Origin of the sequence: Pannus brasiliensis CCIBt3594, assembly GCF_036688125.1 — a bacterium.
GTDB lineage: Bacteria > Cyanobacteriota > Cyanobacteriia > Cyanobacteriales > Microcystaceae > Pannus > Pannus brasiliensis.
Genome location: NZ_JBAFSM010000031.1, coordinates 1 through 57,671, shown reverse-complemented (window position 1 = coordinate 57,671; position 57,671 = coordinate 1). Strand labels below are relative to the sequence as shown.

Here is a 57,671-nt window from a genome sequence, read left to right as displayed (position 1 = left end):
TTGATCAACGCTTCCGCTTCCGGTTGAATTCGCGGTAACACTTTGTCTACCATCACGGTAATGACTAATTTCACGATCTCGGCGATCTCGTTCGTATCGTTAAGATCGACAAACTCCCGATTTTTCTGGCGAATTAGGAAATTCCGCACCTCTCCCCGTCTCACGTATCCCTGAATTTGATTGAGAACCCGGATCACGATACTCTCGGTGATTTCCTCGGAAATCGTGGCCACGAAACCGCGGATCGTTTGCTCGCGGATCGTGTTTAAATTAATCAATTTCGCCTGGTGTAAACGGATCAGCGTCGGGATAATTCGTAACCATCGGAAAAAGGGGATAAACAGGAATACATCGTACCAACGCCATAACATCGCCTCGAACCAGCGCAGACCGACGTGGGTGCGGGAGATCCACCAGGTTCTCGTTAAAAATTCCAAGAAGAAAATAATGCCGAAGAAAAAATCGATCGCCTCGAAGTTATCGATCGGTCGTCCATCTTCCCCGATCGGTCGAAAATAATTCGTCTCGATAAGGGGACGGATATTGTGATTAAAAAATCCCAACTCTCCCGCGAATCCCTCTTTGGTTAAATAATCCCGACTCCAAAAAATATTAAAAGCTTGTTTCGCCGAAGCGTTTTCCGTTCCGAAAACCCGCTCTCTCATGAGATTCTTGATTTTCTCTAACGTCCCGGTTTTATTGGCGACCTGAAAGGGATTCGTATCGATCATGCTGGAACTATCCCGACGTAAGGCAACGAGAATATCATCCACCTCTCGCGGGGGAGCGGAAGACTCGATCGCCCGTTGCAATCGATCGACCGTTTCCAGATAATTGCTCGTGCTTCGATAGGGTTGAATTCCTTTCACCGCGTCGTATCGGGAAAGCGCCGTCACGAAGGGAACTTGTAACGGTTTTCCGGGGGGGAGCTTTACTTCCTGAAAAGAAATCGGCCCTATTGTTATCGGTTCGTTAAATCTCAACAGGGTCACTTGAAAGCGTCCCTGTAACCAGAAATCCCGCAGGGGAATATAGGTTAGATCGAAAATCACCAAGAAATAGTTAAATAATACCAGCAAGGCCATCAAAGCCTCGAAAGTCGAGCGCGTCCGCGCGCGGATGGTTCGGGAAGAAGAATTTTTCGCCAAGGTTATCAAAACGAGAGGGGATCGTCACTATAGTAACAATTGACGTTTTTCTCCACAACTAACCAGGATGAGGCGGGTATTAGGAGGAAGGAAACCGAAGAAAAATCAAAGATAAAAGCGAGGAAAGCTTAGAATAAGCGAATAAGTCGATAATTTTAACCTTGTATAATTCTAGACACGCGTGGGCGATCGAACTCTCCCTTCTGGGTTCCTGTGAATCGGGACAAACACGGGCGTTTTCTCGCTAAATTTTACCCGATCCGTCGTTTCCAGGCGAGAACTAACTTAATTTCCTCGTAGCTGTAATTATCGCCTAAATTATCCTTTATCGTTCGTAAAGAGCGATCGCCGACTCTCTCGATCGTCAGGAGGATGATCTGCCGTCTCGCGGTCGGGACGAGATGATCGATCTCTACCGGTTGTCCGGCCTCGATCAACTTCGCGAGATGTTCGACAACGGTGCTAACGGTGATACTTCGAGTTTTAGCGATCTCTTCGATACTTAAGCCGTCCTGATAGTATTGCAGGGTCATCAGTTGGGTGGGCGAGAGGACTTCCTGACAGAAATCGGCGATCGCCGCGAGGAAGATATCACCGTATTGCTGTAATTTTCGCTGTCCGACCCCGGAAAGTTGGCCGAATTCGACTAAAGTTCTCGGTTGTTCCTGCGCCATGAGACGGAGCGTGGAATCGTGAAAGATCACGTAGGGAGGCACACCTTGCGCGTCGGCGATTTTCTTGCGGAGGAGACGGAGACGCTCGAACAACAACTCGCTTTCGGCGCGACGGGAATTGTCGTCACCCGATTCTCGCTCGATCGTTTTCCGGGGGACGGCGATAAATACGGAACGCTGTTTCCGCATGACTTCCCAACTACGCTGATTGAGTTTCAAGATACGATATCCGTCTTGAGTTTCATCGAGTAAGCCTTGATGGACGAGGGAGCGACTCAAAAGCTTCCAATCCTCAACGGTTCTATCTTTCCCGATCCCGTAGGTCGAGAGAAGATGGTGTTGATACTGTTCGATTTTCTGCTTTTTCGACCCCCGCAGTACATCGATAACGTGCATCATACCGAATTTCTGGCCGGTACGCGCCACGCAGGACAAAAATTTTTGCGCCTCGATCGACCAGTCCTCCCGCGGTTTCTCGTTCCGGCAATTATCGCACAGCCCACAATCTCCCTCGTACACCTCCCCGAAGTAGCGCAGGACGATCGATCGCCGACACTCGGTTCCCTCCGCGTAGTCCAGCACCCGCCGCAGTTGTTGACGGGCGATCATCTGTTCTTTTTCGTCGTTTTTCTGATTGATAAAAAACTCGATATTCCGAATATCCCCGAAACTAAAAAATAGAGTACATTTCGCGGGTTCGCCGTCCCGTCCCGCGCGTCCCGACTCCTGATAGTAGCCTTCTAAATTGCGAGGAAGATCGAAATGCACGACGAAACGAACGTCCGGTTTATTGATGCCCATGCCGAAAGCGATCGTCGCCACCATCACCCGAGCGTCATCGCGGATAAAACGGGTTTGATTGCGACTTCTTTCTTTATCCTCCATTCCCGCGTGATAGGGAAGTGCCTCGATCCCGTCTTCCCGTAATTTGGACGCGATCTTATCGACGGTTTTGCGACTGAAACAATAGACGATTCCCGAGCCTTTTTCCTGACGGATATAGTTCAACAGTTGTTCGTAAGTGCCTCTACCTTTGGGCTGAATTTCGTAATAGAGATTCGGGCGGTTGAAGCTAGAAAGATAAACGGCCGCCTCTTTTAAACCCAATTGCGTGATAATATCCTCGCGCACGCGTTCGGTAGCCGTCGCAGTTAACGCGAGGAGGGGAACGTCGGGAAACCGTTGTCGCACCTGTTTGATCTGCCGGTATTCCGGGCGGAAATCGTGGCCCCAATCGGAAACACAATGCGCTTCATCGATCGCCAGCAGGGAAAGACCGATATAATTATCCACTACCGACAGAAATTCTAGGAAACTATTCGAGAGTAATCGTTCGGGCGCGACGTAGAGAAGTTTGATTTTCCCGCCGAGGATTAACGATTCTCGATCGCGCGTCTGTTTGGCGTTCAGGGTACTATTGAGAAAGGTCGCGCCGATGCCGTTATCGACTAGCGCGCTCACCTGATCTTCCATGAGCGCGATCAGGGGGGAAACGACGACGGTTAAGCCTTTTTTTAACAGCGCGGGTAGTTGGTAACAGAGGGATTTACCGCCACCGGTGGGCATAATTACCAGTAAATCCCGATTCTCTAGCGCGGCTTGAATGATGGCTTTCTGATTGGGACGAAAGCGATCGTATCCGAAATAATACTTTAAAGCCCCTTCTAGATCGGCAAATCTCGACATCGCGGGTTCGGGAGAGCGAGAGGGTACAGTATGTCTATAATAGCCCTTGACGGTCGATCGATCCGCGGTGATTACCCCCCACCGTCTCTCGATATCGATACGAGAATAAGTCGAGTTCGGTTAGTGCGGGGAACGAGCGTCAGAAAACAGCCCCTGTCTACGAGGTGGTTCGATCGATCGCTAAATTTTCAAACTGTACGAGCCAATCATTGAAATGAGGGCATTTCTGGCGTATTTTTTCAATGCCGATTTTCCGGGCGATAATCGAAGCGGCGGTGAACGCGTCTTTAAAGAAAAGAAAATATCGAGATCGATCGAGCGCGATCCTCATTATAGTAGATAGCGATCGAGAATATCGTGACCGTGGCGGAACGATTAGGATGGATAGACAATGGAACGAAATTGGCAGACGGGCGATCCGTTACCGATGGCAGAACAAGCCGAGATCGATCCTCGCAAATTTACCGAATATTCTATGAATCGTTTGAATCCTAACAATAAGGGGAAATGGCGCGCTTTTATCGCTCTCGGATATAATATAGACAGTTCTCAAGATCGTCAGAGAGCCGCTGAATCGATTATCTCGCAAATCCGCTCGCGGTTACCGGAGCTTCCCGCCGACCTAAAGGAACCGAGCGAGTACGGGAGTCGATATACGGTTAACGTACCGATCATCGGATTCAATGACCTTCAAGGTATATTAGAAACAACCTGGCAGATCGACAAGGATAAACAAATTCCGAGGTTAATCACGAACTGGCTAAAAGTTGTTCAAAAGTGAGAGAAAATTTTATGAAAGCGAAACTGTATGATGGTATAATAACTTTGGTAGATATTCAGGCAAATTTTGGCAAGCGGTTAATTCCAAAAGGAACGGAAGGTAGTATTGTTGAATGCTACAAAAATCCCGAAGGTTACGCGGTCGATCTAGCGATTCCAGATGAGAGTTCGGTAACGGGTTACGATTATGAAAATGTCATTCTCTATCCGGAGCAATTTACCGTGAGTAGCCCGATAATCGAAACCGAACTACCCATTAATCCCCCGCTTTCCACTCACCTCCTATGAACTCAAGGAAGAATGCGAGAAATATATTTTTCTCCTAGAGCGACTCAAATTAGACTATTTAACCGACGATCAAAAAGGGGATATTCTCGCGGAATTAACCGGTTCCTTCAGCCATCTTCACGTTCATACGGAACAGTTACCGGAACTAATCGAAGACGAAATTCTCGCGTTACCGGAAGCGGAGTAAGAAAGCGATGAATAGACCTCTCTCGGAAGTCATTTTCGAGCGTCTATTCGCTAATTCCTATTGTAATTTTTCCAGTAACGATCGCTCGATCGACATAATACTCCCCCCGATCGGGTAAAAATAAAAATCGGGTGAGCGACATCGCCCACCCTATCTATCCTAACGATAAATTACACGGTCGCGACTTCCGCCGATAAGCGTTTAAAAGTCAGGCGTTCATCGGCAACATCGACAAAAATCGTCTCTCCCGACTTGTATTCGCCTTTGAGGATCGATTTAGCGATCGGGGTTTCTAGATAGCGCTGTACCGCTCGTTTTAACGGGCGCGCCCCGTAGACGGGATCGTAACCCACTTCGGCGATGAAATCTAACGCCGCGTCGGCGATCTTCAGCGAGAGTTTCTGTTCCGCGAGTCGATCGCCGAGATTTTTCACCTGAAGCTTGACAATTTCCCGCAACTGTGATTTGTCGAGGCTATGGAAGATGATGATCTCGTCAATCCGGTTGAGGAATTCCGGTCGGAAATTAGCCCGCATCGCGTCCATCACCCGCGCCTGCATTTCCTCGTAACGGGAATCGTCACCCGCCAAATCGAGGATATACTGGGAACCGATATTACTGGTCATGATGATGATGGTGTTTTTGAAGTCCACCAGATGACCCTGCGCGTCGGTCAAACGTCCGTCGTCGAGAATCTGTAACATCACGTTAAACACGTCGGGATGGGCTTTCTCGATCTCGTCGAAAAGGATGACCGAGTAGGGACGGCGACGGATGGCTTCGGTGAGTTGTCCACCTTCATCGTAGCCCACGTATCCCGGAGGCGCGCCCATGAGACGGGAAACGGTGTGTTTTTCCATGTATTCCGACATATCGATGCGAACGAGGGCATCTTCCGTGTCGAAGAGACTGCGCGCGAGGGATTTCGCCAGTTCCGTTTTCCCCACACCGGTCGGCCCGAGGAAGATGAAACTCGCGGTCGGACGGTTGGGGTCGGCGAGACCGGCGCGGGAACGTTGGATCGCTTCGGCCACGGCGGTTACGGCTTCTTCCTGTCCGATGACGCTTTCATGCAATTCGTCTTCGAGATGCAGGAGTTTTTCTTTCTCCGATTCCACCAGTTTACTGAGGGGAATTCCCGTCCATTTAGAAATGATCTCGGCGATGTCCGCTTCCACGACCTGATCGCGGAGGAGGCTTTTCCCGGAGGTTTGTTTTTCCGCGAGTTGTTTTTCGAGCTCTTTCATCCGACGCTGAAGATCGGTCAGCTTGCCGAATTTTAATTCCGCGGCGCGGTTATAGTCGTAATCGCGTTCGGCCTGTTGGATTTCGAGGTTTACTTGCTCGATCTCTTTTTTCACCTCGCCCACTTTATCGATGATCTCTTTTTCCGCCTGCCATTGGGCATTGAGTCGGGTTTGTTCTTCTTTGAGATCGGCGAGTTCTTTTTCCAGTTTCTCTAGCCGTTCGCGGGAGGCGGGATCGAAATCTTTCTGGATAGAAACCCGTTCCATTTCTAATTGGAGAATCTTCCGATCGACTTCATCCAATTCTTCTGGTTTGGAAGTGTTTTCCATCTTCAATTTAGCGGCGGCCTCGTCTACAAGGTCGATCGCTTTATCCGGGAGGAATCGATCGCTAATATACCGGTTCGAGAGTAACGCGGCCGCGACGAGGGCGTTATCGGCGATCGTCACATTGTGATGACTTTCGTACCGTTCTTTCAACCCCCGCAGGATAGAGATCGTGTCCTCTACGGTAGGTTCATCGACGAGAACTTCCTGAAAACGCCGTTCCAGCGCCGCGTCTTTCTCGATATACTTGCGATACTCGTCGAGAGTGGTCGCGCCGATACAACGCAGTTCGCCCCGCGCTAACATCGGTTTGAGAAGATTACTCGCGTCCATCGCGCCTTGAGTGGCGCCCGCGCCGACGACGGTATGGATTTCATCGATGAACATGATCACGTTACCTTTCGACTCGGTAACTTCTTTGAGGACGGCTTTCAAACGTTCCTCGAATTCCCCGCGATATTTCGCGCCGGCGATCAGTCCACCGAGATCGAGCGCGATCAGGGTACGATCCTGTAGGGATTCGGGTACGTCGTTTTTGATGATCCGTTGCGCCAATCCCTCGACGATGGCGGTTTTCCCGACACCCGGTTCACCGATTAAAACGGGGTTATTCTTGGTACGGCGGGATAGGATTTGAATGGTGCGGCGGATCTCGTCATCGCGCCCGATCACGGGGTCTAGCTTGCCCTCTCTGGCGAGGAGGGTGAGATCGCGTCCGTATTTTTCTAGGGCTTCGTATTTGCCTTCGGGATTTTGATCGGTCACTTTTTGAGAACCTCTGACTTGTTGGATAATTTCTTTAAGCTTGGGTTCGGTAAGTCCGAATTCCTGGTAGAGCGCTTTTCCGAAGCGATCGTCTTGAGCGTATGCTAACAGGAGATGTTCGATCGAGATGAAATCATCGCCGAACTCTTTGCGGTAATTCTCGGCTCGATCGAGTAAGCTATCTAAACTACGACCGAGATAGATGGATTCGCCGGGGTTGCCGATGCGCGGCTGACGACGGATGAAATCCTCGACGCGATCGCGCAGACGGGGAACGCTAATATTGGCTTTATTGAAAATACTGCTGGCGAGTCCTTCCTGTTCGAGAAGGGCTTTCATCAGGTGTTCGGTCTCGATCTGTTGCTGGCTGTACTGTTTGGCGATGTCCGGGGTCTTGACGATCGCCTCCCACGCTTTTTCGGTAAACTGTTGGGGATTGGTCGGTTGCATTGGCTGTTTCGTTCACTACTATATGTTCCTATTGTAGATTCGCCCTGTACCTCGTTCAGAGCGGCTTCCCGTACCTCGGAGGTCGTATTTTCGCAACCATGAGCGATTTCGAGCCAGTCTGTCACTATTTGCACCGAGAGCGCGCTTTTTCGGGTAGAAAGGGGAAGATTAGAGAAAGAATCTTCCGGAATCAATAGTTAATAAGTAGGAGTTTCCCGAGATGTCTAATTATGAAAAAGACTGGCTCGATCGAGAGATAGAGCGAATTAAAGAAGAGATGTTACGGGAAGGATCGGGTCAGAATCCGGATCGATTGTCCGGACTGGATACGATCATCGATAAACTCGGTCAATTAATCGGTTTGCAAAATGTCAAAGAGGAAGTGAATAGTCTGATTAATTTGCTGAAAGTTCAAAATCTCCGAAAACGTCAGGGATTACCGAATAGTCCGATCACCCTTCATTCTGTTTTTGTCGGATCGCCGGGAACGGGAAAAACTACAATCGCCCGTCTGATGGGACAGATTTATAAAGAACTCGGCATTTTATCGAGCGGTCATCTAGTAGAGACCGATCGTTCTGGCATGGTCGCGGGTTATATCGGTCAAACGGCAATTCAAACCGATAAATTAATCGAGTCAGCCCTTGATGGTGTTTTATTTATTGATGAAGCTTACACACTAATTCCAGAAAACGCCGATCGAGATTTCGGGAAAGAGGCGGTAGATACTTTACTCAAGCGGATGGAAGATTATCGAGATAGATTAATTGTCATCGTGGCTGGCTATCCTGATGAAATGGCTCGATTTATTGATTCTAATCCGGGCTTGAAATCTAGATTCACTCGTTACTTCTCATTTGAAGACTATGACGCTGACGAGTTATTACAAATTTTTAAGCTTTTGTGCGAACAATATCACTTTAAGTTAGAATTCGAGGCGGAAGAAAAAATCCTGGTTCGGTTCAATTATCTCTATCTAAATCGAGATAAAAATTTTGGAAACGGAAGAACAGTGAGAAATCTTTTTGAAAAGATAATTCAAAAGCAAGCGAACAGAATTGTCAATATTTCTTTTTTGGATAAACAAGCGATGACAATTATTGTCGCCGATGACATTCCCGATATCATCTAACGTTAGTAGGTTGTGATTTTATGGCTGAGTCTTTCAATTTACAATTTCAAAATCTAACCAACCGAGAATTAATCGATCTAGCTTTAGAATCGCTGGGAGACGATCGAGAGGCGATCCGTCATGCCGCCCTCGTGGAACATTGTAATCGAACGAAAGAATCTCCGGAAGCCCTACACGCGCCCGCGAAGAATCTGTAAGCTTTACAACGGAAATTTCAAAAAATTATCGATGACGAGCGCGGGAAAAATTGCTCGAACCGTTAAGTTACAAGACTGTCTAATCAGGAAATTGTTTACAGCTTCTGACACCACATATTGTACATTCCGATAAAAGTATCGGGATAGATTTCCTCGAAACGGTTCCAGCGCTCTAGATCGTTCATATCGCGATCTTCGGGAAACATCTTTCGATAATCGTCTTGAACCTTCGGTTCTAGATTAGAAAATCCGATAAATTGTAAACCCGCCCGATCGAGCATTCGCTTGATTTCAGGGATCGTGAAACAATGTTCGTTAACATGAAACATCAGATCTCGACAGTTACTGAGGCTATAAAAGTCATATTGGTAGGTCAATTTAATAGCGAAATCGAGGGAAGATTCGATTAATTCTTTACGACACATCCTGATATCTTCTGCCGTGTTTTGATAGCCTCGATCGGCGATAAATTTTCTGGCATTAGCGATAAATTTTCTAGCTCTCGCACTATACAAGCCGATACAAAGTAAGCCTTTTTGTGGTAAGCGATCGACGAGAATGGTTAATCCATCGATCGGGTTTTCTAAATGATGGAGAACGCCCGTAGAAAAAATCATCGAAAATTTCCGAGACCAATCGGATAAACCCAGAATATCCGCCTGTTTAAACTGAATCTTTTCTATTTTTAATTCTTTCGCCATCCGCGACGCGTAAGCGAGACTACTCGAACTTAAATCGATCGCTAAAATATCCGCGTCTTTTAGCCCGATCGCGATCGAGATAGGTTCCGATCCCGTCCCACAACCGGCACAGAGAATTTCTAGGGGGCGATCGATCCATTCTTCCGGCGGGCTAAAATGTGGGAATAAAGATTTTACAAAAGTTGGTAGGGGAGAGGGATCGAGCGCGGAAATTTTTAACCAACGGGGATAGGGATTTTCCTCGTATTGACTCTGAACGGCGGAAGAAATTCGATTGCTAATGGGAGGAATCGCCTCTATACTTCTTTTTAGATCTTGCTCTTCAAAATAATCAATAACCGTTCGTTTCCACAAAATTTTCGTGTTTTGTGTCCAATATTGTTGTCGATCAAGAGTTATATCGTGAACGACATTTAACTGATAAAGGGGATGATAAAGAGCGCAAACAGCTAATTTATTTTCCAAGTTCTCGATCGTATCGAGTGAAGTGGTCTCGATCTCTTCTTTCAGTTGAAAAATAATTTCTTTCTCGAAAGGACTATCGATAAAAATATATTCATTATTGAAGCACTGCAAGGCTAGAGCGCTCACGAAAGCGGTATCCAAAAATATTTCGTCTAACAAGTATTGATGTTTGCTAGATTCCAAAAGGATCAGCTTTCTGATTTCGGTTAAAACTTTTTCAAAGGTTAGATTGGCGATGAGCGTGTCTTTCAAGAGGTATTGAAATAACCGATTTTTGCCGAGAGCGGCCAGAGCCTCGTATCGAGATTCCATTCCCCCTTCTAAATCATCTAGCTCGATCGAATCGGCGATCGATCGGAAGTTAGGATCTAACCGGACAATACTCATCGTGGCTCCCGCGAGATTTTGCTGATTGATAGCGGGAGTTTCAAAACATTTTAGAAGAGAGGTTATTATTCGATCGTCCGCTCGGTTGAAAGAAATCTTTTTGAGAGCGATCGAGTACCAGATCCAATATTGTAAATTATCCGGATCGAGATCGATCGAGCGGGAAGCATGGCTATACGCTTCCAGAAAATAACCCAACGATAACAGCGAGCGGGCTATCCCATTGTAAGCGGGGCTATAATTCGGGTCTAAGCGAAGGGATTCTCGATAATAAGTGCTGGCTTCGGCAAATTCTCCGCGATCGGCTAAAACGGTAGCTAAATAATAATAAGTTTCCGCCGAAATTTCCTGTTCGAGTAAAGCCCGATAAATCACTTCGGCACGAGAAAGATACCCGATCGATTGATAGCTTCGAGCCTCCTGAATTAATAATTCTCGTAATTCTCGCGACCAGATTTCCGCGTCTTCCGGGGTGGCTTGTAGAAAAACCGAAAACCAAAGCTCCCCCGCTTCTTCTTCTCGATCGCCTAGCAGGAGAGCTAACCCCAAAAACCAATAATTTTCACGCTCTTCGGGAGACGCTTCTATACATTCCCGATACCAATCGATCGCCGTTTCGTATCGGCCTTGTCGCAACATCCCGTAGGCTCGATCCTGTAGTTCTTTCATACTATGTCGATGGGAGAGAATTAACCCGATCATTTAGCATCGCCATCCATCATTTTACTATCGCCAATCTCGTTTCGTCCGATCGAGAATATTTTCTCGACCCGCTCCCGAATAGAAACCGCACGATGCAAATCGGATAGATCCGGTTATCTTTACCTGACGAAAAGTTCCCGACAATATCTCTCCCCGCGATCATTTAGATGCGGCGACAGAATGAGGGAATACATCGGCAAGGTTCACCGAAAAGAGAACCGCGTTGGCTAGGATTCTAGGGTTTATTTCCCAATAATTCGATCGTCTCGATCATCTCCCGCTCGAAACTGACCTGCGCTCGGTTCGTTTTCCCCCCGAGATAGAATCGATCGCCCGATTGTAGCGCCCAGATCTGCGAGTGAGACAGATAACTCATCATCACTCCGACCATTAATAACCCGAATCCGAGGTAAACGATCGGCACTCCAGGATCGGCTTTAATTTGTAATCCCGTACTCCCCACCAATTCCAAAACTTTAAGATTTACCCCGTTAATCGGTACACTCATCCCCTCGCGCACCGCGTTCGCTAGATTTCCCTTCGCGTCGTACACGATCATCGTTCCCTGTAAATCGCGCGCTAACAGCGAAACCCCCTCGCTGAGATCCGGTTTCGTCGGTATCCAGGTTCCCCAGATCTGGCCGTTGCCTTTCGTATCCAGCGGAGCCATCGGCAGTTGAAACACCGGACTATTATTAATCTGCACCCGGACGGCCGCGATCCCCCAACTGGTTTGATAGAAAGTCACTCCCTGATGGTGTAAGGGTTGGTTTACCTGAATGGTTTTTCGATCGATCTCCCGTCCGTTATCATCAATTACCGACAGATCCGAGTAAAATTGGTCGATATCGCCCTTCGGCGTGTAATCGATCCAGAAACGATTCACTTTTATCCCCCAATCTTTCGGAATCACTCCCGACGAGAGCGGGCCTGCCTCGATAATATTCTTCACCCGAAAACTATCGCCACTCGCGACCATCTCCTGCGCGAAAAAGCCGGTCAGCGCGCCCCAGATCGCGCCCGCTAGAATGATTAACATGGCCGCGTGAACGACGATCGGGCCGATTTTGCCGATAATCCCCTTACGCGCGTAAAGACTGTTATTTTCGACGAAAACCTTATAGCCTTTCTTTTCCAGTAACGGGGTTAACGATTCGATCGATCCGGTCTCTAACTCCGCGCTGAGGGCTAATTTCTGGAACTGTCGCGACTTATCGTAGAATTTCCACGATCGGGCCGCCTTGAGCGCGGGAAACTGACGGATAAAGGTGCAGGCGGTTAAACTCGCCCCGAAAAGCACCAATAACGCCAGAAACCACCACGTACTATAAACATGGTTCAAGCCGATCGCCAATAACACCTTCCAGCTTAAAAACCCGAATAAAGCGGGATCTTCGGGATAGTTCGCCTGATAGAAGGATAAAGATTGCCCCTGCTCGATGACCGTCCCGCTAACGCTAAATAACGCGATGAGGAGTAATAAAACGATCGCTAACCGGAGATCGGCGATCGTTTGGATGAACTTGCGTCCGAGTTGTCGGGGAGAAAGAGAAGCGTTCGCTGTCTGTACGGGATCGGATACGGTCATGCTAAAAGGGTTTTGTGAATTCTGCCGATCATCTATTGTACCCTCTAGACTAGACGGGATAGGAGCGAGAAGACCCCGAAACCGATTAATAAAACCCCGCTGACGGGATTGATCCAACCCGACCACTGACGCAGGGATAAAAGGCTTTTTAACGAAGCGGTGAAAGAACCGACGATAATCAACGGTAGAACGTATCCAGCGGTATAGGAAAGCAATAATCCCGTTCCTAAAGTCAGATTTCCCGTATTGGCGACCCAGGCGAGGAGGGACGCGAGGACGGGCGTACTACAGGGGGAGGCGACCAATCCGAAGGTTAATCCCAGTAAATACGACCGTAAAGCGGGGGGAAAGTCCTCGGTAATCCAATCGGTCGCGCCTAGCGAGGGAAATCGCAGGGGGACGAGTTCTAGCAGGTTCAATCCCATTAATATGGCGATCGCGCTCACCAGGATCGGCAGACCGATCCCCACCTGTCCGTATACTTTCCCCAATCCCGCGGCGATTATTCCCAATACCGCGAGCGTGGTAGCGAGACCGAGAGAGAACCAAGCCGATTGTAGGAAAGCGGTAAAACGTCCCTTATTTTCCTCGTAACCGCCGATATAACCGATGGTAATCGGGAGCATGGACAGCATACAGGGGGTGAGACTGGTGAGTAAACCCGCGAGCGCGATGATCCCGATACTGACGGGGGTAAGATGGGTGAGTTGACCGGAAACCAGTCGATCGGCGTACTGTTCGAGGTGGTAGAGTTGGGTTTGCAGGCTTTCTAACATATCTTGAGGGGTGAGATTTTCCCGATCTCTATTGTGTCGCGCCGGCGATCGAATTGACCCGCGACACCGGGATAGTCATCCGACTCCCCCCAAAAATAAATGGTTAGAGCGAACCATTACTCTTTGGAAAGAAAATAAATCGAGAAGATTCACTAATAACTTAGTTTCAACGCGTTGACGGGAACATCCTCCCAGGATTCCACCGTTCTTAATACGGCCGTCCAGCCCGTTTCTTTTTGCTCTTCGGTGAGATTTTTTAACCAGGTCTCGTGGCAATCTCGCGCCGCGTCTTCATTACAACCGGCGATACAAGCTTGCACCAAACCACAGGAATCGATCTGTTCGTTTATCCAAATCGTCATAACGAATATCCATCGAGACTATTTCTAGCATACCGTATTTTAGCGCTCACAGGAATATTTTTTATAAACATATCCCGCCACGTAAGGAAATTCCTCGGAGACCGGCCGACAACCGGGTAAATCGATCGGGATCTGCCGATAAAGTAGCTCGATCGGGTTCGGGAAATTCACTAGCCACAGTTCGGGAGTTTCCGCGAGAACTACTTTATCTTTCAATTCTTCCGGACGGGAGATGAATAGGAATCGGGGGTTTCGATCGGGGAACTGTCGCTTGAACTCGCGCGCGATGCCCATCATCTCCCCGACTTCTACTAAACTTTTATAGTGGGTGACGATCGGGGCGGAATCGGTGGAATTTTCTCGGATAATCGGAACCAGTCGATCGGGCCGATAATATTTTCGATATCCCAGATTCAAATTCACACAGATCGAACTAACGAACGCCATCACTAAAACCCCGATAACGAACCGTTTCCAACCCCTTCGCCAACCATCGGCCAGTAAAACGGCAACGATTAAAATCACTGCGGGAAAGTAAACGAAACTGTATCTCGCTCCCTTGGTAATATCCATCGAGAGGACATAACTGATAAAAAAGAACGTGGCGATCGAACTCGCCCAAAATCCCACCAATACCCGAAACTCCCAACCATCTACCGACGACCAAGAGCGTTTAAAACGAGGGATCGCGTACAGGAAAAACGCCAGCATCAGCGCCCCGGAAATAATCACGATCGCTAGATTATCCGATTCCACCGGAAGGAGCGAGAGCATCGTGATCATGGTTCCGAGTAATTGAAAGACGGGATCGAGAAGGATTAATAAATTTCGCGTATCCCGAACGATCCAATCGGTCATCTGACTGCCGTGATCCTTCGGGATTACGGTTAAGAACCAAATCGCCAAGAAGCTCGCGGTTCCTAGATAAACCAGACCGACCCGAACCCAGTTCGCCAATTGAAACTGTTTTCGATAGATTTGATACAATAAGATAAATAATAACGTTAACCCTTCCGCGACGATAGCGATCGAGAAAAAATAATGGGTCAGTAACCCGAGACAATTCGATAACAACCAACCGAAAATAACGAAGTAGGGTATCTTCCTTCGCTGAAAAAGATATTGACTAGAAACCAGAAAGCATAATAAAGAAGTGATAACAAATAAAATCGCTAGGGTATAATGGCGGGCTTCCTGCGCGCTAAAAATGGCGTAGGGAGAGAGAGCCATCATCGCGGCGCACAATTGACCGACGAGACGGGAGGAAAAAACGATTCTCCCGAGAAAATAGCTTAACGGTATCGCGAGAACCCCGAAAAAAGCGGCGAGCGATCGAGCGGCGAATAGCGAGATATATCCTCCCCCGTCGGGAAATAATTTCATCCAGAAATGAGCGAGAACGAAATAGAGCGGGGGATGATTATCCTCGTGTAATAACAGATCGATCACGTCCGGCGCCGTCGCGGTAGGATTGACTTGAAGCGGTTGTAATAAAGTATCGATCGAAACGAGCCGATCGATCGGAACCGAATCGAAATTATTCCCCGCGCTAAACACCATCGTCGCGAATTCGTCCGTCCACGGGGGTTTAGCGGTTAAGAGCAGAAATCGAAGGAAGGTTCCGAGAACGATCCAGATTCCCAGTAACCAAAAATCGGGAACGTTTTTCCCGGTCTTAACCATTTTCAAAAAAGTACCGATCACGCTTTTACCGACTTTCGCTGAAGGATTCAATGACTTCGATCGCTTCCGATGACCCGATCTCTTCCCTCGATCGTACTCCGAAGCGCGCCATCCGTACCCCATCCGGACGGTAGAAATCACGATCTAGTTCCCTCCGAGCGCGATATAAGGTCTAATTCGAGAAATTTACGTTTTAATTCGGGATTTTTCGGTGAAACCCGCTCCAGTTCGATTCGATCGCTACCGTCAATTCTAACTCCAGACCGCCCCCGTCCGTCGCTCTCAACAACAAAAAGAAAGTATCGGAATTTTTCAATCGTGACCATAGAAAAACTTAATGCCAAATCGGCGAGACAGGACGATCGAACGGGGCGACATTTGTACGGGATCGATCGCTAAATCTATTCCCCGCGGAATACCACCGACCCGATAAGGTTAAGAAATATTCTCGATTATTACGCTCTCGAAAACTCTAGGGTTCTAGTTTCCTTTGCCGACCGCTTACTTGAAAATGTTCGCAATAAGCGAGTTAAAAATCGAGACAAACTGATAGTTATTCTACGGGAACCGTATCGAACAATACGAAAAGAAAAATAATATTTTCCGCGATTTATTTCTTTACCTATCTGCTATATTAATTACTACCGAGCCACCGACGTAATAACGGGAGCGAAAGCAAAATGGCAGTTAAACAAGGAATTCTTCTTCCCTTCGGGCAAGTCTCGGACAATCCCGTTCTGTTAGAAAAAAGCGTTACCGAACCGATCTGCGAGGGATTAAATATCCTCCTCGCCAGTTTCCAAGCTCTTTATCTCCAATATCAGAAACATCATTTCGTGGTCGAGGGGGCCGAATTCTCTCAATTACACGAACTTTTTGAAGAATATTACGGGACGACCGCCGACCACGTTCACGACCTCGGCGAACGTTTAAACGGTCTCGGTGGGGTTCCCGTGGCCAGTTTCGGGAAACTCGCCGAAATGTGCTGTTTCACCCCCGAGGAAGACGGTGTTTTCGACTGTCGATCGATGGTCGAACACGATCTCGTCGCGGAACAGGAAGTGATCAAGGTTCTCCGTCGTCAGGCATCCCAAGCGGAAAGCCTCGGCGATCGGGCCACCCGTCACCTCTACGAACAAATTCTCCTGAAAACCGAGGAAAGAGCCTATCATCTCAGCCATTTCCTGGCTCACGATAGCTTAACCATCGCTTTCCTCGGTAACGCCTCCAATTAAAACCGGAAAAAGAGCGATCGACTCTCCCTCTTTCCTCGAATCTCGCGGCCGCACCGGTTCGCGAGATTCGCCGTTTTCTACCCCGTCCAATCTTCCACCTCGTAGAGAAAGCGAGTCCCGCCGATTAATTTCCGATTCGCCGAGGTACTTTGCACGAAAACGACGTATTTCTCCAGATTACTCGGTTTAATTCTCGCCGTCGTTCCCAGTGGCAAGCCCAGCAACTCTCTCGCCGCGTCTCCCGCGAAAAGATCGCCGGTTTTCCGATCCATTAAAATAATCTCTTTATGACCTTGAATCGTTTCCGTTTTCGTGAACTCGTAAAAACCGCGCCCGACCTTAAACGTTAAGCCGTTTTCCAAAACAAACGCCTTGATCGAGATATCCACGTCCACGTCGAGAACCTGAAACCGTCCGGCCGGGACGGCGCGCAGATCCGCCTCCCCGTAGTCGATCGAGATTTCTTCCTTCAACAGCGTGGAAAACATCTGTTGTAAACCGCGATTCATCCGTCCCTTCTCGGCCACTTCCGTCGCGTAAGCTTGCAGTTGATCCAGAGAGGATTGCTGATAACAGACCGAGAGGAAAAAATCGGTAATATAGGAGAACTGATCGAGATTGAGATGGAAACCTCCCGATTTCTCCGCTAGTTCTTTATAAAATAACGTCGCGTGCGATCGATTGAGCGCTTGAATCCCGTAGACGCTAATCCCCAACGCGATGAGATGATCCAGTTCCGATCGCCAGTTTAACTTTTGCGGCGTTTGCGCGGGCGCGTGAGGAAGATCGTCGCCGATGATAACCAGCGTTTTCAGACTATCTGGCGACCAGGAGAGCGATCGAGCCTCGTGCAATACTAATTCGTAACATTCCGGCGCGTCCCCTCCATTCGTGGGCGCGACATTGGCCACGAAATCGCAGATTCGATCGACATCCCCCGATAGGTCGAGATGTTTCGTCACGTAGGTAGAACCGGCATCGCAGTAATCCCCGTGAGCGATAATGCCGATACGAATCCCCGGTATCTCGTCGAGAAGTCGGGTGATAGTGGTTTTAAGATTCCGGCGAACTTGCGTCAGGCAGGGATACATACTGCCCGTGGTATCGAAACTGAAAACGACCTCGACGATCCGATCGACCATAGTTTTCTCCTGGCGCGCGACTAGATCTTTTGTTCTCCCATAGAATACCCGAAACCCTTTTCGATCTTTCCATCCCCGAAAATTTTCTTCATCTCACGCTTGCAAGATTCGTTTTTGAGAGTCTAAAAGCCTTAAAAACTAGAACCATACAAGATAAATAGGTTTTTGGGGAAATTTATCGCTATCTTATTCTTTATCGCGTCTCCTGCCTCCTGCCTCCTAACTCCTAACTCCTGACTCCTGCCTCCTGCCTCCTGCCTCCTGCCTCCTAACTCCTGACTCCTGACTCCTGACTCCTGACTCCTCCGACGGACGAAGGCGCGCCAGATCTCTCCAGCGCGCCCGCGAAATCGTGATGGAACGGGATTATCGAAACAAGCGGGTCTAAAACCTCGCCTTAAAAGGCGAAAATTTTTGAAACGGGGTATAAATCCCCGTTTCAAAAACGGCCTCCTGCCTCCTGCCTCCTGCCTCCTGCCTTCGTTAACGATCGACCGAACCCATAATCACATCGATACTGCCCAGAATCGGCATAATATCGGCAACCTTCACCCCCTTGAGAAGATGGGGCAGGATTTGTAAGTTATTAAAATCGGCGGCGCGGATTTTCCAACGCCACGGGAACACATCATCGTTACCGACGATAAAAATCCCTAACTCGCCCTTCCCGCTCTCCACGCGCACGTAATGCTCGCCCGCGGGAATTTTAAAGGTGGGGGCGACTTTCTTGGCGATGTACTGGTAATCGAAATCGTTCCACGAGGATTTTTTCCCCTCCGCTAACCGTTTCGCCTCCAGATTCTCGTAGGGGCCGCCGGGTAAACCCTTAATCGCCTGACGGATAATCTTCACCGACTCGCGCATCTCGCGGATACGGACGAGATAGCGGGCGAAACAATCCCCGGCCGTCTCGTAGTGAACATCCCAGTCGAAATCGTCATAACACTCGTAATGATCCACCTTGCGGAGATCCCATTTCACCCCGGAACCGCGTAACATCGGGCCGGAGAGTCCCCAGTTAATCGCCTCGTCGCGGGTGATCACGCCCACGCCTTCCACCCGACGGCGGAAAATCGGGTTATTCGTGATTAATTTCTCGTATTCATCCACTTTCGGCAGGAAATAATCACAGAAATCGGCGCACTTATCCACCCAACCGTAGGGAAGATCTACCGCCACCCCACCGACGCGGAAATAATTATTGTTAACGAGACGGTAGCCGGTGGCCGCTTCCCATAGGTCGTAAATCAATTCCCGTTCCCGGAAAATGTAGAAAAAGGGAGTTTGCGCGCCCACGTCCGCCAGAAAGGGGCCGAGCCATAATAAATGGTTGGCGATGCGGTTCAATTCCAGCATGATCGCGCGGATATACTGCGCTCGCTTGGGAACGGTGATATCGGCTAATTTTTCGGGCGCGTTGACCGTTACCGCCTCGTTAAACATCCCTTCCGCGTAATCCCAGCGGCTCACGTAGGGAACGTACATGACAGTAGTACGATTTTCGGCAATTTTCTCCATTCCCCGGTGTAGGTAGCCGATAACGGGTTCGCAGTCGATCACGTCCTCCCCGTCGAGGGTGACGATCAATCGCAAAACCCCGTGCATCGAGGGATGGTGTGGCCCCATGTTCAAGATCATGGGTTCGGTTCTCGTCTCAATTTTTGCCATAGCTCGATCGATGATCCCTACATTTTCTTCCCGTATTATAGAGAAATCGGGGCATCCAATAACGAACGCGAGAGTCCGATCGCATCGCTCTCTCGAATCCCATCCATAAAGAATCGCGATGGAACCGCGGCGACTTTCACTCCCGCGTTTTTTCAGTATTCCAAACTAAATTTCGGGATATATCGGGTAAAAAAGCCAGAAAATCACATTTTACCATTACAATCGTTCCGCCATAAATGCCGAGCTTGTTTTCTATCGCCTAGCACCTGTCTCCAACCTTACTTCCGATCGAAATCCGAGCGCAGGGTCAGCGTTAAATCCCGGCGCGGTTCGATCGAGACCAATTCTAGCGACTCCCCGCGTAACAGCCATCCCGCCAGCACTTCCCAGCGCCCGTTGCGTAGGAGGGAGCGATCGATCGGTCGATCGTCGGTCAGCGAGGCCAGCAGGGCGGCGGCCGATTCCCCGAGCGCCGCTCCCTTGATCACGCGATCGGGATTCGCTCCCTTGATAATTTTTTGGAGATGGTTCACCGCGTCCGAGATCGCGTCGATGGGTTCGGACCGCGGTCTCTCCTCTTTTAAAAAAATCTTTTGCGAGAAAAAGCGCGACCCCCGTTCCGAGGGTTTGATCTCGCCGATAATCTGGCTCCCGTCGGGAATAATCACTTTTCCCAGCGCGTTTTTAATACTCTCGGTCACGGTTAACGAGAGCGAGTAGGTTTCTTCCGGCGTGAGCAGGATTTTTTCCGCCCGATCGTAGCGGACGGGGATCGCGGTTCCCGCGGGAATGAAGGAGGGGGTCGATCTCGTTGCCGACTGGATTTCGAGCGATTGTCGGGCGAGAACGGGGAGGTAGGAGAGCGAGATAGTGACGATCGAGGCGCTCAAAAGTAAGGTTAACAGGGTCACTTCACGGGCGCGACCGCGTTTTGTAAAGTCGAGCATTGTTTCCGGGTGAGAGCGAAGTAAAAGCGAGGACGAGATCGGAAAATTAATTGTTTCCTCTCTCGATCGATAAAGATTTTTTCGTTAAAACAGGCGGAAAAAGTCGGATTCGGACTAGGAAACTAACGGGCTGATTGTCCCGTCTATTATAGATTAAAAACGATATTTTCGGGATCGCCCGATCGAGTTAAAGATCATTTAAGAAAGATGGCGGAAGTCCCGAAAAAAACTTAAGAGATTCTAAAAAAGATCGATTTCTCCCGATCGCCGGGAGCGTCCGCCCGTCTCTCCCCGTCCGGAAATCGCCGATCCTGACTAGAATAGAAAGGGAGTTTTGTATAGATTTGTATCGCGCCGATCGGCGTGAAAACCGTTATGACATTCGCGGTGGCGATCGAACAATTAAAAAAACGCTACGGACAGACCGAAGCCGTTAAAGACATTTCTTTTTCCGTCAAACCGGGAGAGATCTTCGGTTTACTCGGCCCTAACGGCGCGGGCAAAACCACGACGATCCGCTGTCTCTGCACCCTCGCCAAACCGGACGCGGGGAAAATCGAGGTCGGGGGGGTTAACGCGATCGAGAATCCCAAGGCGGCCCGCAAACGCCTCGGTTACGTCGCCCAAGAGGTCGCTTTAGATAAAATGTTAACCGGGCGCGAGCTTCTACAACTGCAAGCCGCCCTCTATCACATTCCCGCTAAAAAGTCAAGAGATCGGATCGAGGAACTGATCGCCGTACTGGGATTAGCGGACTACGCCGATCGCAAAACGGGAAGTTATTCCGGGGGCATCCGGAAACGGCTCGATCTGGCGGCGGGATTACTGCATCAGCCCGCGGTGTTGGTACTCGATGAACCCACCGTCGGCCTCGACATCGAGAGTCGATCGATCGTCTGGGATTTCCTGCGCGACCTGCGATCGGCCGGAACGACCGTACTGATCACCAGTCACTATCTGGAAGAGATCGACGCGCTGGCCGATCGACTGGCGATTATCGATGCCGGGAGCGTGATCGCCGAGGGAAGTCCTTCGGAATTGAAAGATCGCGTCGGCGGCGATCGGATCACGTTACGGGTGCGGGAATTTTCCCCGGAAGAGGAAGCCCTGCAAGTGAAAGATTTACTCTCCTCCCTACCTTTCGTCGAGGAGGCGATCGTCAACGGATCGCAGGGCAATTCTTTGAATTTAATCGTCAAACGCGATAGCGATTCCTTCGGTTCGATCGAGCGAACCCTCGCGGACTCCGGCCTCTCGATTTTCAGTATGGCGCGCTCGCGGCCGAGTCTCGATGACGTGTACCTCGCCGCCACCGGACGCACCCTACTCGACGCGGAGATCGCCGCCTCCAGCGCCCGCGACCTGAAAGCGGAGAAAAAACAGGCGATGAAAGGTTCGTAGCGATCGGGGGACGGAAACGGGAAAACGATTAATACTGTTAACTTTCGCCAATTTCAACCCGATCGGTTTTCAAGAATCCCTTATATTAGTTTTCGTGTCGGAGAGGAACATTACTATGAGTCAAACGATCGCCCCATTACCGGAAAAGTCCATTCTCGCGCCCGCTCCTCGGTTCGGGGGGACGGTAGACGAATCGGGAAACGCGCTCGGCGAGTTCATGCAAGAAACCCTCGCCATGACAAAGCGATTGTTTATTCAATTGCAACGTCGCCCGTCTACCCTGATCGCGGGGGTAATCCAGCCGTTTATGTGGCTGATTCTCTTCGGGGCTTTATTTTACAACGCCCCGCAAGGATTATTCGGGAACGATCTCAGTTACGCGAAATTTCTCGCGCCGGGGGTGATCGTGTTTACCGCCTTTTCCGGCGCGCTGAACGCGGGTTTACCGGTAATGTTCGATCGGGAGTTCGGTTTTCTAAACCGTTTCCTCGTCGCGCCGTTAACCACCCGGTACTCGATCGTCGCCGCGTCTACCATCTATATCATCGTCCTGAGTTTTATTCAAACGAGCGCGATCGTCGCCGCGAGTGCCTTTCTGGGCGCGGGCTGGCCGAGTCCGATCGGCCTCGGAGCGATCGCCGTAATCGTCTTCCTCGTCGTCCTCGGTATGACGGCCTTGAGTTTAGGGTTAACTTTCGCCTTACCGGGGCATATCGAACTAATCGCCGTCATTTTCGTGACCAATTTACCGTTACTCTTCGCCAGTACCGCCCTCGCTCCCCTGAGCTTCATGGCCGATTGGTTAAAAATTATCGCCAGCCTCAACCCGCTCACCTACGCGATCGAACCGATCCGCTATATTTATTTCAATCAGCACTGGTCGATCGGTAGTGTCGTCCTACAAACTCCCTGGTTCGATGTCAATTTCGCCGCGGTATTACTCATTCTCCTCGCGTTCGACGCGTCGATCCTCGCCGCCATCTGGCCGCTTCTGCGTCGTCGTTTCGCGTGAATCGAGTCGTAGGGGGGGGTTAGCCGACAGATTTGTAGAAAATGTTATCTTGAAAACAAAACCCGCCCCTACCGCTTTAAAACCTTGTATTCCCTCATTCAATCCGGAAACTTATGAAAACCCTACTAATTCTCGGCGCGACTCTTTTAGGAACCACCGCTTTTATCGGTTCCGCCATCGCGCAACAGGCTCCCAATTCCAACCCGTCCGGCTATCAAACCAACGAGCGTAGCGCCACCGGGAGTAGTACCCTGGGAGACTTTAACCCTTTAAACCTGATCCATAACGCCAATTTGCAACGTAGTCGCGGCGTCGCGGAATTCCAAGAAGATAGTAACACCGAAATTAATCGGGCCGCCGAAGAATTCAAACGTCAACAGCGAGAGCGCCTACAAAACACCCAAACCCCGAATCCTACTCCCGCGACGGGGAAACCGTAGCCAGTGCCTCCCCGGTGGCGTTGGCGAGATAATTCGCTAACGTCACCCCATCGACTCCCGCTTCCGTCCGCTCCTCTGCCGCCAGAATCCCCGCGCGCGCGTGAAGATACGCCCCCGCCGCCGTCGCTTCTACAGCTTTTTCGGGCATTTGTACCAACCAGCCACCGATTAACCCCGTTAGTATGTCCCCGCTCCCCCCCCGCGCCAACGCGGGCGTACTTTCGGGAATTATCCGGACTTTTCCCGTAGAATCGCCGATAACCGTCCGCGCTCCCTTCAACAGCACGATCGATCCGCTTTTTCGCGCCGCCTCCCGTGTCATTTCGATTCGATCTTTATTTTCCGATAGTTCTGGGAATAATCGTTTAAATTCTCCTGAATGGGGCGTTAAAACGGTTTCTTCCCGCCGATTTAATACCCTCTCTATCCCCAACTCCGCCAAGATATTCAAACCGTCCGCGTCGAGAACCACCGGTCGATCGATCTCTAAGACCCTTTCCACCACCGCTCGCGCCTCTAGCGTCAACCCCGGCCCGCAAGCGATCGCCCCGTAGAAGGAGAGATCCGCGGGAATATCGGCGATCGCCCCCGTTTCCGTCTCCGGACAGTCGATAATCAACGCTTCCGGCAAATGGCTGACTAATAAGGGTTTTAAAGACGTGGGAACGGCGATCGAGAGCATTCCCACCCCACTCCCGCGCGCGCCGAGTCCGCTTAAAATCGCCCCTCCCGCGTACCGTCGCGAACCGCAGATCAGTAATAAATGTCCCTGTCGGTATTTGTGCGTTAAAAGAGGACGGGGGAGGGGAAGCCAATCGCGGACGCTCGATCGACTCACGAGAGATACAGGGGACGAATTCCCGACAATAGCGGCGACATCCGCGGGGGGAATACCGAAATCGAGTTTTTCTACCGCCCCGAGATACGGTAACGCGTTATCTTGAAAAAAAGCCCGTTTCCACAGTCCCAAACAGAAGCTACGGGTGGCGATTATCGCGGTTCCCAACACCTCCCCCGTGTCGGTATGGATTCCCGACGGAATATCGATACTGACGATCGATTTCCCCCACCCGTTAATCTCGTCCACTAATTCGGCGATTTTCCCCGTTAACGCCCGTTCCAAGCCGAAACCGAACAATCCGTCGATGAGTAGCGAACAATCCCGCAAGGGTTCGCGAGTTTCTAAAAATTCTATCCCCAAATTCTTGACATATTGGGCGTGTTGTGCAGTGAGATCCTTGAGTCGATCGAACGGACAGTGAACGACCACCCGATAGCCCGCGAAATGTAATTCCCTCGCCACCACGAGCGCGTCGCCGCCATTATGACCCGGCCCGACCAAAACCCCGACGGAACCCGTAGAAACCCGCGGGTACAGTTCTTGAATCCGTCTCGCCACCATTCCGGCCGCCTTTTCCATCAGCGCGGCCACGGGCATTCCCGCGAGGAAAATCCGTTCCTCGACGCGTCGCATTTCGTCGGCCGTTACCGCGATTTCCCCGAGTCCGATAGTCATAACGCGCTCTATCTCCCGTCTACAGAGTGTTGGGGTGAAGATTTCCCGATCGATCTTCGTTCATTCTAATCAACGCTCGAAATCCGGGCGATCGAGATCCGAACGCCGAACCGGGAAAGGGGATTAAGATAGAAAAAGAATTTTCTAGGAGCAAAGCCCTGTCTTTACACGCGATTTCTTGGCTACCGTCTAACGGGCAGACCGCGAGCCATCTGGTGATCATGCTTCACGGTTGGGGAGCCGACGCGAAGGATCTCCACCCTCTCGCCTCCATGCTAGACTTGCCCGGCTGTCAATTTCTGTTTCCGAACGCTCCTTTTCCCCATCCGAGCGTTCCCGGCGGTTTAGCGTGGTACTCTCTCGATACCGCGGAGTATACGGGATTAGAGGAAAGTAAACAACAATTACGCGATTGGTTGGTTTCTTTAGAAGAAAACACGGGAATTCCGCTAGAAAATACTTTTCTCTGTGGTTTCTCTCAGGGAGGGGCGATGACGGTAGACGTGGGATTATCGCTCCCCCTCGCGGGTTTATGCGTGTTGAGCGGCTATCTCCACGCGGAACCGCATATCGGGACGGAAGAAACCCCGGACGTGTTAATCGTTCACGGTTTACAGGATATGGTCGTTCCCGTGGCCGTCGCGCGTCGATCGAGGGATTTATTACGGGCGATGGGGGTTCCGGTCGAGTATCACGAGTTAAATATGGGTCACGAGATCCCCATTCCCGTCCTGACACTCTTGCGATCGTTCCTCCGCGATCGCGTGGCTAATGTCTAAGGTAACAACCGATTGTCCGCGTCAGGTGGCGTTTCAGGTTCTGCGGGAGATCGATCGCTCTTCCGCGTACACCGATCGCGCGCTCGATCGCCATCTGGAAAAATCTTCCCTAACTCCGCTCGATCGAGCCTTGACAACGGAGATTGTTTATGGCGTAGTGCGCCGTCAACGCACCCTAGACGCGCTGATCGATCGCTTGGGGAAAGTGCCGGCCGATCGACAACCGCCGGATTTACGCCGTATCCTGCACGTCGGACTGTACCAACTGCGCTATCTCTCCGGGGTTCCCGCGTCCGCGGCGGTAAACACGACGGTAGAATTAACGAAAACGAATCGATTAGGAAAATTATCGGCGGTAGTTAACGGAATTTTACGACAGTATCTCCGTTTAGCCGAAAACGGACAAGATCCCTTACCCCTTCCCGAAGATCCGGCGCGACGCTTGGGAATTCTCTACAGCTTTCCCGATTGGATCGTCCGTTCGTGGTGGGAAAGATTCGGGGAGGAGGAGACGGAAAAACTCTGTCAGTGGTTCGATCGAACGCCCGATCTCGATATCCGCGTCAATCCCCTGAAAACGAATGTAGAGGACGTTAAAGCCGAATTAACCGGCGCGGGGATCGAATTTTCCCCGGTAACTGATTTACCCTTTTTCCTGCGGTTGACGGGGGGGAAACGGGGGATCGATCGATTGCCCGGATTTCGCGCCGGACATTACACCGTACAGGACAGTAGTGCGGGGTTCGTCACCTATCTCCTCGATCCGCGCGCCGGGGAAACGATTATCGATGCCTGCGCCGCGCCGGGGGGAAAAACCACCCATATCGCCGAATTAACGGGCGATAACGCTAGAATTCTCGCCTGTGATAAAACCGCTTCCCGTCTGCGGCAGTTGGAAGAAAATATTCGGAGGGAGGGGTTAGAGTCGATCGAGATCCACCTCGGAGATAGCCGGGAACAAAGCGAGTGGGAGGGAATCGCCGATCGCGTACTGCTCGACGCGCCCTGTTCCGGACTGGGAACCCTACACAAGCGCCCGGATATCCGCTGGCGACAGAATCCCGAAAATTTGCCCGTATTGGCGAAATTACAGGGTGAACTGTTAGAGCGAGCGGCACAATGGGTAAAACCGAAAGGAATCTTAGTATACGCCACCTGTACTCTCGATCCGTTAGAGAATGGAGAGGTGATTCAAACGTTTCTCGATCGTCATCCCGATTGGCGAGTCTATCCCCCGGCCGTCGATTCGATCTTCGCGCCCTTTCTGACGGCGGAGGGATGGATGGAGATCCTGCCCCACCGACACGATCGAGACGGCTTTTTCATGGTCCGGCTCAGTAAGGAAGCGAAAAAATGAAAACAACGATGAAAAACAAAGGATTATTAAAAATTCTCATCGGTACGGCCTGGATCGATGGCGTGATCCAACCCGAGGAACGGGACTATCTGCGACAGGTAGCCAAGCGCGAGGAACTCATCGATGATGCCGAAATTCACCCCCTACTCTCGGAACTGAAACCGGTGGGAGCGATCGAGTGTTATCGCTGGATCGAGGAATATTTAGCCGAAAATCGCGACGAGAGCGCCTATCAAGATCTCCTCGAATCGATCGGCGCGCTAATTTACAGTGATGGCGACGTGGGTATCCAGGAGGCGAAATTACTCGCGAAAGTACAGAGTCTCGATCCGGCGATCGATCCCCCCGCGTCGGCGATCGATAAACTGGTGGGTAAGATCCGGAAACTCTACGCCAAAGCGATCGCCGAGGGGAATTAAATGGGGAGATGGGGGATTTTTCGCCTGAAAGGGGAAGGGGAAAAGGGGAAGGGGAAAAGGGGAAGGGGAAAAGGGAAAAGAGCTTTCTTCCTCCTTTCACCTGTACCCTGGCCCCTCTGGTTCCTCCTGACTCCTAATTCCTGCACGGGCGGGTTTCAATACCTCGCGGGTTTTGGATTTTCCCGGGCTTCTTGCCTAGGTCATCGTTATTATTCTCTTTAATGTTAAAAATGTTAAATTTTCTTGCTAGATTTAACGCTTCTATCCGCTCTTACGTTAGGATGAGTGCGCTTACGTTAACATTTAGGAATTTAAACAATGAATAAAGTCCTAAACAGACTTACTGTTACCACTCTAGCGACTACCGCTCTTTATGGTGCTATCGCGTGGAGTACCAACAATCCAGCCCGAGGGAGCACATTCAACTATAGCTTTCAGACCAATACAGGTTATACGGGGACAGGGAGTTTCAGTTATCCCGCCGGCAGTCCGAGCGTGATTTCGGAAAACGGGTCAGGCCCGACCAATTTCTTACAATCCCTTTCGCTGTCGGTTTTCGCTCCCGATAACACCCTGCTCGGTAGTGCCAATTCCGTTGTCAATGGTGTATCTTCCAATAATTTTTTGCGTTTCGACTTTAATTCACTAACTGAAACGCTGTTCGTATACGATAATAGTACTGCCGCGTCGGGTAACGATCCTTATTACTTCATCAGCAATGTTGTCGATACTAACGGTAACCCCCTTCCGTCGGGGACTATAGATGCCAATTTTAACCTCTTCTCGTTTTCGTCCACTACAGGCACTACTTTTTTAGGCTCTACACCTAGCATTCAAGTCATTCCAGTCTCTTCTGTTCCCGAACCCGCTTCTGCCCTAGCTTTATTGACTTTAGGCGCGTTAGGAGCGGGTTCACTGCTGAAAAAACGGTAATTCTTAATTAAGAATAGATACCGTTTTTCTCCCGAATTCTCCATCCGTCCCCGTCGGCACCCAGATGGTTAATCTGGGTGGGTCGGCGGGTAAAAGGCAAGAGTGTAGAGACGGTTCGTAAATAGTGGTTACAGTCCTCGAAACGATTACCCGAAAGTAATTTCAGAATTAAGACACGAGCGCGAGTCTATAGATTTAGAAAATCTTGAAATCTTTTCTAGATAAGCGACTCGCTAGATTTAATATTAGTTTACAAACGGTTTCTTAATTTTTTCGCGGTCGAACTACCGTTTTCGGGAGGGGAGGGGCGATCGAGCTTTTTTCTACCTCCGACATCTCGCGATTGCGGGGAACCTCGTGGGTTAGGAAATCGTAAGCCAGTTTGGTATTGGGGAAAATCGCCCGGGCTTCTTCGAGGAGATTGGAGACATCGAGGGAGTTACCGGGAAAATAGCGGGGGCTAAAGTGCGTCATCAGGAGAAGTTTCACCCGCGCGGCGAGAGCTACCTGAGCGGCCATCGTCGAGGTGGAGTGAAGACTTTCAAACGCGAGTTGGGAATCCTGGTGGGCGAAGGTGGCCTCGTGAATCAGTACGTCCGCGTTCTCCGCTAGTTCGATCGCCCCGTCGCAGAAGATCGTATCGGTACAGTAGGCGATTTTCCGCCCGATCTCGGTTTCCCCGCACAGATCCGCCCCGCTAATCCGTCTGCCGTCGTCTAACGTCACCGTTTCCCCCTTTTTCAGTTTCCCGTAAATCGGGCCGGGAGGAATCCCTAACGCCGTCGCCCGTTCCACGTCGAAGCGGCCGGGGCGGTCTTTTTCCTCGATCCGGTAGCCGTAGGCGGGGACGCGATGTTTTAATAACCCGCAGGAAACGGTGAAATCTTCCTCCTCGTGGACCCTGCCGGGGGCGATCGTGTGAACGCGAACCCGATCGCCCAGATGCGTGTAGGAATACTTGGCACAGGCGCGCAGATATTCCGCCAAACCGCTCGGCCCGTAGATATCCACGTCCTGTCCCGATCCCGCCAACCCGCAACTAGCCAGTAAACCCATCAACCCGAAAATATGATCGCCGTGGAGATGGGTGATAAAGATACGGCGGAGTTGCGAGGTTTTGATGTCACTGCGGAGGAGTTGATGCTGGGTTCCCTCACCGCAGTCGAATAACCAGACTTCCGCCCTCTGCGGTAGACGCAGGGCGATACTGGAAACGTTACGGGAGCGGGTGGGAACGCCGGAACTCGTGCCTAAAAAGGTAATCTCCACGGAAATAGGGTTCGGTGACGCAAAGGATCTTTCTCTATCTTAATGGAGCGAGAGGAGTACCGTTACAGCGACCGTTTAACGGCGAGAGTGTCAAAAAGACCGTTCCCGTCGCTGGCGGCTCGTCCTTACCGTATTCAACTTTATCGCCCTCGCCCTCTTTTTCGGGCAGGCCATGACCGGGGCGAGGGATTGACTAGAAATCGCTCTCGGTTGGCAAAAACCCGCGAGCTATCGCCGCGATTTCCCGAAAAGTCTATTTCTAGTCACGATTTGCTTTTCCTGTCCCGAAATCGGGAGGGGGAAATCGGGGAATTTATGGACTTGTCGGACTCGAAGATGTCTGCCCTCCCAGCGGCCGGATAATCGTGGGGACGCATTGACTGTCGATCGTGTCGATCGCTTCCTCGCACCAGCCCATGATCCGGCCGATTTGCGGCAGTTCTTTTACGGGAGAGGGTTTGCCGACAACGAGATTGCTCCATGCCGCCGCCTGCACGATGGCGCCCTTGTTATTATCGTTAGAACAACCTTCGATTTTTCCCCAACTTTTCCCCCACATCGCTCCCTTCAACTGACCGTCCTTGATGCCGAGTTTATAATCGGGAGCGAAGATAAACGCCGCCAATGTTTTGTTAGTGTTATTGTTGAGACGCAGACAAAGTTCGCGATCGGATACAACAGAACTTTTGCTGGCGATAATCTGAAAGTTCGTGGGATCGCAATTACTCGTCGTCCCGCACATATGTTCGAGCGTGCTATTTTCGTTGAGCGCGAGATTCCCTTTGACAAAGAAAATCACTCTCGCTCCATTAGAGCTATCGATCGTGATCGAGTCATTCGCCTGCAACTCTAGGCTGTCGAACTCGTATTCGTAAAACGATACGTCTTTATCGTCAATCCTTCGGGTGGTCGCCGTGTCCACGATCAGGTTATTTTTATCCCTTCTCGGAAAAGTTATCGATAGTTTCCCGGAATTTCCCTTGGAGGTGTTGAACGCGAGCAGTTTGCTCCGATCGAGACTTCTCTGGCTCGTGGAAACATTGGCGGAGATGTCCGGTGTGGCGGGAAAGTTCAGGGCGGGTACAATGTTACCTTTCTTTTTCTCGTTCTCCTCGGCGGGGAAAAATTGCGCCCGATATTGGGGTTGGAGTTCGGGCGTAGATTGAAGGATCTTCTTCTTGCTATTATCGGGATTATTACTACTACCTTCACTAACGGAACCGTAGTTAATAAAACACTCTAACTTCGATCTCAACACATTATCCGGATCGGTTGTCTCGTTCACGAAGGCCTTCGGATCGCTCATCACCACGTCTCCTTGAAAGAGCGAACCCTTGCTGTAGGTAAAATTAGAAGCGGAAATGGTTTCCCCTTTATCTTCAATCCCTCCTTCCTGAATCCATAAAGCGGGGGCCGTGGTTCGGGTAAAAGCGACCGGATTGGAAGCGAGAACGGGCAGACTGACCACGAGGCGGTTTTCGGATTCACCGTTGTCGGTGGACGCGCCGGTACTCCAGGCTCTCTTACTAGAAAGGCCCGTTAAAGTGAGAATTCCCGTACCGATATGCTGGGTTAAATCGACGGAAGAAAAATCGGTAATCGGTTTATATTCGTATTTTTCGATCTTGTAATAAAGAAAGAGTTTGTTTGTCGTATCGTTGGTGAGCGTGTTTTTCGTGTCCGGGTTCTTTAAAATTGCCCGCATATCGTCCAACGCGTTGGAAACGCTTTTCGGCTGGGTCGTACAGGATGCGGAAGCGTTGAGAGCGCTTAATTCTTTCTGTAAATTTTTTTGGTCAGCGGTAATACCGGTAGACTCCGATGAGGGTAAACTCGCGTTCGCCCAACAATTCTCACCCGATGCACAGGTACTATTATATCTAGCCATTACCCGTACCGTGTTGAGATATTCCTGCACTCGGGCTAATCCGGCTTGGGTTCCCAGCAATCCATCCGATCTCGCTTTTTGGCTGACGGCTTTCGATTGATCTCCTTGGGAGATGGAGAGCATCATGATACCGCCACCGACGAGGATCAGTCCGATCATGATCGCGAGAGGTAGGGCGAATCCGGGTTCCGAGTTCCTAAGATGTCTAAGGAGGTAGAGTTTGAGACGGGTGTTCATAAGCGGAACAATAGAAAATAGTCAAGATATTTCCATTCTGACATTCTTTCCGAGAAAATTGGTGTAATGGTGAAACACGCGGGCGAGTGAGCCACATCACGCTCGAAGAGTGATGACGATCACGGTTCCCGCCCGATTCCGGGAGGAGGATTATAGCGCGAGGGGATCGACCAAAGTAAGCCGTGAGTCGGTTTCTCGCTCTCGGAATCGTCCTAACCTTACCTCGGGGTACTCTATCAAGATGGGGGGCGAGAGTCGGATAAATCGAGAGATCGAGCGCGATCTCGGGCGCGTCGTTTGTTTTTACCGAGCGATTTGGGAATACCCGTTTCCTGCCGGAATCCGCTCGTCTCGCGGCCCGATCGGGACGATGCCCCGGAATCAACTGTCGATCGGTAGTCGGGGCGATCGCTATTCGACCTACACTCGAAATTCAAAAATTGTCCCGTGGTTCAGGAGACACGAGCCAGGAGGGGGAATACAGAATAATCATCCCGAAAATTGCAGACGAAACCGATTTATATTTTTAAATCGCATTTTTTTTCGATTTTAGATTCTCGAAAACGAATCGATATAACCCCGAGAGAGCCTTTTTTTTATTTTTTTACAATTCGAGTTCCCGTGAGCCGATCGTGTAACGCTCGTTTCTTCTTCGTCCATGCCGCTAGAAAAAAACCGCCGTATAAAGGTATCGCCGAGAACAACTTACACCAATAGCGTCGATTCGCTCTCGCGAGGGATATCCTCTCTCCCCGCGCGTCCGTCACCGAGAGACGGAAAAATATTTTACCGATCGTCGCTTTAAAACAAATTTCAAAAAATACAAAATACAACCATTTAATCCCGATTCCCAAGAGCAAAAATAATAAAATCGCGATTTCCTCGTTAGCGAAACCGAGTTGCATTTTCGCGTGATAGAGAACAAGGGCGATCGCCAATCCTAAACCGATAAGGGTCGTTCCTAACGCGCTCGTTCCCGCCGCGTAGTACATCCAGAGTTTTTTCGGAATATAGAGATCTCCCGGGAGAGCGGGGAACCATTCCCGTCTGGATAGTTCCCGAAACCAGGCTAGTTCTCTAATCTGATTAAAGTCCAGGGGGAATCGATCGATAAACTCGAATTCCTGTAATTTTAAACAAAGATACCCCCCGGCGAGAGCGGCAATGATTAGCAAAAAAATCGAATCGAAAATAGAGGCTTTTAAGCGTGTCGAAAATTCGGCGGGAACGTGGGCGAGAGCGTCGGGAACGGGTGCGGGAACCCCTTTCGGTACGGCGACGGGAGACGATTTTACCTGATTTTCCGCCGCGACTTTCGGCACTCGATCGGGAACGGCTAACGGTCGCGAATCGGGGGATACCGTTTTATTCGACCAAGCTCTCGATAGGGCTTCTAAACGGCTTAAAAGTCCCGTTTTCGGGGACGTTCGATCGGGATCGGCTTTTAGCGCGTTAATTTTTCGCAGGAGGATCGAGGTGTTCGCGGGTCGATCGATCGGTTTTTCTGCCATTAATTCATCGAGAAAATCTGCCAGTGGCTCTGGAACGGCCGGCGCGTACTTCCGCCAGTGAAATTCATTCGTATTAATATCGTAAATCTTCGGATCGCTCGGATCTTTTCCCGTTAATAAAAAAACGAACGTTTTCCCCAACGCGTAAAAATCCGACTGCGGGACGGAATGCCCACTCGACTGTTCGGGAGGCGCGTAACCGGGAGTGTAAATCCCCGTGTTCTGTCCTCCGGCTAATACCGTTCCCGTCACCTGACGCGCCGCCCCGAAATCGATTAACACTAGCTGTCCGTCGGGTTTCAAAATAATATTAGAAGGCTTGATGTCGCGGTGAAAAAATTGATGGCGATGGACTTCGTGGAGAATTTTTCCCAACTGCGATAACCAATCGAGCGCGAGGGGCGGCTCGATCGGTTGGAACTTCCGCGAGCGTTCGTATTCTTCGAGATCGGTTCCCTCGATCTTTTCCATTACCATACAATGGAGGGCTTCTTCATCATCCCTGGGATAGTAGATAAAATAACTTTCCCCCCGCGGGATACCGGGATGGTTTAACTGTTGTAAAACTTTCGCTTCCTGTTGGAAGAGGGCGATCGCTTTCGGCGCCGTGTAGGTGAGAACTTTTAAGACTTTCGGATTTCCCTGGAGATCGATCGCCTCGTAGGTATTACCGAATCCCCCTTTCTCGCTCAATAACCTCGTTACTCGATATTTTCCCGCCAACAGCAGATCGGAACCACAGGACAGACAATAGCGGCTGTCGGTCTGGTTTTTCGGTTTCGGGCATCGCGGGTTGATACAGAAACTCATGAGATCTCTTGCGGAATTCAAAAATTGTCGTGTGGCTAGGGAGTCAGGAGTCAGGAGTCAGGAGTCAGGAGTCAGGAGGAAGAATACTATAGCTAAAAAATTTAAGAAACACCTATTTATCTTGTATAATCCTAGCTTTTGAAGTTTTTAGATCTTCAAAAACGAATTGGGCGAGAGGTCTATGGAAGTACGGAGCGATCGATCCGTAGAGCGCTCCCTAAATTATAGAGGGTTCTTTAAAGCGCCTGACACCGGCTCAACGTGTGCGCCAATTTATCGGCGATGCCCTCGATCCAGATCTCGTCCTGTTTGGTGTAACTGCGGGGGGCGTTGGCGCCGAGAATTAAGACTCCCTCGCGATCGATCGGTTGACAGATTAGCCCCTGAGTGTTCTCCGGCAGGGAATCGAACTCGATTTTGGCGGGATATAAATTTAAATTCACCAAATAGACCGCTTTCCCCGTTTCTAAAACCTTTTTGATAATCTGTCCCTCTTTTACTTCCCGATTCTCGCTCAAGATACCCCGACGTAAAAGAACCCGTCCCCGATAATACACGATCAGGGATTTTGTAACCGTGTTGGTCAGTAGTAAATGGGAAGCCCAGGCGAGTTCGACTTTTACCTCCTCGGGTAAATCTTCGGCGAGTTCCATTCCCTCGCGGCCGATTAGTGTCACCGCGTCCGGGAGACGGGGCTGAACCCTCTGCCAGATCAGTCCGACAAGGATGAGAACCCCGCTTAAAATCACCCCCATCACGTCCGATCTCGCTTGCGAGGGGCTGAGTTCGGGAGTGGCGAAACGGTTGAATAATAGCACGATCCCGCCGACGGTTCCCGCGAACAGGGGTAATAGTCGGAGAATTCGATCGGGGTCGCGCGCGGGATTTTTCATGGGGAAAACGGGAGCGATTCTAACAATTACAATTTATTGAGGGGAGAAAGCGACTTTATGGTAAATTTCGGTGAAATCGAGCGTTACCTGTACTGATTCTAGGATAATCTGACGATCTTCCGCGGTATATTCCTGAAAAGTCCAGTGTTTATCGCCGGTTTTGCCGAATCTCTCGCCGTAGATTCGCGTTTGCCCGATTAAGACATACTCTTGAAACGTGGGCAGGGTTCGATAGGCGGCGAATTTTCCCTCTTTATCGTAATTTTCGGTGGAAGGGGACAGGACTTCGACGATTAGAGTGGGATTGAGAATCGTGTCGCGGCGGTTTTCATAATAGATCGGGTCGCCGACGATCGCCATCACATCGGGATAGGTAAAAATCCGTCTTTCCGGTATCCAGAGACGGACATCGCCCATGTATACCCGAAAATCACGCTGTTTAAAGGCGATATTTAACTCGGTGTAAATATTGCCCGCGATTTGGTTGTGGTTCGTGGTTCCGCCGGTCATGGGTACGATCCGTCCGTCTAGATACTCGCTTTTATAGTCCGCCCGTTCTTCCCGCCGTAAATACTCCTCGATCGAGGTGATTTCGTTAGCGATCGCCGTCATAGAAGAATCCTCCTGACCTTAAAAAACAGAAATCCGGGAGAATCGAGACATTCCCGCCCGGTTTCTTGACTACAATAGCGAGGAAGAGCGCTTCCCCTCTCCCGATAAAACAGATAGGGCGGGTTCTCTGTCCCACCCCCCGGCGAAATCCGCTCGCTATTCCTCGCCCGGTTCTAGAATCCGTTGAAAGAGATAGCCCGTTCCCCTCGCGGTGAGAATTAGTTCGGGATTACTGGGATCGTCTTCCAATTTCGCCCGTAACCGCGAGATATGAACATCGACCACGCGAGTATCGACGTGACGTTCGGGAGTATAGCCCCAGACTTCCTGTAAGATCTCCGATCGGGAGAAAGCCTCGCCCGATCGACTGACCAACAGTTCCAGTAAACTAAATTCCATCCCCGTCAGACGGATGCGCTCGTCGCCCTTGTAGACCTGACGCTTGTTCGTGTCGATCTTGATCGAACCGATGTGGATCACCCCCGAACTGGGAATCCCCGGCGCGCCGTTTTTTTCCACGCGACGCAGGACGGAACGGATACGGGCTTCCAGTTCCTTCGGCGAGAAGGGTTTGACCACGTAATCGTCCGCGCCCAACTCCAGACCCGTGATCCGATCGGCTACATCGCCCAAAGCCGTTAACATGATGATGGGGATGTCCGATTCTTTGCGAAGTTCCTGACACACGCCGTAGCCGTCGAGCTTGGGCATCATCACGTCCAGTACCACCAGATCGGGATCGGTATTCCGGAAAGTCTCCAGGGCTTCCTCCCCGTCCGCGGCGGTCACGACATCGTAGCCGATCATCGAGAGGCGCGTCTCTAGAATGCGACGGATACTGGCTTCATCATCGACCACGAGAATTCTTTCTTTGTTGTTCTCCAATTTGCTCAACACTCCTTCGTTAAATCGTATGACAAATTTTGAAGTTAAATAATGAGCGCTTCTCTTTCTAGAATATCCTTTCCAGCTATCACTAACGCTAAAATTCTCCTTTTAATTTGTTTTTCCACCGATTCCTCTCGTGTCGGTGGATAGGGTATGGCTTTACCATCCTTAATTAAATTTGACAAGAGAATCGATCCCCAGCCGCTTTTCTTCATCATTTCTTAAAAACATGGCGAAATCGCGAACGGTTTATATCTGTAGTGCTTGCGGGGCCGAGTCCCCCCAGTGGTTCGGGAAGTGTCCGAGTTGTGAAACGTTCGGAACGCTAGAGGAACAGTTGATCCCGGCGGGAAACGGAAATCCTACTCGGGCCGGATGGCAGAACAGTCGCCCGAATAATAGCGGGGGCGATCGAGAACCCCGACCGCGGATTTCCGTCCGTTTCTCCGAGATCACCCAATACGAACAGGATCGTTTTCCCTCGGGGTACGGGGAGTTCGATCGGGTTCTCGGGGGGGGCATCGTTCCCGGTTCCCTCGTTCTCATCGGGGGCGATCCGGGCATCGGCAAGTCCACCCTACTGCTTCAGGTGACGAACCAACTCGCCCAACGACTGCCCCGTATCCTCTACGTTTCCGCGGAAGAATCCGGGCAACAGATCAAACTCCGCGCCGCGCGGCTGGGGGTGGGAGTGGTTCCCGTCGAGGGGGAGGAGGAGGAGAGTAACGGCAACGGCAAAAACGGCAAAAAAAGCCAGCCCGTCGAAACCCCGGAAAATCTCGACCATCATCTCTACGTGTTACCGGAAACGGATCTGGAAGAAATTTTACGGGAATTGGAGTCTTTAAAGCCGCAAGTTGCGGTTATCGATAGTATTCAAACGCTTTACTTCGGCGCGCTCACTTCCGCCCCCGGTTCCGTCGCCCAGGTGCGCGAGTGTACTTCGGCACTGATGCAGGTAGCCAAACGGGAGAATATTACGCTATTAATCGTCGGTCACGTCACGAAAGAAGGGGCGATCGCCGGGCCGCGGGTACTGGAACATCTCGTCGATACGGTGTTGTATTTCGAGGGCGATCGCTACGCGAGTCACCGATTGTTGCGATCGGTTAAAAACCGTTTCGGCGCAACGCACGAGATCGGTATTTTCGAGATGGTCGATCACGGTTTGGTCGAGGTAGAAAATCCCTCGGAACTGTTTCTCGGCAATCGCGACGAATTTTCCCCCGGTACGGCGACGGTGGTGGCCTGCGAGGGAACGCGGCCGATCGTGGTGGAACTGCAAGCGCTGGTGAGTCCGACTAGCTACGCGTCCCCCAAACGGGCGACCACGGGCATCGAATATAACCGACTGCAACAGATTCTCGCGGTGTTAGAGAAACGCGTCGGCATTCCCCTGTCGAAACTCGACGCTTACGTGGCTTCCGCGGGGGGGTTGGGAGTGGCGGAACCCGCGGCCGATCTGGGGGTAGCGATCGCCGTGGTGGCCAGTTTCCGAGATCGGGTGGTCGATCCGCGTACCGTTCTCATCGGTGAAGTGGGATTGGGCGGTCAGGTGCGTCTCGTCTCGCAGATGGAGTTACGGTTAAAGGAGGCGGCGAAATTGGGATTTAGACGGGCGATCGTTCCCAAGGGACAGGTTTATCCGGAGGATACCGGTTTAGAAATCGTCCCCGTCAGTAAGGTAATCGAAGCGATCGTCGCCGCCATTCCCGCGCAACCCCGTTTCGGCGGCGAGTTCGAGGGCGAAGAGGGGGAGGAGTTCGGGGAGGAATAACGGTACAATGCTAGGAATGCAAACTTTTTTAACTGGGAGGATTTCATTCGATGTCTGTAATCGCCGTTGTCGGTCTCGCCGCTTATCTGATCGTTTTCACCGGGATCGCGTTAGGTCTGTTCTTCGGTCTGCGCGCCGCTAAAATCATCTAGTTCGGCCGTAGGGAACGGGAATAATATCGTTCCCTACCTGTTTTTTTAAATCCTCGATCGAGGTTCGATCATGAGTGTACTTCCCGATTTAAAATCTCTCTACGAAGTCGATGATTCTCTCTGGCTAGAAGAAACGATCGCCCTCCTCAAAGCGAAAAAATTCGACGCGCTGGATCTAGAAAATTTAATCGAGGAACTGGAAGATTTTGGAAGCGAGAAAAAACATAGGGTAGAGAGTTTTTTAGAACAAATTATTAGACACGCTCTCTTACTTCAATTTTGGACAACCGAGCGAGCTTATAATCAAGGTCACTGGAAATCCGAGATCGTCAATTTTAAACAACAATTAAAACGCTATTTAACAACGAATCTACGTCAACACTTAGAGCGAGAGTTCGATAATATTTATGAAGATGCCGTCGAGTATGTTCGGGAAAAAACTGGCAACGAGGTAGAGTTTCCCGATACTTGCCCTTACACCCTAGAAGAGCTTCTCGCTCCCCGTTGGTTCCCCCCTCACGAGTAGAGTGTACAATGAGTGTACTTCCCGATTTAAAATCTCTCTACGAGGTCGATGATTCTCTCTGGCTAGAGGAAACGATCGCCCTACTCAAAGAGAAAAATTTTGACGCGCTGGATCTAGAAAACTTAATCGAGGAACTGGAAGATTTGGGAAGCGAGAAAAAACATCGAGTGGTAGGTTTTTTAGAACAAATCATTAGACACGTTCTATTACTTCAATTTTGGCAAGCCGAACGCGATTACAATCAAGCTCACTGGGAATCCGAAATCTACAATTTTCAAATTCACTTAAATAGATATTTGACGAAGAATCTTCATAAGCATTTAGAAGAGGAATTCCTGACGATTTACAAGGATGCGGTTGGCTACGCTCGACGGAAAACCAAAAATCGTGTTGATTTTCCCGATGAATGTCCCTACACACTGGAAAATCTTCTCGATCCCGATTGGCTACCACCCTACGAATAAATGCTGAAAAAGATACTACGATGGTTGATTATCGGGGGAACTTTATTTTTCGTTATCGCCACCCTGAAACATCATTGGGAAAATGTCACTTCGGTGAGAATAGAACCGCGGGGGTGGTGGTATCTATCGGGCGCGTTAGTTGTCACCTCGATCGCTCATATTTGGTCGGCGTGGGTGTGGACGTGGATATTGAAAAGTTTCCGACAACCGATGCGAACCTCGATCGCTATCGGCATCTATCTCGTCACCAATCTCGGTAAATATCTCCCTGGAAACGTGGGACATTTCTACGCGCGCATCGTGGCGGTTAATAAAATCGGAACCGATTGGGCGACCGCCAGTTTAAGCGTCCTTCTCGAACCGTTGTTAATGGCGGCCGCCGCGTTATCGATCGCCTCGATCGCCGGTAGTTTAGGCTGGATGAAAACCACTTCGGGTATCTGGCTAAATATTCTCATTTTGATCGCGATTCTCGTGGGAATCCAACCGCGGATCTTGAATATCCCGATCCGATTTCTCAACCGGGCCAAAAAGCTCGATCGAGAACCGGTGTATGTAGAAAACTATCCGATCGTTCCCCTGTTAGGAGAGATCGGTTTTGTCCTTCTGCGGGGGGGCGGATTTATTCTCGTTTGGATGGCCCTACAAACCGCCGAACCGAGTCAGATTTTCCCGTTACTCGGGGCGTTTAGTTTCGCGTGGTTATTGGGTTTAATCGTACCCGGCGCGCCGGGGGGATTGGGGGTTTTTGAAGCCACGGCGATCGCCCTTCTCGATAGTCAACGTTTTTCCCCCGGAACCGTTCTCGTCACCGTCGCGCTGTATCGTTTCATCAGTGTCCTCGCGGAGATCGTCGGCGCGGCATTGGGAACCCGGTTATGGAGAGAGCGATCGGGCTAGGAAGATGGGGGGATAGGGGAATTTTTCGGGGAAAAAAGCCCTGGGAAAAGAGAAAAGAGCTTTCTTAATGCTTTCCCCTTTACCCTTTACCCCCCCTCACTCCTTCATCCCCAGGGATCGAAGGTCGGATCGGAATAATAGAGAAGTTTTCCCAAGATCACGTTCAGCTTTTCGGTATGGAAATCGGGGGGCGCGAACCAAGTGTCGAGCATTTCCCAAGATGCCTCTAACCAAGAGGGACGGGGTAAAGTATCCGATCGAACTCTCGGTCGATCGGGCGATAAAACGGTGAGTGCCGTAACGATCGGGGCGGGTAATTTTCGCGTGAGACGAAAACGGAGAAAGTCACTCGAAAAAGACTCCACGTAAGACGAACTGATGAAAGGTCGATAGATTTCGGCCCGGGGGGTAGATTGCTCGATAAACGCGTAACTGACTCCCGCGAGCATTTTCCGGAGGGGATCGGCCCGATCGTCCATCACCTCCCGTACGAGTGTACTCTGGCCGAGCGAACTATCGAGATAACCGCGATCGGTCGCGCTCATGTGCGTCGCTCCGTCGGCGATTAGTAAATATTTCTCCCCGGCCAAACTCTCGAAGGGTTTCAACTGGTGATCGACGATCGGGGTGATCCCGTCGGCCGTGGAAGAGAGCAGTAAGATCGGGATGGAGATCGAGGAGAGATCGCCGTTGAAAAGATCGCCGACGATGGGATTCAAGACGATCGCCCGATCGATCCGGTAATCGCGAAAGGACATCGATCGGTAGGGTAATTCGGCGGCCGAACACTGTAACCAATCGGCCGGGGAACGTTCTAGGGGAGTCAGCCGGGAACAGGCCGCGCGCGCGGCCCGGGGAACCAGACGCGCCCCCGCGAGCGCTAACGCGGTATAACCGCCGAAGGAATGTCCGATAATCGTCACCCGATCGGTCGGCAGTTTTCCCTTGAATTCACTGGAATCTCGATTTAAACTGGTTAATTCATTGAGAACGAAGCTAATATCCTTCGGTCGATCGATAAATTCCCCCGCGGGAAGGATGCGATCGAGCGTTAACCCGGTCGCGCCACGGGCGATGGAATCGATATTACTGCCGGGATGTTCCACCGAGACGACCGGAATCCCGCGGGAGGCGAGATGATAGGCCAGGTAACGCAGGAAACGTCGATCGGCCGCGAAACCGTGGGACATGATCACCAGCGGGCCTTCCGTCTCGGTCGAGTAGTAAATATCGGCGCGGATCGCCCGTTTCCGCCCCGGATCGTAGAAAACCCGTTCCCCCCGCAACACGACGGCATTCCCGCTCTCGTGAGGGAAAACCCCGTCCGGTAGGGACGTTCCCGCGAGCGCGCGCGACGTTTCCATTAATCCGGAAGCGATCAGGGTACTTTCCAGATTCTGCCGGTTCAGACGGACGGCGATCGAGGCCAGCGCCAGGAGATCCACGGTGACTCTCGGTTCCGGGTACGCCTTTAGAAAGCTGGAAACGGTAATTCTCTCACTATTTTCTAATGTCGCCAGGAAGGTTTCCCGGATTGTCTCCGGAGAACTTTCCGGAATAACCGTCTCGATCTGCGCGAGGAATTTTTCGCCTTCCTCTTTTTGAAACAAATCTTCAAGAAACTGCCGGGCCAATTTTCGATCGATCTGAAGATGTTTCGCCAGTAAATCCCGGACGGCGGGAGGTAAAACTCGCCGATAGGGTTGTAAATTTCGGGGGATTTCCCCGGTTAGAGCGTAGGATTCCAATTCGCCGACCCCTACCTCCCGCTCTATCAGTCCTAAACGCAGGGTGAGGGTTTCGGCCGCTCGCGCGGGTTCCGGGTCGAGACCCCGACCGAGAGCGAGGCAGGCGAGGAAAAAGAGGAGAAATCGAGAGAAAGCTGTCATCGTTCCAGTGCGGGTGGGGTCCGGGGAGAATCTATTACAAGCTTCACTTACTAGGATTCCCAACGGCTGTAACACCGTTATCACGAACAAAAAACTTAATCTTAACGCGGGGGATGTCCCGTCCCGATCGACGCGAGCGATTCCCCGCGGTCGGGAGGCGATCGAGACCTTGGAATTCAAGGGGTCTCGAAACGGGCTTCATTTCTAACCGCCTAAAAAAACTAAAAACTTAGAATTTTAGAAATTAAACAAGAGTCGATCCCGAGACTTCCCGTATCGTTCATCCGTGTCAATTTAAAAGCGATAAAAATAATTATTTAAATCAAGAGAAATGTGTTTCGAGTGGAATTTTCGGGCGGATTATTCTCGATCTCTCCTCCCGTTTCCTGTACGGGCGGGTTGGGAAAATCCCCCCCGCGACTCCCGACTCCCCGCTCATCCCGCGAGCGGTCTATTTTCCTTCCGTTGACCCGAAACCAACGGGTTACAAGCCTCCCTTTTTAAAGGGAAAAGTTTTGGGGAGGAGTTCAAGATCCCGGACAAAACCCGCCTCCTGCCTCCTGCCTCCTCTGACGCTTTTCGCTGTTTTCTAACCCCGGACTATCGGCTTCTGTCCCCTCTCGCGACGAGAAATTTTGATTTTTCCGAGAACTCTACTGTAAAGTATGGGAAGTGAATTTTCCGGGGAAGAGCGCGGGATTTCTCTCGTGCCGCTCCCTCTTCTGTCAAGTATCGAGGCCGATCGCCATCAGGGCGATAATTTTCATGAACGTACTGTCGATGTTCTGTTTTCCCGATTGGAATGTGAACGCTTTCTTTCTAGCCGAGACGGCGACCGCCGAGCCCGCCGATAGCGCGCTAGTCCTGGCTAGTGTCCTCCTCAGCTTGACCGTGATCTATCTCGCCAGTAAACTCGGCGGCGAGATCTGTGCCCGCCTGAATTTGCCGCCGGTGTTGGGAGAATTGGTCGGTGGGGTGGCGATCGGGGTTTCCGCCCTGAAATTACTCGTTTTCCCCGAAGGTGGGGGCGGGGTAGACGCGTCGCTGATCTTCCATTTCCTGCAATCTACCTCTAGCCTAACCCCCGAAGAGGCTCCCGCCGTCTTTTCCGCGTCCAGCGAGGTCATTTCCGTCCTCTCGGAATTGGGGGTAATTATCCTGCTGTTCGAGATCGGGCTGGAATCGGATCTGAAGGAGTTGATCCGCGTCGGGCCGCAGGCCGCGGTCGTCGCCGTGGTCGGGGTGGTCGCCCCGTTTGTCGCGGGAACCCTGGGCCTGCTCTATCTCTTCCATCTCCCGGTGATCCCGGCGGTTTTCGCGGGCGCGGCGTTAACCGCCACCAGTATCGGCATCACGGCCAAGGTACTCGCGGAGATCGATCGACTGTCCTCGAAGGAAGGTCAAATTATCATCGGCGCGGCGGTTCTCGACGATATTCTCGGGATCATCGTCCTCGCGGTGGTCGCCTCCCTCGTGAAAACCGGCGAGGTGCAGATTAGTAAGGTGATCTATCTGATTATCAGTTCGGGAACCTTCGTGATCGGGGCGATCGTCCTCGGGCGCTTTCTTAGTCCCTTTTACGTGCGCTTGGTCGATGGCATGAAAACGAGGGGGCAATTACTACTCGTCTCTTTGATTTTCGCCTTTATTCTCTCCTATATCGCCCAGGTGATCCAACTAGAGGCGATTCTCGGCTCGTTCGCGGCGGGATTGGTGCTGGCGGAAACCGAGAAGCGATCGGAGTTGGTCGAGCAGGTGGTGCCGATCGCCGATATTTTCGTGCCGATCTTTTTCGTCTGTGTCGGGGCGAAAACCGATCTGGGCGTTCTCAACCCCGCGATTCCCGCTAACCGCGAGGGATTGGTCGTCGCCGCGTTCCTGATCGTCGTGGCGATCGTCGGTAAGGTGATCACGGGGTTAACCGTTTTCGGGTCCGAAAATCTCAATCGTCTGGCGATCGGGGTGGGCATGATTCCCCGCGGCGAGGTGGGTTTAGTCTTCGCGGGGGTGGGATCGGCCAGTGGCGCGCTCTCCCCGTCCACGGACGCGGCGATTATTATGATGGTCATCCTAACGACCTTTATCGCTCCCCCGTTACTGCGGGTGGTGTTTAAAGAACCCGACGGGGCGATCGAGGAGAAAACCCCGACGTGATCGGGGAAACTTCGCGGGAGTCCGGAGCGTCCCTGTAGGTTGTTTTAGAAACCGCGATCGGGGATTATGGAACAGTACGCGTCATCTACTGTACCGATCTCGGTAAAAAGCTGTCTCACTTCTCAATGGGAGCATCGATCGTGAGATTTTCTTGGTTATTCTTGAGCGCCCTGGCCTGGGTCCTCGTGACGGCTCCCGCGATGGCGGGAAAATTGGTGTTCTGGCGATTTGACAACAGTGCTAACCGCCTCGTTTTCACCACCGACGATCGAGTCCAGCCGAGAGCGCAGATGATCACCAACCCCACCCGGATCGTCGTCGATCTGCCGGGGATTAAATTGGGACAGGGGAACGTCAACCAACCGCTCGGCGACAAGATCCGCGGTCTTCGCATCGGCCAGTTCGACGCGGAAACGACGCGCGTGGTCATCGAGTTAGCTCCCGGCTACACCGTCGATCCGCGAGCGGTGAAAATCCGCGGGATCTCGCCAACGCAGTGGACGATCGAGTTACCCGATCCCCAAGCGATTACCGAATCGCTCCCGCCCCCGACCCCGGAATCTTCCCCGCCGCCCGACCGTCAAGGGCGCGCCCCCGGTGACCGCCTCTCGCCCCGTCCTCCTTCCCCTCCCCCGACCGAGACCGCGACCTCGAATTCCGAGGATTTCCAGATCACGCGCAACGGCTTGTTCGTCCGTCTGGAACGTAACGGGGACGAGCGATCGATCCGCGTCAGACGCGCCCGCGACGGGAAACAGATCGAGGTCGAACTACCGGGCGCGATTTTACCGAACAATCTTCAAGGTCAAACGCTCCCCGTGAATCAATACGGGGTGGGCGATATTCAGTTCACTCAAACCTCGAATTCCGCGAGAGTCGCCTTGAGGGTCTCTTCGGGAAGTCCCGACTGGCAGGCGCTGTACAGTCGTTTCGGGGGATTGGTACTCCTGCCGCGCGGGGGACTGAGTTCCTCGGATAACCTTCCCTCGCCGACCCCGACCCGCGCGATCGACCGTCCCCGCGATTCCGCGAGAAGCGAGACTCCGGCGATCGTCTCCTCGATCGAGATCGACGACCGGAACGATCGGCTCCTCATCCGGGCCGATCGCTCCCTGCAAGGCAGTGGCCAGATGACCGCGGGCGGTGTCTACGAGATCCGCGTCGAGAACGCTAGATTAGCCGATTCTTTTCGCGGGCCGCAACTCGGGCGCGATAGTCCGATCTATCAACTGCGGGTTCGTCAGGAAGGAGCCGATCGGGTGGTGGTCTCCGTACAGACCGCCCGCGGATTTCAACCGGGGCGATTGAACGGGGTCGGCGATCGGTTTCTCGCCCTGGAATTGCTGTCCGGGGGCGGGATCTCCCGCGGGGCGCCCCCGACCGATCCCTCGATCCCGATCGTCCTCTCGGTGATCCCGCCACCGATTACCAGTATCCCGCCGCGGCCCGTCGATCGGGTTCCCGATGCCCCCACACCCTCTCCACCGATCGCCCGCCAACGGAACGGGCGAATTCTCGTCGTTATCGACCCGGGCCACGGGGGGAAAGATCCGGGAGCGATCGGCATCGGTGGACTCCAGGAAAAGGACGTGATCTTGCCCATCTCCCTAGAAGTGTCGAGAATCCTACAACAGCAGGGAATCGACGTTCGCCTGACCCGCGATAGCGATTTTTTCGTCACCCTTCAGGGACGCACGGATATGGCCAACCGCATCGACGCGGATCTGTTCGTCAGTATTCACGCCAACTCGATGGGTAAGGGACGGGAAGAGGTGAGCGGATTGGAAGTCTACTATTTCGGCGATCGAAGACTATCGGATACCATTCACCGCAATATTATCCGAAGCGTCGATATCCGCGACCGGGGCGTGCGTCGGGCGCGATTCTACGTGCTGAGAACCTCGAATATGCCCTCGACTTTAGTGGAGGTGGGATTCGTCACCGGGGCGATCGACGCGGCGAACCTGCAACAATCCTCCTATCAACGACAGATGGCGGCCGCGATCGCCCGCGGTATCGTGGAATATATCCAACAAAATCTTCGGTAAAACGCGCGTCGCGAGGCCGTTCGCCGGGATCGGGACGGGGATATCAACCGAGATCTCCCGACAGATCGCCTTTTTTCGCGGCTCGGATGTCCGTGTTTCTTAAATGATTGAAAATTAGTTTACCGGATCGATTTATTCGTGTTTTAATATCATCAACTTATTTTTCAGATAAGCGCTTAAATGCCGATATGAGAGAATCACAACGTAGTCCCATTGGAGTGTTCGATAGTGGTGTGGGTGGACTGACTGTTTTACGGGAGCTATATCGACAGCTTCCCGATGAGTCGATTCTCTATTTCGCCGATACCGCGAGGCTTCCCTACGGCACGCGTTCCAAGGGAGAAATCATCGCTTTCGTTCGCGATATCCTCGACTGGATGACCGAGCGACGGGTGAAAATGGTGATCATGGCCTGTAACACCAGTTCGGCCTTGGCTCTCGACGAGGTGCGCCAGGAATACCCGGATCTGCCGATTCTCGGCGTGATCCTACCGGGCGCGAAAGCGGCGGTACGCCAGGGAAAACGGATCGGCATTATCGCCACTCCCGCCACCGTGGCCAGTCGCGCCTACGAGCGCGCCATCCACGAGATCGACCCGGTCGCGAGGGTTTGGCAGGTTCCCTGTCCGGAGTTCGTCCCCCTGATCGAGGCGAATCGAATTTTCGATCCCTACACGACGCGCGTGGCGAAAGAATATCTCGAACCGCTACTCGCCGAGAATATCGATACCCTCGTCTACGGATGCACGCACTATCGCCATCTCGCCCCCGTTTTCCGAGATTTATTACCGGACTCGGTACAGTTGATCGATCCCGCCCGTTCGGTCGTGCGCGCCGCCGAGAAGGAATTAGAATTGTTAGGGCTGAAAAATACCGATCGACCCCTCCCGACCGGGTTCACGGTCAGCGGCGATCCCGAGGCTTTCACCCGTCTTTCCAAGCAGTGGTTGGGATACTCGCCCCGAGTGGGAAAGGTGTACTTTCCCGCGCCGACGGTTCTACCGGTTCCGGTTGAAGTTCCCGTCAGTTCGTAAGCGATCGCCCCGCGGGGCGATCTTTTACGGGAGTCGGCCCGGCTTCAGGAACCGATTCTCGTTCGTCGCGCGATCGTTAGTAATAGGTAGATGACGACGAGATAGAGTATGGGTAATACGAGGGTAGTGGTGGACATGGCATTTCGGAAAGGGAGAAGAAAGTATAGTTATGGCAAAACACCGTCGGAAATCGTTCGATTTCCACGCTAAAACCGGGCGATGGCAATTCGAGAATGGCCGGCACTAGGGAGACAAGCCCCCGGCAGGCGATCCGTTCGGACGGGGCCGATCGATCCGCCCCGGGCTTTGGCTTCGCGAAAACCGGTAGATAGCGATTCGAGAACGGCCGACACTAGGGATAAAAGCCACCGGAGAGCGATCCGTTCGGACGGGGCCGATCGATTTCGGCCGGGTCCGGACTTTCCACCACGATCTCGCGAGCGGAGACCGACGAGAGAAATCTCTCATCTGGACGGTCTCGCCGCGTCCGGAGCGATTGCTAAATTTTGAAAACCTTCACTATCAGACTAACACAAGTTGTCAGGGACGGCTAGATCCCGCGCCGAAAATCGATCCCGTCCGTCGATCGCCCGGACGGGTCCCGCGGAAATTTTCCCCGATCGCGTTCCCTTGACCGAACCGTTAGCTTAAAATACGGGTAAGGATATGTAAACTTTCGTAACTATCTCGCCAAGCCGGGCTTACCAATGATCTCAACCACCTCTTTATTCGCTCCCGTTGACGATGATCTCCGCCTTCTCACGGATAATCTGAAGAACCTCGTCGGCGCGCGCCATCCGATTCTCGCGGCGGCGGCGGAACATCTGTTCGAGGCGGGAGGAAAGCGGGTTCGTCCGGCGATCGTGCTGTTGGTTTCCCGGGCGACCCTGCTCGATCGGGACATCACCCCCCGACATCGGCGCTTGGCGGAAATCACGGAGATGATCCACACCGCCAGTCTCGTGCATGATGACGTGGTGGACGAGGCCGAATTGCGGCGCGGGGTTCCCACGGTGAACCACCTCTTCGATAATCGGGTGGCGGTGCTCGCGGGGGATTTCCTGTTCGCGCAGTCGTCCTGGTATCTGGCGAATCTGGATAATCTGGAGGTGGTGAAACTGTTATCGGAGGTCATCCGGGACTTCGCCGAGGGCGAGATCCAACAGGGGATTAATCGTTTCGATACGAGTATTTCTCTGGACGCTTATTTAGATAAGAGTTATTACAAAACCGCCTCGTTAATTGCGAATAGTGCTAAGGCGGCCGGGGTACTCAGCGATCGATCGATCGAGATCAACGATCACCTTTACCAATACGGTCGCGATCTCGGACTGGCCTTTCAAATTGTCGATGATATTCTCGATTTCACCTCGCCGACAGAGGTATTGGGCAAACCCTCGGGATCGGATCTGATCAGTGGTAATATTACCGCGCCGGCTCTGTTCGCCATGCGGGAAACGCCCTATCTAGAGGTGCTGATCGATCGGGAATTTAGCGAGGAAGGCGATATCGAGAAAGCGCTGGCGATCGTTCACGCGAGTCAGGGCATCCAAAAATCGAAGGAACTCGCCGCGCGCTACGGACAGAGCGCCCTACAACATCTCGATTGTCTACAACCTTCCCCCTCGAAGCAGGCTTTAATCGATCTGGTCGATTACGTGTTAAGCCGGATTTATTAAAACGCTCGCGGGATTCTCGATCGCTCGTTCTACAAAATCAATTATTCTATCCATCCGTCGCGGTGCTTCGGGATTTTTTCTCGTTAGATTAACCCGTTTAATACCAACACGGCCGATCGTTGTCAACAGGCGAGGGATGATCGTGTGGTGAGGGGGAAAAGCGATCGAGAAAATTATACATTTCTTCGCCTACTGACCTAACATTTCACGTCTACGTCGCTCTCGCTCTTGTTCTTGCAATCTTGTCAAAATTTCTCTATATTGAGTAACCGCTTGATCAGCTTCCGCATTTAGCTGTTCTCTCAATGAATTATTTTTTATTAAGGCAACTATTTCTTTTCTATATTCCACACTTTGGGCAAAAAACCAATCAATAAAAGCTTGCAAAATTATTCGATCATTTGGATTGTCATCGTAAATTACAGTACAGGAAGGACAAACATAAATATAATAGTTTACTACTTCATTACAAGAATAAGGCCGTTCCATTGGACAATGCTTGAAAAACCAAGTAACAAGAGGGCGATAATCACCAGTGGAACTCAAAAATGGCAATAAATATGAAAAAGTAGTGTTTTTGCAATCATTACTATTTGAATTTTTACTAGCCATGCAATCTATCATTGTCATAATTGCTTCATTACTCCTTCCACTTGTACCCGCAACTGTCATCGCAACCGCTACAGATGCGGGAAATTTCGGTAGAGTTTCTTCGGCTGAAGTCAGCCAAGGCAATTTTGATAGGATAGTTAAATAATGATAACGATATTTTAAACACTCCTCGATATAAACTCTAGCATATTTTTGATGATTTTCATTGAGTATAAAATTATTAGGAATTTTAATATTTAGATAATATTGTTCCGATTGAGCGTCCCGTCTACAAGTTGATATCACTTGACCTAATCTCGTCATATCTACTTGAGCTAAAGTTTTAGAGGCGACTAACTGTAATGTAAAACTAGCTACACAAGTTGTCAGTAAAGTTTTCACGATGTGTTTAATCATTTTTCCTCTCGGATTATTTTTTCTATTGAGTCTGAAGAACTTGGGATAGGGTCTTGTACATTCCAAGGTTGTGCGGGATCGATTAGAGTCGGGGATGATCGTACAACGGTTTTCGGTGGTGGTTGCGGTGATAAAACTCTTTGTTGTCCCGTGGAATCGATGGCTACTGATTGATTAGTATTTTTCTTACCTCTTTTCTTCGCTTGTTGATTAGGAACCGTTTTTACTATCTTACTACCAGGATTAGCGGTAGAGCGATTTTGTTGTGACGGGCGATTAGTCCATATATTTTCGTTGGTTTTTTCAGTAAGTTCCGATTTTAATCGTTTAGGGACAAGAGCCGTTTTTCTCGAATCGGCGGAATTTGTCTTTCTAACTCTTGTTGTTAATACAGAATGGTTATTTGAATTCGCTTTTAAAGAAGATTGAGAGTTGTTAGTGTTTTTTTCGATCTCGCGAGTGGTTTTCGATTCATCCGATTTTAATCGTGTTTCTTTTGAGGTCGGTAGACTGGACGGAAAACGTCGGGAATTATTCAAACTTTTTCGAGAACTTTTTTCCACAGAAGCAACGGAAGGAGATTTTCGGGAAGAAGATTGAGAGTTATTGACGTTTTTTTCGATCTCGCGAGTGGTTTTCGATTCATCCGATTTTAATCGTGTTTCTTTTGAGGTCGGTAGACTGGACGGAAAACGTCGGGAATCATTCAAACCTTTTCGAGAACTTTCTTCCACGGAAGCGACAGAAGGAGATTTTCGGTTAGGATTTTCGAGTGTAGAAAGCTCGGACGACTGAATTATAGGCGATTTCGGTAAAAAATTCGCAATACTGGCGAATAAGGCAACACTACCGATCGCTAATCCGATCGAGAATCGGTAAGGGATGCGAGCAACTTGATTACGCGTACAACGAGGAACCACTCGTACAGTATTTTTTTCTAATTCTAGCAATCTCTGTAATATTTCTTTCCCATTTTGAGGGCGATTACTGGCGATCGGTTCCATTAAGTCATCAATTAACTGTAACAGACCGGGAGATATATTGCTTGTTTTGTCGCGCCACTCTAGTTTATTACTTAAAGGGTTATAAATCGCTCGATCGCAAGGCTCTTTCCCCGTGAGTAGGAATACGAAAGTTCGCCCCAGCGCGAAAAAATCGGATTGCTTGATCGAGTAACCGTTTTGCTGTTCGGGTGGTGAATAGCCTTGCGAGACGATTTTAGTATTGCTCCCACCCGCTAAAATCGTAGAGGTAATCTGCCTAACCGCACCAAAATCGATTAGAACTAATTCTCCCGTCGAGCGCAACATGATATTTTGAGGCTTAATGTCGCGGTGAAAGAACTGATGGGAGTGAACGAGATCGAGAATTTTAATTAATTGTCTCAACCAATCGATCGCTTGTTCCTGTTCGATCGGCCGGTACGAGCGATTTAACATCCATCGTGCTAGATCTACTCCCTCGATTTTCTCCATTACTAAACAATGTAATACGTCTCCTTTCGGCGTGGTCAACGTGAAATATCCATTCAGTTCTACTTTTGGAATTCCGTTACTATTTAAACGGCTTAAAACGCTCGCTTCTTGCCGAAATAGCTCGATCGCTTTCGGATTCTGTTCTGTTAGCACTTTCAGGACTTTTCGCGTACCCTCATCATCGATCTCGTAAGTGTCCCCAAAACCACCAGCACCTAATTTTCCGAGTATTCGATAGCGATTTTGTAAAAGAAGTGCCGAACCGCAATTACGACAGGTACTATTGTTCGCATTTAACGGATCGGAAGACCTAGGACAATCGGGGTTAATACAAAGGGTCATGTCACTCACTTCGAGCGATAACTATTACTTGTATCGCTAAAAATTGTATTCCTAGCGATCATAATTATAATTTATTTGTATCGAGCCAGAAAGATCTTGTGATTACAATCACACTCAAGATTTTTAAACTTGATAGTTTGAAGTCAACGCTCGAAAGGTTTCTGTAAAGCTAGGGCTTCCTCTTTCGTACCGAAATCTCCTAACTCGATCGGAAACTTTACTTCCTCTCCATTGTAAACTCGATCGACCAGCTTCATCACTTCGCCCGCGATGTGTTGATTGAATAGAAAAACTCTAGCGAAATCCTCGTCTTCATTAGTGATAAAGATCTCGATTTCACCGATCCGTTGTCCGTGACGAGAGAAGGTGAAAGTTTGCGGTTCCTCGCCGATCACTATCACCACGCTCAACAAACCGGCCCGATCGCCCGAATCTCTAAAACCCTCGTTTTCATAAAACCCCACTCTCCCCCCATAGTCGATCGACTATGGAAACCAACGAGGATATCACATCCATCGCGGGCGACCGTGAACTGTAAGATGGTTTTAATATTTGCCGTTATGGACAGGGGTATTTAAACAATATGACAGCTATTAGCACGATTCCCGAATTTTGTCAAGGAATCCAATATTTCGGGGAAGCGTTACCAGAATTTGAAAAATACGGAAAAAAAGCCGTTATAGGAGAAGGACAAAGCTCGATCGCCGACGCGAACGATCCGGCCGCCGTTTATCAAACCCTACTCGGCGCGGATGCCCTACGCTACCTCACCCTACAGATTACCGCGACCAAGGAATCCGGACACCCCGGCGGATTCGCCAGCGCGGCGGACGCGATCGCGGCGTTAGTCATGCTGGGCTATAAGAACACCGTGACGGAAGTGGGACACCACGCGCCCGGATTTTATAGTAACGTTTTCCTCGATCGATCCCTGGAGGAAATGGGCATCAACACCGTCGCCCAACTGGGGGAACGATTCCGCGAGAAACACGGGTTATTAGGACACCTATCCGGACAGATTCCGGGACTCCTCGGCCCCGCGGGCCCTCTCGGACAGGGACAACATTTCGCGATGGCCGGCGCGAAACTTCACCGCGATATTCTCTTTCCCGTGACGATCGGTGACGGGGGACTCGGTGAACCGTATATTATGAGTAGTTTCGGGCATTTTCACACCGCTTATCCCGAAATCACCAATTTTCTCCCTATCCTCGTCTGGAACGGCTATTCCCAAGAACACCATAGTATGGTTTCGATCAAAACCAACGAGGAAATGATCGCCTACTGGAAAGGGAACGGATTCGAGGAAGTTATCCTCGTTAACGCCAAAGATTACGACGATACCGACCAAATCGGCGATTATGTAGACAGTACCAAGTTTTCCTTCCCCAAACGCCTAGAATTCGCGAAAGCCGTCCTGACCGCTACCGATAAAGCGGCCAAATCCGCGTTAGGCGGCAAACTCACCGTTTTAATCGTCAAACAACTCAAAGGCGCGGGCGTTCACAAGCGCGGCGCGGCCTCCCATAACCTCTATCCCGGCGACACCCTAGAAAAAGATTACATCGTCAGCGCCCTCAAAGAACGCGCCCTTTCCCCGGACGCGTGGGCGACAGTCCGCGAGAACTGGGAACGCGCGGGAGGCGGCCCGGCGGTTCGTACCGTGGTGACGGAATTCGAGTTACCCCTGCCGGATTTGGGAACCCTTCCCCTGACGGAATACGCGGTCGGTGGCGATAAAAAAGTCGCGACGACGGCGATGGGGGAAATCGTGGTCGCGGTGGGCAAAAAAGACCCGAATTTCGTCGTCACCAACGCGGACGGGAACGCCGCGTCGGGGATTAATAATATTAACGTGGGGCTGAAAATCGTCCACCCGACGATCGATGATACCTACTATCAGGGTCCCACCGGTCAGGTATACGAACCCCTCAACGAGGACGCTTGCGCGGGGTTAGCGGCGGCGTTATCTCTATTCGGCGCGCGGACGTTGTGGTGTTCCTACGAATCGTTCGCGATTAACGGTTTACCCATCTGGCAGACGGTGACGCAAGCGATGGCCGAACTGCGCCGTCCCACTCCCTCGACGATCACGCTGTTCACCGCGGGGGCGTTAGAGCAAGGTCGCAACGGCTGGACGCACCAACGCCCGGAAATCGAGAACTATTTCGCCGCTATGATGCGAAATGGAAATATTTTCCCGCTTTTCCCCTGCGATGCCAATAGTACCCAAGTTTGCTACGAGTGGGCGCTGGGAACGAAGAATAAAGGCATCACCATCACCGCGAGTAAATCGCCTCTGCCGGTACGGACGACGTTCGAGCAAACCCGTCAGGCGCTACAGGATGGCGGGGTGATTCTCCACGAATCCGCGGGGACGAAGAAGGTGGTGTTCGCGGTGATTGGCGATATGACGTTACTGCCGGTTTTCGAGGCCGCGACGCGGTTGGAAAGCGAGGGAATCGGGGTACGGATTGTCTCGGTAATCAATCCCCGTCGTCTCTACCGTCCCGGTGATGTGATGTGGTCGGCTTGTTCCGAATCGGATGGGAATTTTCTCGATGACGCGGGATTCGATCGCCTTTTCGGGGGTGACGCGTTGATCGGGGTCACGGGAGGAACTAGCGCGATGTTAGAACCGGTTATGCTGAGAAGTACGGCTAAACGGGATGTTTTCGCCTGGAAACGCGGGGAAACCACCGCCAGCGCCGGCGAGATTATGGCTTATAACGGTTTGACCGCGGACGCGTTGACGGAAAGATCGATCGAATTAATCGGTTAATTTCACCGTTGAATGTTTCTAAAAACCTCTATCCTGGGCGATTTGGATAGGGGTTTTTTCTCGATCGATCTACAGGGAAAGATAATCGTGTAACCGTTATTGCGGTTACACGGGATCGCTTTTTTAAAGTTTAATCAGCAAGATGAGGGCGTTGCCGAATGCACCGCGAAACAGACCGTACCGATCCTAGCTATAATGAAATTTACAAATAATAATTTAGGTTTCTGTAATCTTATAAACTAGGCGATGTTCCTCATTAATGCGCCTTGACCAATAACCCTTGAGTTGATGTTTTAAGGGTTCGGGTTTACCGATTCCAGAGAAGGGATGACGTAATATATCGTCAATCAGGTCAACGATTTTTTTATAGAGTTTTTTGTCTTCTATGGCCTATTTATTGAATTCTTTAAAGGCTTTCGGATCGAATACTATATTTTTCATGCCATTCCTCTGCGGTAATCGTCACGAGGTCTTCTTTATTTTCGATTCTTTCAATGGCTTCGGATAATTCGCGCTGATTGGCTTCTGTTGACAGAAGATATTCGGTTGTGTCGGGTTCGGTATCCGAGACCAAAATAATAATATCCACGCTTGTCCCTTCTTCTAGTTCCGTAGAATGAATCTCTATTTTTCCTTCTCTTCCAACAATCCCTTTTTGTTTAATGGCTCTAATCACGATCTTTCTCCTAAGATTTCAAGCGATTATTGCTATCATACCAAAATTAGCATGAGTTAGAACGGATGACAGGAAAAGCGATCGCTTCTTTAAAGTTTAATCAACAAGATGAGGGCGATCGCTTCTCCGAACTTAACAGCGAAGGCGATCGGTTCGATCGTCTCGGCTAGAAACCGATCGCTTCAACGTGCGTATGGGTTCGGTATAACCTCTGGAACCTAACGAAACCGGTTGATACGTTCCGTTGTAACCTGGTTTTTAGACCGTACTTCACCAACCAAACCTATCTACTTCAAGGCTTCAATGGTAACTGTACCGCCTATGACGGTTTGAATCCGCAAATCGTAACCGTAAAGTAACTTCATTCCAACTAAAGGCTCGGTTTCCGATTGATTGATCGGGATATCTCGGTACTCACCATCCCAAATCACCCTTCCCGAATACACTTCAAACGTTGTCTCGCTTCCGTCACCCAAAGTTACCCGATCGATTCCAGTCCAAGGTAAACTCAGGGCAACAATGATTTCAGAAGGCACACTTAGAAACCCCGTGTATCCCGTATCAATTACCGCGTCAATCACTTGCATTCGACCGTTTCTATTCCCGATCGCGAATCGAATCATCGCCTCGTAGTTCGGACTCACAACACCGTTCATCATGGGTTTTTGAGACTCCGCGCGCCAAAACGATCGACCGCTCGATATCCAATACGGACAATCCAAGGTTGAGCGTCCGGCAATCGATCGAATAGTCGATCGGTCGCGGGCAAAATATCGTCCGCTACCTCAAACGCTCCGGTTTCAATATCGATCGCCACGATTTTGCCATGATTGCCCTCTTCGACCTGCTGGCGTACCCGAGATTCATAAATCTCATCGCCACGTCGAGCGAATTCTTCTTTGCTGTAGCGGGGTTGTCGAATCGCCATCGGTTTGACCTCGTTTCAACTGAATCCCTTTATCTTAGCTCGGGCGATCGACCTTGCCGCACACTGAATGAATCTAACACGAACCGAAGAACCAGTTTAATCAACAAGATGAGGGCGATCGAACTATAATGACGGTAATACGGGATCGCATTTTTAAAGTTTAATCGACAAGATGAGGGCGATCGAACTACAAGATCGGCGATCGCATTCATAAACATCCCAAGAATTAGATAATTACAATGAGTAACAATCAATTTGGTGCGTTACATTTCGTTAACGCATCCTACCGGATCGGCGATCGCGCTACAAGATCGGCGATCGCTAAATCAACCTACTTCTTAGAACGGCAATATTTTTTAGATATTTTTCTTTGTAGTGAACAAAATTTTGTACATCGGATAGACCACCTTTTTCTGAGGAATATACAGACTGAACACCTATTGTTATTGCTTTTGCTGAGTGAGCCGAAAGAAATAGAGGTAGTCCTAGTAAAATATTTATTTTTTTTATAAAATCGAGATCTCTTGCTTTTTTATTCCAAACAGATTTTATAGTAATGGCATCTTCAGCAAACATCAATTTTTCTTCAATTGATTACGTTACAAAACTACAGGATGTTCGCAGACTGAATAACGTAGCATCAAGGTTTTTAGGGTATTAAGCAATGTTTCGCCAACACCGTCCGTTCCCTCAACTCAACCTACCAAGATCTCATTAGAGAATGTTTGGAAAGTCCCCTTCGATGGCTGAAAGCCTCATTCTCTGCTTCCACCCGACCCTTTTCAAACATCCTCTTAGATTAATTATCGTACTTATATTTTACCTTTATAACATACTTTGTTTTTCCTTTGCTTCCGAAAGTCACATCGATGCCTTCTATGCCATTTACATCAAGCCCTGTAACGACATCACGACTCATTTCAATCTCCATTTCATCAACTTTTTGCTTGCGTCCCTCTTCAATGATTTTTTTTATGTTTTCACCGTCATCTTGAGAAAGATTACCTGTTGAATTCACCCGATCTACAACGTATTTAATAATTGCCAATGTAGCTTTATAACCAGCAAATGGCTCAAATATCTCTTGCCATCCAAGTTTAGTTTCAAGCTTCTTTGTTTTCTCGTTATAGACTAATAGACTCATTTTACTTTCCCAGATACTTTCAAATAAAGAACTTCTGATTACAGCCTTTCTCGTAAAGGTGAAGTACAGACAAACCCTTGCTACTAAAGGGTTCTAGCTCCCAAAACGTACCTCATTTATCTGAGAAAGGCTGTAACGCTCTTTTATCACTCTAGGGTCGGGGAAGATAGAAACCTCGCGGAAAGATCGAG

General features: G+C 50.6%; 53 protein-coding genes (1 of these 53 running past the window's edge). 23 read left to right on the top strand and 30 right to left on the bottom strand.

Annotation, left to right across the window (positions count from 1 at the left end; all coding sequences use genetic code 11):
• From V0288_RS15785 to V0288_RS15775, 3 genes are all read right to left on the bottom strand, one after another.
• On the bottom strand, nucleotides 1-1,154 hold the 5' portion of the coding sequence (locus tag V0288_RS15785; protein ID WP_422661991.1) for a hypothetical protein. The gene continues 409 nt to the left of window position 1, outside the view; 1,154 of the gene's 1,563 nt are visible here — the first part of the coding sequence; the start codon lies at nucleotides 1,152-1,154; its stop codon lies beyond the left edge, outside the window.
• A 245-nt stretch (nucleotides 1,155-1,399) separates the two neighbouring features.
• On the bottom strand, nucleotides 1,400-3,508 hold the full coding sequence (gene recQ / locus V0288_RS15780) for a DNA helicase RecQ (RefSeq protein WP_332866088.1): 2,109 nt from the start codon (nucleotides 3,506-3,508) through the stop codon (nucleotides 1,400-1,402).
• A gap of 157 nt (nucleotides 3,509-3,665) precedes the next feature.
• Nucleotides 3,666-3,839, bottom strand: coding sequence for a DUF4276 family protein (locus tag V0288_RS15775; protein WP_332866087.1), 174 nt, complete (start codon nucleotides 3,837-3,839; stop codon nucleotides 3,666-3,668).
• 60 nt (nucleotides 3,840-3,899) lie between these two features.
• On the opposite strand from V0288_RS15775, the gene V0288_RS15770 reads away from it, so the two are divergent.
• Both V0288_RS15770 and V0288_RS15765 read left to right on the top strand, forming a co-directional pair.
• Nucleotides 3,900-4,289 (top strand): DUF6883 domain-containing protein, encoded by a 390-nt coding sequence (locus tag V0288_RS15770; RefSeq protein ID WP_332866086.1) that lies wholly within the window; start codon nucleotides 3,900-3,902, stop codon nucleotides 4,287-4,289.
• Between the two features lie 11 nt (nucleotides 4,290-4,300).
• Nucleotides 4,301-4,576, top strand: coding sequence for a hypothetical protein (locus V0288_RS15765; protein WP_332866085.1), 276 nt, complete (start codon nucleotides 4,301-4,303; stop codon nucleotides 4,574-4,576).
• 357 nt (nucleotides 4,577-4,933) lie between these two features.
• On the opposite strand, the gene clpB is transcribed toward V0288_RS15765, so the two are convergent.
• Nucleotides 4,934-7,552, bottom strand: coding sequence for an ATP-dependent chaperone ClpB (gene clpB / locus V0288_RS15760; protein WP_332866084.1), 2,619 nt, complete (start codon nucleotides 7,550-7,552; stop codon nucleotides 4,934-4,936).
• Nucleotides 7,553-7,772: 220 nt separating this feature from the next.
• Here clpB and V0288_RS15755 point away from each other — a divergent pair, with 220 nt between their 5' ends.
• Together V0288_RS15755 and V0288_RS15750 are read left to right on the top strand one after the other, a co-directional pair.
• On the top strand, nucleotides 7,773-8,684 hold the full coding sequence (locus V0288_RS15755) for an AAA family ATPase (RefSeq protein WP_332866083.1): 912 nt from the start codon (nucleotides 7,773-7,775) through the stop codon (nucleotides 8,682-8,684).
• Nucleotides 8,685-8,704: 20 nt separating this feature from the next.
• Nucleotides 8,705-8,881, top strand: coding sequence for a hypothetical protein (locus V0288_RS15750; RefSeq protein ID WP_332866082.1), 177 nt, complete (start codon nucleotides 8,705-8,707; stop codon nucleotides 8,879-8,881).
• A gap of 95 nt (nucleotides 8,882-8,976) precedes the next feature.
• Here the strand turns inward: V0288_RS15750 and V0288_RS15745 are convergent, their stop codons facing one another.
• The 5 genes from V0288_RS15745 to V0288_RS15725 all read right to left on the bottom strand — a co-directional run bounded on the left by V0288_RS15745 (nucleotide 8,977) and on the right by V0288_RS15725 (nucleotide 15,596).
• Nucleotides 8,977-11,103, bottom strand: coding sequence for a tetratricopeptide repeat protein (locus V0288_RS15745; protein ID WP_332866081.1), 2,127 nt, complete (start codon nucleotides 11,101-11,103; stop codon nucleotides 8,977-8,979).
• Nucleotides 11,104-11,371: 268 nt separating this feature from the next.
• Entirely contained in the window at nucleotides 11,372-12,724 is a 1,353-nt protein-coding gene (locus V0288_RS15740) for a cytochrome c biogenesis protein (protein WP_332866080.1), read from the bottom strand.
• 44 nt (nucleotides 12,725-12,768) lie between these two features.
• A complete protein-coding gene (locus V0288_RS15735; protein ID WP_332866079.1) occupies nucleotides 12,769-13,500 on the bottom strand; it encodes a cytochrome c biogenesis protein CcdA in 732 nt (243 codons plus the stop codon).
• A gap of 152 nt (nucleotides 13,501-13,652) precedes the next feature.
• Nucleotides 13,653-13,862 (bottom strand): glycogen debranching protein, encoded by a 210-nt coding sequence (locus tag V0288_RS15730; protein ID WP_332866078.1) that lies wholly within the window; start codon nucleotides 13,860-13,862, stop codon nucleotides 13,653-13,655.
• 39 nt (nucleotides 13,863-13,901) lie between these two features.
• Complete coding sequence (locus V0288_RS15725) at nucleotides 13,902-15,596, bottom strand: glycosyltransferase family 39 protein (protein WP_332866077.1); 1,695 nt, start codon at nucleotides 15,594-15,596, stop codon at nucleotides 13,902-13,904.
• A 629-nt stretch (nucleotides 15,597-16,225) separates the two neighbouring features.
• Between V0288_RS15725 and dpsA the strand changes: the two genes are divergently transcribed.
• A complete protein-coding gene (dpsA, locus tag V0288_RS15720; protein ID WP_332866076.1) occupies nucleotides 16,226-16,780 on the top strand; it encodes a DNA starvation/stress protection protein DpsA in 555 nt (184 codons plus the stop codon).
• Nucleotides 16,781-16,857: 77 nt separating this feature from the next.
• Here the strand turns inward: dpsA and V0288_RS15715 are convergent, their stop codons facing one another.
• From V0288_RS15715 to V0288_RS15700, 4 genes are all read right to left on the bottom strand, one after another.
• Nucleotides 16,858-17,922, bottom strand: a complete 1,065-nt coding sequence (locus tag V0288_RS15715) for a vWA domain-containing protein (RefSeq protein ID WP_332866075.1) — start codon at nucleotides 17,920-17,922, stop codon at nucleotides 16,858-16,860.
• Between the two features lie 131 nt (nucleotides 17,923-18,053).
• On the bottom strand, nucleotides 18,054-18,365 hold the full coding sequence (locus tag V0288_RS15710) for a hypothetical protein (RefSeq protein ID WP_332866074.1): 312 nt from the start codon (nucleotides 18,363-18,365) through the stop codon (nucleotides 18,054-18,056).
• 40 nt (nucleotides 18,366-18,405) lie between these two features.
• On the bottom strand, nucleotides 18,406-19,590 hold the full coding sequence (locus tag V0288_RS15705; protein WP_332866073.1) for an NAD(P)H-quinone oxidoreductase subunit H: 1,185 nt from the start codon (nucleotides 19,588-19,590) through the stop codon (nucleotides 18,406-18,408).
• Nucleotides 19,591-19,868: 278 nt separating this feature from the next.
• On the bottom strand, nucleotides 19,869-20,537 hold the full coding sequence (locus V0288_RS15700) for a hypothetical protein (RefSeq protein WP_332866072.1): 669 nt from the start codon (nucleotides 20,535-20,537) through the stop codon (nucleotides 19,869-19,871).
• Between the two features lie 375 nt (nucleotides 20,538-20,912).
• Here V0288_RS15700 and V0288_RS15695 point away from each other — a divergent pair, with 375 nt between their 5' ends.
• The 3 genes from V0288_RS15695 (at nucleotide 20,913) to V0288_RS15685 (ending at nucleotide 23,390) form a co-directional block, all read left to right on the top strand.
• On the top strand, nucleotides 20,913-21,938 hold the full coding sequence (locus V0288_RS15695; RefSeq protein ID WP_332866095.1) for an ABC transporter ATP-binding protein: 1,026 nt from the start codon (nucleotides 20,913-20,915) through the stop codon (nucleotides 21,936-21,938).
• Nucleotides 21,939-22,053: 115 nt separating this feature from the next.
• Complete coding sequence (locus tag V0288_RS15690; protein ID WP_332866071.1) at nucleotides 22,054-22,950, top strand: ABC transporter permease; 897 nt, start codon at nucleotides 22,054-22,056, stop codon at nucleotides 22,948-22,950.
• Between the two features lie 113 nt (nucleotides 22,951-23,063).
• Entirely contained in the window at nucleotides 23,064-23,390 is a 327-nt protein-coding gene (locus V0288_RS15685) for a hypothetical protein (protein WP_332866070.1), read from the top strand.
• On the opposite strand, the gene V0288_RS15680 is transcribed toward V0288_RS15685, so the two are convergent.
• Nucleotides 23,365-24,906: an NAD(P)H-hydrate dehydratase gene (locus tag V0288_RS15680; protein WP_332866069.1), complete on the bottom strand. Its 1,542-nt coding sequence runs from the start codon at nucleotides 24,904-24,906 to the stop codon at nucleotides 23,365-23,367. The genes V0288_RS15685 and V0288_RS15680 overlap by 26 nt on opposite strands.
• A gap of 173 nt (nucleotides 24,907-25,079) precedes the next feature.
• On the opposite strand from V0288_RS15680, the gene V0288_RS15675 reads away from it, so the two are divergent.
• The 4 genes from V0288_RS15675 to V0288_RS15660 all read left to right on the top strand — a co-directional run bounded on the left by V0288_RS15675 (nucleotide 25,080) and on the right by V0288_RS15660 (nucleotide 28,394).
• A complete protein-coding gene (locus V0288_RS15675; protein WP_422661990.1) occupies nucleotides 25,080-25,685 on the top strand; it encodes an alpha/beta hydrolase in 606 nt (201 codons plus the stop codon).
• Nucleotides 25,678-27,042: a 16S rRNA (cytosine(967)-C(5))-methyltransferase gene (locus V0288_RS15670; RefSeq protein WP_332866068.1), complete on the top strand. Its 1,365-nt coding sequence runs from the start codon at nucleotides 25,678-25,680 to the stop codon at nucleotides 27,040-27,042. The genes V0288_RS15675 and V0288_RS15670 overlap by 8 nt, the downstream gene beginning before the upstream one ends.
• Nucleotides 27,043-27,050: 8 nt before the next feature.
• A complete protein-coding gene (locus tag V0288_RS15665; protein ID WP_332866067.1) occupies nucleotides 27,051-27,461 on the top strand; it encodes a tellurite resistance TerB family protein in 411 nt (136 codons plus the stop codon).
• A gap of 318 nt (nucleotides 27,462-27,779) precedes the next feature.
• Nucleotides 27,780-28,394 (top strand): PEP-CTERM sorting domain-containing protein, encoded by a 615-nt coding sequence (locus tag V0288_RS15660; RefSeq protein WP_332866065.1) that lies wholly within the window; start codon nucleotides 27,780-27,782, stop codon nucleotides 28,392-28,394.
• A gap of 264 nt (nucleotides 28,395-28,658) precedes the next feature.
• On the opposite strand, the gene V0288_RS15655 is transcribed toward V0288_RS15660, so the two are convergent.
• The 3 genes from V0288_RS15655 to V0288_RS15645 form a co-directional block, all read right to left on the bottom strand.
• A complete protein-coding gene (locus V0288_RS15655; RefSeq protein WP_332866064.1) occupies nucleotides 28,659-29,663 on the bottom strand; it encodes a ribonuclease Z in 1,005 nt (334 codons plus the stop codon).
• 313 nt (nucleotides 29,664-29,976) lie between these two features.
• Nucleotides 29,977-31,710 carry a hypothetical protein gene (locus V0288_RS15650; RefSeq protein WP_332866063.1) on the bottom strand — a complete coding sequence of 578 codons (1,734 nt, stop codon included), beginning with the start codon at nucleotides 31,708-31,710 and terminating at the stop codon, nucleotides 29,977-29,979.
• A 674-nt stretch (nucleotides 31,711-32,384) separates the two neighbouring features.
• Nucleotides 32,385-34,109, bottom strand: coding sequence for a protein kinase domain-containing protein (locus tag V0288_RS15645; RefSeq protein WP_332866062.1), 1,725 nt, complete (start codon nucleotides 34,107-34,109; stop codon nucleotides 32,385-32,387).
• On the opposite strand from V0288_RS15645, the gene V0288_RS15640 reads away from it, so the two are divergent.
• Nucleotides 34,108-34,251, top strand: coding sequence for a hypothetical protein (locus tag V0288_RS15640; RefSeq protein ID WP_332866061.1), 144 nt, complete (start codon nucleotides 34,108-34,110; stop codon nucleotides 34,249-34,251). The genes V0288_RS15645 and V0288_RS15640 overlap by 2 nt on opposite strands.
• A gap of 94 nt (nucleotides 34,252-34,345) precedes the next feature.
• On the opposite strand, the gene V0288_RS15635 is transcribed toward V0288_RS15640, so the two are convergent.
• The 3 genes from V0288_RS15635 to rpaB all read right to left on the bottom strand — a co-directional run bounded on the left by V0288_RS15635 (nucleotide 34,346) and on the right by rpaB (nucleotide 36,499).
• The gene (locus V0288_RS15635; RefSeq protein ID WP_332866060.1) at nucleotides 34,346-35,002 is read right to left on the bottom strand and encodes a cofactor assembly of complex C subunit B; all 657 of its coding nucleotides are present in this window, start codon (nucleotides 35,000-35,002) and stop codon (nucleotides 34,346-34,348) included.
• Nucleotides 35,003-35,035: 33 nt separating this feature from the next.
• The gene (locus tag V0288_RS15630; protein WP_332866059.1) at nucleotides 35,036-35,614 is read right to left on the bottom strand and encodes a Uma2 family endonuclease; all 579 of its coding nucleotides are present in this window, start codon (nucleotides 35,612-35,614) and stop codon (nucleotides 35,036-35,038) included.
• Between the two features lie 156 nt (nucleotides 35,615-35,770).
• Complete coding sequence (gene rpaB, locus V0288_RS15625; protein ID WP_332866093.1) at nucleotides 35,771-36,499, bottom strand: response regulator transcription factor RpaB; 729 nt, start codon at nucleotides 36,497-36,499, stop codon at nucleotides 35,771-35,773.
• Nucleotides 36,500-36,731: 232 nt separating this feature from the next.
• On the opposite strand from rpaB, the gene radA reads away from it, so the two are divergent.
• The 5 genes from radA (at nucleotide 36,732) to V0288_RS15600 (ending at nucleotide 40,321) form a co-directional block, all read left to right on the top strand.
• On the top strand, nucleotides 36,732-38,279 hold the full coding sequence (gene radA / locus V0288_RS15620; protein WP_332866058.1) for a DNA repair protein RadA: 1,548 nt from the start codon (nucleotides 36,732-36,734) through the stop codon (nucleotides 38,277-38,279).
• Nucleotides 38,280-38,329: 50 nt separating this feature from the next.
• Nucleotides 38,330-38,431, top strand: coding sequence for a cytochrome b6-f complex subunit PetL (petL, locus tag V0288_RS15615; protein WP_332866057.1), 102 nt, complete (start codon nucleotides 38,330-38,332; stop codon nucleotides 38,429-38,431).
• 70 nt (nucleotides 38,432-38,501) lie between these two features.
• On the top strand, nucleotides 38,502-38,957 hold the full coding sequence (locus V0288_RS15610; RefSeq protein ID WP_332866056.1) for a DUF29 domain-containing protein: 456 nt from the start codon (nucleotides 38,502-38,504) through the stop codon (nucleotides 38,955-38,957).
• Nucleotides 38,958-38,965: 8 nt separating this feature from the next.
• Nucleotides 38,966-39,421, top strand: a complete 456-nt coding sequence (locus V0288_RS15605) for a DUF29 domain-containing protein (RefSeq protein ID WP_332866055.1) — start codon at nucleotides 38,966-38,968, stop codon at nucleotides 39,419-39,421.
• A complete protein-coding gene (locus tag V0288_RS15600) occupies nucleotides 39,422-40,321 on the top strand; it encodes a YbhN family protein (RefSeq protein WP_332866054.1) in 900 nt (299 codons plus the stop codon).
• A gap of 104 nt (nucleotides 40,322-40,425) precedes the next feature.
• Here V0288_RS15600 and V0288_RS15595 read toward each other — a convergent pair whose 3' ends face one another.
• Nucleotides 40,426-42,390 (bottom strand): alpha/beta hydrolase, encoded by a 1,965-nt coding sequence (locus V0288_RS15595; RefSeq protein ID WP_332866053.1) that lies wholly within the window; start codon nucleotides 42,388-42,390, stop codon nucleotides 40,426-40,428.
• A gap of 600 nt (nucleotides 42,391-42,990) precedes the next feature.
• Between V0288_RS15595 and V0288_RS15590 the strand changes: the two genes are divergently transcribed.
• The 4 genes from V0288_RS15590 (at nucleotide 42,991) to sds (ending at nucleotide 49,125) form a co-directional block, all read left to right on the top strand.
• Nucleotides 42,991-44,364: a cation:proton antiporter gene (locus V0288_RS15590; RefSeq protein ID WP_422661989.1), complete on the top strand. Its 1,374-nt coding sequence runs from the start codon at nucleotides 42,991-42,993 to the stop codon at nucleotides 44,362-44,364.
• 140 nt (nucleotides 44,365-44,504) lie between these two features.
• Nucleotides 44,505-46,412, top strand: coding sequence for an N-acetylmuramoyl-L-alanine amidase (locus tag V0288_RS15585; RefSeq protein ID WP_332866051.1), 1,908 nt, complete (start codon nucleotides 44,505-44,507; stop codon nucleotides 46,410-46,412).
• A gap of 188 nt (nucleotides 46,413-46,600) precedes the next feature.
• Entirely contained in the window at nucleotides 46,601-47,446 is an 846-nt protein-coding gene (gene murI, locus V0288_RS15580) for a glutamate racemase (protein ID WP_332866050.1), read from the top strand.
• A 707-nt stretch (nucleotides 47,447-48,153) separates the two neighbouring features.
• Nucleotides 48,154-49,125 carry a solanesyl diphosphate synthase gene (sds, locus tag V0288_RS15575; protein WP_332866049.1) on the top strand — a complete coding sequence of 324 codons (972 nt, stop codon included), beginning with the start codon at nucleotides 48,154-48,156 and terminating at the stop codon, nucleotides 49,123-49,125.
• Nucleotides 49,126-49,314: 189 nt separating this feature from the next.
• Here sds and V0288_RS15570 read toward each other — a convergent pair whose 3' ends face one another.
• The 3 genes from V0288_RS15570 to V0288_RS15560 all read right to left on the bottom strand — a co-directional run bounded on the left by V0288_RS15570 (nucleotide 49,315) and on the right by V0288_RS15560 (nucleotide 52,414).
• Nucleotides 49,315-50,133 carry a hypothetical protein gene (locus tag V0288_RS15570; RefSeq protein WP_332866048.1) on the bottom strand — a complete coding sequence of 273 codons (819 nt, stop codon included), beginning with the start codon at nucleotides 50,131-50,133 and terminating at the stop codon, nucleotides 49,315-49,317.
• The gene (locus V0288_RS15565) at nucleotides 50,130-51,950 is read right to left on the bottom strand and encodes a serine/threonine protein kinase (protein WP_332866047.1); all 1,821 of its coding nucleotides are present in this window, start codon (nucleotides 51,948-51,950) and stop codon (nucleotides 50,130-50,132) included. Before V0288_RS15565 ends, V0288_RS15570 begins: the two co-directional genes overlap by 4 nt.
• A 143-nt stretch (nucleotides 51,951-52,093) precedes the next feature.
• On the bottom strand, nucleotides 52,094-52,414 hold the full coding sequence (locus V0288_RS15560; RefSeq protein ID WP_332866046.1) for a hypothetical protein: 321 nt from the start codon (nucleotides 52,412-52,414) through the stop codon (nucleotides 52,094-52,096).
• Between the two features lie 119 nt (nucleotides 52,415-52,533).
• On the opposite strand from V0288_RS15560, the gene V0288_RS15555 reads away from it, so the two are divergent.
• Nucleotides 52,534-54,732 (top strand): phosphoketolase family protein, encoded by a 2,199-nt coding sequence (locus V0288_RS15555; RefSeq protein ID WP_332866045.1) that lies wholly within the window; start codon nucleotides 52,534-52,536, stop codon nucleotides 54,730-54,732.
• A gap of 216 nt (nucleotides 54,733-54,948) precedes the next feature.
• Here the strand turns inward: V0288_RS15555 and V0288_RS15550 are convergent, their stop codons facing one another.
• The 6 genes from V0288_RS15550 to V0288_RS15525 form a co-directional block, all read right to left on the bottom strand.
• Nucleotides 54,949-55,119, bottom strand: a complete 171-nt coding sequence (locus V0288_RS15550; protein WP_332866092.1) for a Txe/YoeB family addiction module toxin — start codon at nucleotides 55,117-55,119, stop codon at nucleotides 54,949-54,951.
• 19 nt (nucleotides 55,120-55,138) lie between these two features.
• A complete protein-coding gene (locus tag V0288_RS15545) occupies nucleotides 55,139-55,408 on the bottom strand; it encodes a hypothetical protein (protein WP_332866044.1) in 270 nt (89 codons plus the stop codon).
• A gap of 287 nt (nucleotides 55,409-55,695) precedes the next feature.
• Nucleotides 55,696-56,067: a hypothetical protein gene (locus tag V0288_RS15540; protein WP_332866043.1), complete on the bottom strand. Its 372-nt coding sequence runs from the start codon at nucleotides 56,065-56,067 to the stop codon at nucleotides 55,696-55,698.
• On the bottom strand, nucleotides 56,064-56,336 hold the full coding sequence (locus V0288_RS15535) for a hypothetical protein (RefSeq protein ID WP_332866042.1): 273 nt from the start codon (nucleotides 56,334-56,336) through the stop codon (nucleotides 56,064-56,066). The genes V0288_RS15540 and V0288_RS15535 overlap by 4 nt, the downstream gene beginning before the upstream one ends.
• A 321-nt stretch (nucleotides 56,337-56,657) precedes the next feature.
• On the bottom strand, nucleotides 56,658-56,912 hold the full coding sequence (locus V0288_RS15530; protein WP_332866041.1) for a hypothetical protein: 255 nt from the start codon (nucleotides 56,910-56,912) through the stop codon (nucleotides 56,658-56,660).
• 223 nt (nucleotides 56,913-57,135) lie between these two features.
• Nucleotides 57,136-57,480, bottom strand: a complete 345-nt coding sequence (locus V0288_RS15525) for a hypothetical protein (RefSeq protein WP_332866040.1) — start codon at nucleotides 57,478-57,480, stop codon at nucleotides 57,136-57,138.
• Nucleotides 57,481-57,671 lie beyond the last annotated feature (191 nt).

Excerpts from the sequence above, each read along its gene's own strand:
- recQ (WP_332866088.1), bottom strand. The coding sequence starts at position 3,508 with ATGTCGAGATTTGCCGATCTAGAAGGGGCTTTAAAGTATTATTTCGGA.
- V0288_RS15775 (WP_332866087.1), bottom strand. The coding sequence starts at position 3,839 with ATGAGGATCGCGCTCGATCGATCTCGATATTTTCTTTTCTTTAAAGAC.
- V0288_RS15770 (WP_332866086.1), top strand. The coding sequence starts at position 3,900 with ATGGAACGAAATTGGCAGACGGGCGATCCGTTACCGATGGCAGAACAA.
- V0288_RS15765 (WP_332866085.1), top strand. The coding sequence starts at position 4,301 with ATGAAAGCGAAACTGTATGATGGTATAATAACTTTGGTAGATATTCAG.
- clpB (WP_332866084.1), bottom strand. The coding sequence starts at position 7,552 with ATGCAACCGACCAATCCCCAACAGTTTACCGAAAAAGCGTGGGAGGCG.
- V0288_RS15755 (WP_332866083.1), top strand. The coding sequence starts at position 7,773 with ATGTCTAATTATGAAAAAGACTGGCTCGATCGAGAGATAGAGCGAATT.
- V0288_RS15750 (WP_332866082.1), top strand. The coding sequence starts at position 8,705 with ATGGCTGAGTCTTTCAATTTACAATTTCAAAATCTAACCAACCGAGAA.
- V0288_RS15745 (WP_332866081.1), bottom strand. The coding sequence starts at position 11,103 with ATGAAAGAACTACAGGATCGAGCCTACGGGATGTTGCGACAAGGCCGA.
- V0288_RS15740 (WP_332866080.1), bottom strand. The coding sequence starts at position 12,724 with ATGACCGTATCCGATCCCGTACAGACAGCGAACGCTTCTCTTTCTCCC.
- V0288_RS15735 (WP_332866079.1), bottom strand. The coding sequence starts at position 13,500 with ATGTTAGAAAGCCTGCAAACCCAACTCTACCACCTCGAACAGTACGCC.
- V0288_RS15730 (WP_332866078.1), bottom strand. The coding sequence starts at position 13,862 with ATGACGATTTGGATAAACGAACAGATCGATTCCTGTGGTTTGGTGCAA.
- dpsA (WP_332866076.1), top strand. The coding sequence starts at position 16,226 with ATGGCAGTTAAACAAGGAATTCTTCTTCCCTTCGGGCAAGTCTCGGAC.
- V0288_RS15715 (WP_332866075.1), bottom strand. The coding sequence starts at position 17,922 with ATGGTCGATCGGATCGTCGAGGTCGTTTTCAGTTTCGATACCACGGGC.
- V0288_RS15705 (WP_332866073.1), bottom strand. The coding sequence starts at position 19,590 with ATGGCAAAAATTGAGACGAGAACCGAACCCATGATCTTGAACATGGGG.
- V0288_RS15700 (WP_332866072.1), bottom strand. The coding sequence starts at position 20,537 with ATGCTCGACTTTACAAAACGCGGTCGCGCCCGTGAAGTGACCCTGTTA.
- V0288_RS15695 (WP_332866095.1), top strand. The coding sequence starts at position 20,913 with ATGACATTCGCGGTGGCGATCGAACAATTAAAAAAACGCTACGGACAG.
- V0288_RS15690 (WP_332866071.1), top strand. The coding sequence starts at position 22,054 with ATGAGTCAAACGATCGCCCCATTACCGGAAAAGTCCATTCTCGCGCCC.
- V0288_RS15685 (WP_332866070.1), top strand. The coding sequence starts at position 23,064 with ATGAAAACCCTACTAATTCTCGGCGCGACTCTTTTAGGAACCACCGCT.
- V0288_RS15680 (WP_332866069.1), bottom strand. The coding sequence starts at position 24,906 with ATGACTATCGGACTCGGGGAAATCGCGGTAACGGCCGACGAAATGCGA.
- V0288_RS15670 (WP_332866068.1), top strand. The coding sequence starts at position 25,678 with ATGTCTAAGGTAACAACCGATTGTCCGCGTCAGGTGGCGTTTCAGGTT.
- V0288_RS15665 (WP_332866067.1), top strand. The coding sequence starts at position 27,051 with ATGAAAAACAAAGGATTATTAAAAATTCTCATCGGTACGGCCTGGATC.
- V0288_RS15660 (WP_332866065.1), top strand. The coding sequence starts at position 27,780 with ATGAATAAAGTCCTAAACAGACTTACTGTTACCACTCTAGCGACTACC.
- V0288_RS15650 (WP_332866063.1), bottom strand. The coding sequence starts at position 31,710 with ATGATCGGACTGATCCTCGTCGGTGGCGGTATCATGATGCTCTCCATC.
- V0288_RS15640 (WP_332866061.1), top strand. The coding sequence starts at position 34,108 with ATGAGATCTCTTGCGGAATTCAAAAATTGTCGTGTGGCTAGGGAGTCA.
- V0288_RS15645 (WP_332866062.1), bottom strand. The coding sequence starts at position 34,109 with ATGAGTTTCTGTATCAACCCGCGATGCCCGAAACCGAAAAACCAGACC.
- V0288_RS15635 (WP_332866060.1), bottom strand. The coding sequence starts at position 35,002 with ATGAAAAATCCCGCGCGCGACCCCGATCGAATTCTCCGACTATTACCC.
- V0288_RS15630 (WP_332866059.1), bottom strand. The coding sequence starts at position 35,614 with ATGACGGCGATCGCTAACGAAATCACCTCGATCGAGGAGTATTTACGG.
- radA (WP_332866058.1), top strand. The coding sequence starts at position 36,732 with ATGGCGAAATCGCGAACGGTTTATATCTGTAGTGCTTGCGGGGCCGAG.
- petL (WP_332866057.1), top strand. The coding sequence starts at position 38,330 with ATGTCTGTAATCGCCGTTGTCGGTCTCGCCGCTTATCTGATCGTTTTC.
- V0288_RS15610 (WP_332866056.1), top strand. The coding sequence starts at position 38,502 with ATGAGTGTACTTCCCGATTTAAAATCTCTCTACGAAGTCGATGATTCT.
- V0288_RS15605 (WP_332866055.1), top strand. The coding sequence starts at position 38,966 with ATGAGTGTACTTCCCGATTTAAAATCTCTCTACGAGGTCGATGATTCT.
- V0288_RS15600 (WP_332866054.1), top strand. The coding sequence starts at position 39,422 with ATGCTGAAAAAGATACTACGATGGTTGATTATCGGGGGAACTTTATTT.
- V0288_RS15590 (WP_422661989.1), top strand. The coding sequence starts at position 42,991 with ATGTTCTGTTTTCCCGATTGGAATGTGAACGCTTTCTTTCTAGCCGAG.
- murI (WP_332866050.1), top strand. The coding sequence starts at position 46,601 with ATGAGAGAATCACAACGTAGTCCCATTGGAGTGTTCGATAGTGGTGTG.
- sds (WP_332866049.1), top strand. The coding sequence starts at position 48,154 with ATGATCTCAACCACCTCTTTATTCGCTCCCGTTGACGATGATCTCCGC.
- V0288_RS15570 (WP_332866048.1), bottom strand. The coding sequence starts at position 50,133 with ATGATTAAACACATCGTGAAAACTTTACTGACAACTTGTGTAGCTAGT.
- V0288_RS15565 (WP_332866047.1), bottom strand. The coding sequence starts at position 51,950 with ATGACCCTTTGTATTAACCCCGATTGTCCTAGGTCTTCCGATCCGTTA.
- V0288_RS15555 (WP_332866045.1), top strand. The coding sequence starts at position 52,534 with ATGACAGCTATTAGCACGATTCCCGAATTTTGTCAAGGAATCCAATAT.
- V0288_RS15540 (WP_332866043.1), bottom strand. The coding sequence starts at position 56,067 with ATGATGAACGGTGTTGTGAGTCCGAACTACGAGGCGATGATTCGATTC.
- V0288_RS15535 (WP_332866042.1), bottom strand. The coding sequence starts at position 56,336 with ATGGCGATTCGACAACCCCGCTACAGCAAAGAAGAATTCGCTCGACGT.
- V0288_RS15530 (WP_332866041.1), bottom strand. The coding sequence starts at position 56,912 with ATGTTTGCTGAAGATGCCATTACTATAAAATCTGTTTGGAATAAAAAA.
- V0288_RS15525 (WP_332866040.1), bottom strand. The coding sequence starts at position 57,480 with ATGAGTCTATTAGTCTATAACGAGAAAACAAAGAAGCTTGAAACTAAA.